Here is a 57,671-nt window from a genome sequence, read left to right as displayed (position 1 = left end):
GGCCACCAGCAGCATGAACGCCACGCCCAGGCACAGCCGGGCCCCGATGCGGCCGCCTTCGACCAGGGCATCCAGGCGGCTGCGCCGGCCGGGGGCCAGCAGTTTCATGCCCAGCTGCAGGCCGGCACCGCCGGCGATCACGATCGCGGTCAGCTCGAACGCACCATGGCCTGCGACGAAGCGCCAGAACGGATCGCCATGGCCGATGTGCTGCAGGTGGCCGGCCACTGAACCGATGATCACGCCGTTGAACAGCAGCACCAGCAGCGTGCCCAGGCCGGCCAGCAGGCCACTGGCGAAGGTACGCAGGGCGATGCTGATGTTGTTCAGGATGTAGTGGCCGAACATCATCCAGTCCGTGCCGCTGTCACGCCCGAGGCGTTCGGCCGCTGGATCGTACATGCGCTCCATCTCGGCGATCTGGCGGTTGTCCATCACCATGTGGATCAGGTCCGGGTAGAGCTGCGCCAGCACGAAGCAGGCCACCGCCGGCAGCGCGAACATCGCCAGTGCCACCCACATGCTGCGCGCCTGGCTGCGCACCAGCAGCGGGAAGTCGGCCACCAGGAATTCAAGTGCACCGCGCCAGCGCGTCGGCGGCGTGCGGTACAGCACGCTGTGGCCCTGCTGCATCAACTGCTGCAGGCGCTGCACCAGCTGCGGGCTGTAGCCGCGCTCGCGGGCCAGTGCCAGCTGCTGGCATAGGCGCCGGTAGCGCTGCGGGAAGGCGGCGTCGTCCACTGCCAGCGCGCTGGCCTTGCGCCGCGTGCGGCGCGCAGCACCAGCACGCAGCAGCAGCCAGTGTTCCAGGTCCTGCCATTCCTGCTGGTAGCGGGCGACGAACTGTTCCTGCTTCATCGCCGCCCCAACAGCCAGTTGGCCATGGCATACAGGCGCAGTACGCCGACCTGGCCGTGGGTGCCGGTCAGCGGTTCGGCGATGCCGGCCAGTTCCTGCTGGCGGGCCGCCGACAGCCGTGGCGCGCGCTCGGCGAAGGCCATCAGCGCGGCCTGCTCTTCCGGTCGCAGCGGCTGCGGCGGGGCCAGCACGCTGTCGATGGTGGGCGGAGGCGGCAGGTACAGCGCGGGCGCATGCACCACCACGGTGCCGGCCACCAGATCGCCCAGGCGACGGCCATGGGGATCGAACAGGCTGCTGATCAGGCCCAGTGCATAGCCGAACGGCAGCATGTCCACGGTGCGCAGCAGGTTGCGGGTGATGGCAGCCATCCAGCCTACCGGCGCGCCATCGCGCGCAAGCACGCGCAGGCCCAGCGCGCGCTTGCCGAGGGTACGGCCCCACAGCGCTTCGCAGACGATCGGGTAGGCCCAGTACACCAGGAACATCAGCACCAGGCCGAGCCCGGAGCCGAACGAATCCAGCAGTGCCAGTGGAATCGACATCACCACCAGTACCGCGATGCGCACGCCCAGATCCACCAGCCACGCCATCGCCCGTGGCACCGGGCCGGCTGCCGGCAGCTGCAGCGGCACACCCTCCGGCGTCACCACCTCGCGGTAGGTATCGAGCATCGGTGCGGCCATCAGTGCGATAGCCTTCGTTGTGGGCGCCGGAGTCCTCTCCGGCAGGCAGCCACAGGCATGGGGGGTCTCGACAGGTCCTGGTCGGGCCCAGACTTTAGCAGAGCCGCATGGCGGCGTTGGCTGCTCAGCCCAGGTATTCGTCCTTCAGCCGCACGTAGTGGTCGGCCGAGTAGTGCAGCGACTCGATCTCCTTGTCGCTCAGCGTGCGCGCCGGGCGGGCCGGATTGCCCACCCACAGCTCGCCTTCGCCGACCACCTTGCCCGGGCCGACCACCGCACCGGCGCCGACGAAGCCATGGCGCTCGACGCGCGCACCGTCGAGGATGCAGGCGCCCATGCCGATCAGGCTGTAGTCGCCGATCGTGCAGGCATGGATGATGCAGCCGTGGCCGACGGTCACGCCTTCGCCGATCAGGGTCGGGTAGCCGGCCTTGTTGTAGGGGCTGTGGTGGCTGACGTGGATGATGGTGCCATCCTGCACGTTGGTGCGCGCGCCGATGCGCACGTGATTGACATCACCGCGGATGACCGTGCCCGGCCACACCGATACGTCCTCGGCCAGCTCCACGTCACCGATGACGGTGCAGGCAGGATCGATATACACGCGCTCGCCGAGGACGGGCATCTTGTCGCGGAAGGGGCGCAGCGGGTTCATCGGTGTCTCCGGAAATCAGGGCGTTCGCGACGATGATACCCGTGTGGTAGTGCCGGCCGCTGGCCGGCAACCACGGAAATCCAGGCGTGCCGCGCGGTTGCCGGCCAGCGGCCGGCACGACCGGAAGCAGCTGCGGCTCTTCATGCCGGCGCGTGCTTGGCCAGCACCTGCCGGAACAGCTCATCCAGCCACGCCGCATCACCGTGTCCAACGGGCAGCTGTGGCGCCTGCGCAGTCCGGGTGGCCAGCTCACGATCGATGAAATCGCTGATCGCCGCGATGCGTGGTCCGGCATTGACCTCGGCACTGGCGCGTTTCACTACCAGCAGGGCATCGATGGCTTCACGCACCGGGCCATGTGGCAGCAGTCGATCCAGCAGATCCTCGAAGGCCATCGGCGGAGGTGTCTGCTCGTGCTCGATCCACTGGCAGGCCAGCAGTGGGCGCAGCACGTACAGGTACTTCTTGGTGCGTACCATCTCGCCACGCAGGTACCCGCGATGGTTCGAGCGTGCCATGCTGAAGTAGTGCCACCACGTTCCCAGCGGCGAATAGAAGGACTTTGCGGCCTCCCACAGCTGCGCCACGGCGGCGTCGTCCTGCCGGTACACGATCGGCGAACGCAGCCATTCGATCAGTGTCGGATTGGATTTTGAGACCAGCCGCAGTGCCTTGCGCAGGTCCCAGCCGCTGACGTCGAGCTCATCGTCGATCGGCAGTTCGATCACATTGCGCTGCGCTTCGCCGGGACCGGTGCTCTCGTTGACGCTGAGATACCACGGCTGGCGATGCGCGTAGATGAAGCGTGCGTCGTAGTCGCTGTCCGGGGAGGAAAAGCCCCAGCCACGGCTACCCGACTCGCAGGCCAGCAGCACGCGTACGTCGTAGCGCTGTTCGATGTCGGCCAGGGTGGAAAGGATGGCGGCGCGCTTGTCCGGCGCGATCGGATGAATGTCGTCCATGCAGTCGTGTTCGTAATGTCGAGCGTGCTCGACTGTAACGCAGGTGCGCACGGGTAGTGCCGGCCGCTGGATGGCAACCACGGAAATCCAGGCGTGCCACGAGGCTGCCGGCCAGCGGCCGGCACTACCGGCTAGGGTTCGTAGCTGTAGCCCATGCCATACACCGAACGGATCGGTTCGCCTTCCATGCCGGCGTCGGCCAGCTTGCGGCGCAGGTTGCGCACGTGGCTGTCGACGGTGCGGTCGACCACCACGCGATGGTCCAGATAGAGGCGGTCGAGCAGCTCGTCGCGCGCCCAGATCCGGCCCGGCGTGGCCAGCAGCGTGCGCAGCAGGCGGTATTCGACCGGGGTCAGGTCCAGGCCCTTGCCGTTCCAGGTGGCGCGGGCTGCCGGTTCGTCGATATGCAGCCCGCTGTTGGCCCGCGCAGCGGGGTCCGGGCGGTAGCGACGCAGCACCGCCATCACCCGTGCGACCACTTCGCGAGGACTGAACGGCTTGCAGATGTAGTCGTCGGCACCGACTTCCAGGCCCAGCAGGCGGTCGATCTCTTCCACCCGTGCGGTGACCATGATCACCGGCACATCGCTGCTGGCGCGCAGTTCGCGGCACAGGTCCACGCCATCGCGCTGCGGCAGCATCAGGTCCAGCAGCACCAGGTCGGGCTGGTAGCGCGCGAATGCGTCGATCACCTGGCCGCCATCGTCCACCCATTCGCTGGTCATCCCGGCGGCGGCCAGGTAGTCGCGCAGCACCGAGGCCAGGCGTGGCTCATCCTCGACGATCAGGATCTTCGCGGACGCGGCGGGGGACGGGCTCATGCAGGCTCCGGCAGGGTAATGACCACGCGCAGCCCGCCCAGCGGCGAGGGCTCGGCGTGGATGAGGCCGTGGTGGGCGAGGATGATGTTGTGGCTGATGGCCAGGCCCAGCCCGCTGCCGCCGCTGGCCCGGTTGCGCGAGCTCTCCACCCGGTAGAAGCGCTCGAACAGAAGCGCGCACTTGTCGGCCGGCACGCCTGGCGCGGTGTCTTCCACGATCAGCTGCACACCGGCAGGCACGCGCGCTGCCTGCACGCGTACGCGGCCCCCGGCGTGGGTGTAGCGCAATGCGTTCTCCAGCAGGTTGGCCAGCACCTGCTGCAGGCGCCGTTCGTCACCGGATACCTGCAGCGGTGTGGCGGGCAGGTCCTCCTCCAGCGCCAGCCCCGCCGTGGAGAAGCGCACGCGCATGCCATTGAGCTCGCTGCGCAGCAGCGCCGCCAGGTCCAGCGGCGCGAAGCGGTAGGCCAGGCCGCCGGACTGGGTCATCGACAGGTCGTGCAGGTCGTCGATCAACTTGCCCAGTTGGCGGATCTCGCCCTGCAGGGCACCGAGGTTGGCGCGGTCCAGCGGGCGGATGCCGTCCTCGATGGCTTCCAGTTCGGCACGAACCACCGCCAGCGGCGTGCGCAGTTCGTGCGAGATGTCGGCGATGAAGGCACGGCGGTTGCGCTCGGTGTCGTCCAGCGCCTGCGCCATCCGGTTGAAGTCGTTGACCAGTGCATCCAGCTCGTCATCGCTGGTGCGCTCGATGCGGGTGGCGTAGTCACCGGCGGCGAGCCGGTGGGTGGCCGCCGCCAGTTTGGCCAGGCGCTGGCGCAGCGCGCGCGATACCAGCCAGGCCAGCAGTACCGTCACCAGCAGCAGCGCGATGCCGATCACCCACCACGCGCGCATCTGGGTGTTGTAGAAGTTCAGGTCGTTGGTGGCGATGACGGTCTGGAACGGCACCATGCCCAGCCAGCCGACCGTGTGCCCGTCCACCTGCACGGCGTGCGGCTCGTCGTCGCTGGTGGCGTCCGGGTTGCCGGCCACGAACCGATGCTGTGCATCGAACAGGCCCAGGCGGGAGGGAACGCCGGTCTGGTCGGACAGCGGTGGCACGGGCCCCTCGTGCCCATGGGCCAGATCCGGGCGCAGCAGCCGCGCCCAGCGGTCACTGTCGCCGCGCAGATGCTCCCAGCCGCCGTGTGCGCTGTACTCGCGCTGCAGGTGCGGCATCACGCGCTGCATGCGCAGATCGCCCTGGTCATTGAGGTAGTCCAGGAAGCCGGTCTGGAACGCCACTCGGCTGGCAATGCCGTTCACTGCCAGCACCAGCAGGCAGGCGGTGAAGATCGCGAGGAAGGTCTTCGCGGTCAGGCCGAATTTGAGTCGAATCTTCGCCATCGCGTGGCCATTAGCGGCGCATGCGGCGCCGAAAGCAAGCGCCCGCTGAGCCGGTCGCACAATCTCCATATTCTCTGCACAGTTCCACGGCAGCGTGCACGGGTCAACGCAAGGCCCCCACGCCCCCCATGTCACTCCTGCACCCGCTGTCCCGTTCTCCCCGTCCGCTGTTGCTGCCCCTGCTGCTGGCCCTGGCGGCCTGCTCGGCGGGCAGGGCCGAGGCCCCGGCCACCCCTGAAGTGGGCGTCATCACTGCCAGCGCACAGCCGCTGGCCCTGCAGCAGACCCTGCCCGGTCGCGCCGTACCGTTCGAGGTGTCCGAGGTGCGCCCGCAGGTCGGTGGGTTGATCCGCCAGCGGTTGTTCACCGAAGGCCAGCAGGTCAAGGCCGGCCAGCTGCTTTACCAGATCGATCCGGCGCCGTACCAGGCCGCCTTCGATACCGCGCGTGGCCAGCTGGCGCAGGCCGAGGCCACTGTGTTGTCGGCGCAGCCGAAGGCCGAGCGCACCCGCACGCTGCTGGGCATGGATGCGGCGAGCAAGCAGGACGCCGACGACGCCACCTCGGCGCTGAAGCAGGCCCAGGCCAATGTGATCGCCGCGCGCGCTGCGCTGCAGGCGGCCCGCATCAACCTCGACTACACCCGGGTGACCGCCCCCATCGACGGCCGCATCGGCACCTCCAGCGTGACCGCTGGCGCGCTGGTCGCCGCCGGCCAGGACGCGGCGCTGGCGACCATCCAGCGGTTGGACCCGGTCTATCTGGATGTCACCCAGTCCAGCACGCAGATGCTGGCGCTGCGCAAGCAGCTCGATGCCGGCCTGGTGAAAGCCATCGACGGCAAGGCACAGGTGAAGGTGCTGCTGGAGGACGGCAGCACCTATGCGCATGAAGGCACCCTGGAGTTCGTCGGCAGCGCAGTCGACCCGGGCACCGGCAACGTGGTGCTGCGCGCGGTCATTCCGAACCCGGAGGGCCTGCTGCTGCCGGGCATGTACCTGAAGGCGGTGCTGCCGATGGCCACCGATGCGCGTGCCCTGCTGGTGCCGCAGAAGGCGGTGCTGCGCAATGAACGTGGCGAGCCGCTGCTGCGCCTGCTCGACGCAAAGGATCGCGTGGTCGAGCGCCGGGTCAGCACCGGCCAGGTAGTGGGCAACCAGTGGCAGATCACGCAGGGGCTGAAGGCTGGCGAACGGGTGATCGTCAGCAACGGCAGCGCGGTAGCGCTTGGCCAGCAGGTGCAGGCGGTGGCGGCCACCACCGCGCAGCTGGCCGCAATGCCGGCGATCGACCCGACCGGCAACACCGACGAAACGTCGCACTGAGGCCTGCCGCGCATGGTTCGTTTCTTCATCGACCGGCCGATCTTCGCCTGGGTGATCGCCATCGCGGTCAGCCTGCTCGGCCTGCTCGCGATCCTGATTCTGCCGGTGGACCGCTACCCGCAGATCGCCCCACCCACCATCACCATCCGCGCCACCTACACCGGTGCCTCGTCGCAGACCGTGGAAAACGCGGTGACCCAGGTCATCGAGCAGTCCCAGCAGAGCCTGGACCACCTGATGTACATGACCTCCACCAGCGCCTCCGATGGTTCGGCGCAGGTCAACCTGGTGTTTGCCACCGGCACCAATCCGGACACCGCGCAGGTGCAGGTGCAGAACCAACTGCAGGCGGCGATGGCGACGCTGCCGCAGGCGGTGCAGCAGAACGGCCTGACCATCACCAAGTCCAGTGGTTCGATCTTCGAGGTGCTGTCGTTCACCAGCGAGGACGGCAGCATGGACAACTTCGATGTCGCCAACTTCATGGAAGCGCGCATCGACGACCAGATCAGCCGCGTCAGTGGTGTCGGCAACATCCAGCCGATCGGCCAGGAATACGCCATGCGCATCTGGCTGGACCCGGAGAAGATGCGCCAGTACGCACTGATGCCATCGGACATCGAGACCGCACTGCAGGCGCAGAACACCGACGTTTCGGCCGGTGAGCTGGGTGGCCAGCCGGCGCTGAAGGGCCAGCAGCTGGACGCCACGGTCACCGCGCGCAGCCGCCTGCACACGCCCGAACAGTTCGCGCGGGTGGTGCTGAAAGCCGATGCCAGCGGCAGCGTGGTGCACCTGGGTGACGTGGCGACGATCGGCCTGGGCCCGGAGAGCTACGACAGCATCAGCACCTTCAACGGCAAGCCGTCGGCGTCGCTGGGCATCGAGCTCAATGCGGGTGCCAATGCCATCGCCGTGTCCAAGGCCATCGAGACCCGCCTGCAGCAGTTGCAGAAGCACTGGCCGCACGGCTACACCTACCACGTGGCGTTCACCACCACGCCGTTCGTGACGATCTCGCTGAAGGAAGTGGTGATCACCCTGATCGAGGCGGTCATCCTGGTGGTGCTGGTGATGTACCTGTTCCTGCAGAACTGGCGCGCCACCCTGATCCCGACCATCGCAGTGCCGGTGGTGCTGCTGGGCACCTTCGGCGTGCTGGCCGCGTTCGGTTATTCGATCAACACGCTGACCATGTTCGCGCTGGTATTGGCCATCGGCCTGCTGGTGGACGATGCCATCGTGGTGGTGGAGAACGTGGAGCGGGTGATGACCTTCGAAGGGCTGGCGCCGAAGCCGGCCACGTTGAAGGCGATGGGCCAGATCACCGGCGCGCTGGTGGGCATCGTGCTGGTGCTGACCGCGGTGTTCCTGCCGATGGCGTTCTTCAGCGGTGTCACCGGCGTGATCTATCGCCAGTTCTCGGTGACGATTGCCGCCGCGATGATCCTGTCGGTGCTGGTGGCGATGACCATCACCCCGGCCCTGTGCGGCAGCATCCTGCACCAGATTCCCAAGGGCGGCCATCCGCATGGCGACCACGGCGGTGAGCCGAGCCTGCTGGGCAAGTGCTTCATCTGGTTCAACCACCGTTTCGAGCGCACCTCCAACGGCCTGCGTCGCCGGGTGGATGGCTTCCTTGGCCGGCGCACGCTGGGCGTACTGTTCTACCTGGCGCTGAGCGTGGCTACCGGCCTGCTGCTGTGGCACCTCCCCGGCGCGTTCCTGCCCGACGAGGACCAGGGCATGCTCAACGCGCTGGTGAAGCTGCCGGCCGGTGCCACCCTGGAGCAGACCCGCGCGGTGATGGATCGCCTGAGTGCCGCCGCGGTGAAGGACGACGGCGTGCTGTCGATCCAGGCCACCGCTGGTTTCAGTGTCACCGGCAGCGGCCAGAACGTCGGCCAGGCCTTCATCCGCCTGAAGGACTGGGATGACCGCAAGGATGACGCCGACAACATTGCCGCGCGGTTGACCGCGGCCATGGCCAGCGTGCCCGATGCGCAGGTGTTCATCACCTCGCCACCGGCCATCCTTGGCCTGGGTGACGCGGGCGGCTTCACCCTGGAACTGCAGGACGAAGGCGGCGCCGGCCATGCCGCCGCCGTGGCCGCGCGCAACACGCTGTTGAAGGAGGCCGCCAGGGATCCGAAGCTGGTCAACGTGCGCTACGCCAGCCTGGAAGACGCGCCGGTGTATGCAGTGAAGGTGGACGACGCCAAGGCGCAGGCGATGGGCGTGAATCCGCAGGACATCAATGACACCTTGAATGCGGCCTTGGGTGGCGACTTCGTCAACAACTTCATCTACAAGGGCCGCATCAAGAAGGTGTTCATCCAGGGCACGGCCGAAGCGCGCATGCAGCCGCAGGACATCGAGCGCTGGAGCGTGCGCAACCAGGCAGGGCAGATGGTGCCGCTGTCGTCGCTGGTCAGCGCGCACTGGTCCAGCGCGCCGGCCGCGCTGCAACGCTACAACGGCATCTCGGCGATGGAGATCACCGGCCAGCCCGCGCCCGGCGTCAGTTCCGGCGAGGCGATGGCCGAGATCGCGCGCCTGGCCGACAAACTGCCGGAAGGCTTCAGCCATGCCTGGTCGGACATGGCCTACCAGGAACAGCTGTCGGGCAATCAGGCGCCAATGCTGTACGCCATCTCGCTGCTGTTCGTGTTCCTTTGCCTGGCCGCGTTGTATGAAAGCTGGGCGGTGCCGTTCGCGGTGATGCTGGCGGTGCCGGTGGGCGTGTTTGGTGCGGTGCTCATGATGAATCTGCGTGGCCTCAACAACGACGTGTACTTCCAGGTCGGCCTGCTGACCACGATTGGCCTGGCGGCCAAGAACGGCATCCTGATCGTCGAGTTCGCGCGCATCCTTGAACAGCAGGGCAGGAGCACCCGCGAGGCGATCCTGCAGGCCGTCTATCTGCGCCTGCGGCCGATCGTGATGACCTCGCTGGCGTTCCTGATGGGCGTGCTGCCGCTGGTGTTCGCCACCGGCGCCGGCTCGGCCGCGCGCCGCTCGCTGGGTACCGGCGTGGCCGGCGGCACGGTCGCCTCGATGGTGCTGGGCATGTTCTTCGTGCCGTTGTTCTACCTGCTCGTGCGCCGCCTGTTCCCGGGCCGCGCGCCGGCCCACGCCGCTGCCCCGGAGGCAAGCCCATGAAGCCGATGCTGCTGCGCGCCCTGGCGGCCGCAATGATCACCACGGTGCTGGGTGGTTGCGTGAGCATGGCGCCGCATTACCAGCGGCCCGAGGCACCGGTGCCGGCACAATTCGGCAATGCCGCCACGGGCGAGGCCGAGCCAGCACTGGCGGTGCCAGCCTGGCGCGAAGTCTTCCTTGAGCCACGCCTGCAGCAGGTGATCGCGCTGGCGCTGCAGAACAACCGCGACCTGCGCGTGGCCGTGCTGCAGGTGGAGAAGGAGCGGGCGCAGTACCGCATCCAGCGCGCGGCGCTGCTGCCGTCGGTGGATGCCAGCGGCAGTGTCACCCGCTCGCGGGTAAGCGATGCCAACAGCGAGACCGGTGCCACCCAGGTGACTGAATCCGATGCCGTGCAGGTGGGTATCAGCAGTTGGGAACTGGATCTGTTTGGACGCATCCGCAGCCTGAAGAACGAGACCCTGCAGAACTGGCTGGCCAGCGCCGAGAACCAGCGCGCCGCGCGCACCAGCCTGGTGGCCGAAGTGGCCGCGGCGTGGCTGGCGCTGGCAGCGGACGAGCAGTCACTGGCGTTCACCCGGCAGACCCTGGACAGCCAGCAGCAGACCCTGCAGCGCACCGAGGCCCGTCATGCACAGGGGCTGGCCTCGGGGCTGGATGTCTCGCAGGTACAGACCAGCGTCGAAGCCGCGCGCGGTGCGCTGGCCAAGCTGCACACGCAGCAGGCGCAGGATCGCGATGCATTGCAGTTGCTGGTGGGGGCGCCGCTGGATGCGGCCCTGCTGCCAACCGCGCAGGCGCTGGATGGCAGCGTGGCACTGGCGCCGCTGCCGGCCAACCTGCCGTCCAGCGTGCTGCTGCAGCGCCCGGACGTGTTGTCCGCCGAACACGCACTACAGGCGGCCAATGCCGATATCGGTGCCGCGCGCGCCGCATTCTTCCCGACGTTGACCTTGACCGCCAACTACGGCCACAGCTCCACCGCGTTGTCGACGCTGTTCTCGGCCGGCACCCGTGGCTGGTCGTTCGCGCCCAGCATCACCGCGCCGATCTTCCACGCCGGTGCGCTGAAGGCCTCGCTGGATGCCTCGAAGATCGGCAAGGACATCGGCATTGCGCAGTACGAGAAAGCGATCCAGCAGGCCTTCAGTGAAGTAGCCGATGCGCTGGCCACGCGCGATCACCTGGCCACGCAGATGGACGCACAGCGCGCGCTGGTGGCCGCCAGCCAGCGCAGCTACACGCTGGCCGATGCGCGTTACCGCACCGGGCTGGACGGCTATCTGCAGGCATTGGATGCGCAGCGCAGCCTGTTTGCCGCACAGCAGGACCTGATCGCGCTGCAGCAGCAGGAAGCGGGCAACCGGTTGACGTTGTTCAAGGTGCTGGGCGGCGGTGCCGACGCACGGTAGCGCGTTCGCCAAGGTGGGTGCGTGTTCCGCTCCGGTGGGTGCCGACCTTGGTCGGCACACATGCACGGAGTATCGCTATCGGATGATTCGTGCCGGCCGAGGCCGGCACCCACCAGAAGCGGACGGTCCCGCGTTACGCCACGCGGCCGCGGCGCGCGCGCTCCAGGTGCACCAGCAGCAGTGAGATCGCTGCCGGGGTCATGCCCGGAATACGCTGCGCCTGGCCGATGGTCTGCGGGCGCACCCGCTCCAGCTTCTGCAGTGCTTCGGCCGACAGCCCGCGCACGGTCGCATAGTCGAACGCCTCGGCGATCGGCGTGGCCTCATGCCGCTGCTGGCGCTCGATCTCCTCGCGCTGGCGGTCCAGGTAGCCGGCGTACTTCACGCCGATCTCCACCTGCTCGGCCACCTTGGCGTCGGCCACGGCCGGCCCCAGCGATGGCACCTGCATCAGCTGCGCGTAATCCAGCTCGGGGCGCTTGATCAGGTCCAGCACGTTGGTCTCGCGGCTGACCGCCACGCCCAGCGTGTCCTGCACTTCGCGGCCCAGCGCATTGGCCGGGGTTGCCCACAGCGCGCCCAGGCGTGCGCGCTCGGCAGCAACAGCGGCCTGCTTGGTCTCGAACGCACCCCAGCGACGATCATCCACCAGGCCCATCTCGCGGCCGGTCGGGGTCAGGCGCTGGTCCGCATTGTCCTCGCGCAGCTGCAGCCGGTACTCGGCGCGGCTGGTGAACATGCGGTACGGCTCGTTGGTGCCGTGGGTGATCAGGTCATCCACCAGCACGCCCAGGTAGGCCTCGTCGCGGCGCGGGCACCAACCGTCCAGCCCACGCACCTGGCGTGCGGCGTTGAGGCCGGCCAGCAGGCCCTGCGCGGCGGCCTCCTCATAGCCGGTGGTGCCGTTGATCTGGCCAGCGAAGAACAGGCCGTTGACCAGCTTGGTCTCCAGCGACGCCTTCAGCCCGCGCGGATCGAAGAAGTCGTACTCGATGGCGTAGCCCGGGCGGGTGATGTGCGCGTTCTCGAAGCCACGGATGCTGCGCACCATCTCCAGCTGCACGTCGAACGGCAGCGAGGTGGAAATGCCGTTGGGGTAGATCTCGACGATGCCCAGGCCTTCGGGTTCGACGAAGATCTGGTGGCTGGCCTTTTCGGCGAAGCGCACCACCTTGTCCTCGATGGACGGGCAGTAGCGCGGGCCGATGCCTTCGATCTGGCCGCTGTACAGCGGCGAGCGGTGCAGCGCGTCGCGGATGATCTGGTGGGTCTGCTCGGTGGTGTGGGTGATCCAGCAGCTGACCTGCTGCGGATGCTCGTCCACCGAGCCGAGGAAGGACATCACCGGCCGCGGCGAATCGCCCGGCTGCTCGTCCATCACGCTGTAGTCCAGCGAGCGGCCATCGATGCGCGGCGGCGTGCCGGTCTTCAGGCGGTCCACCTGGAAAGGACGCTCGCGCAGGCGCGCGGCCAGCGTGGTGGCCGGCGGGTCGCCCATGCGGCCGGCGGCATACTGGGTCGGGCCGACGTGGATCTTGCCGGCCAGGAAGGTGCCGGCGGTCAGCACCACGGCCCCGGCGTCGAAGCGCAGGCCGGTCTGGGTAATGACCCCGCGCACGGCGTCGCCTTCAATGACCAGGTCATCGACGGCGGCCTGGAACACGGTCAGGTTGGCCTGGCCTTCGACGATGGCGCGGATCGCCATGCGATACAGGTTGCGGTCGGCCTGGCAGCGGGTGGCGCGCACGGCTGGGCCCTTGGAGGCGTTGAGCGTGCGCCACTGGATGCCGGCGCGGTCGGCGGCATGCGCCATCGCACCGCCCAGGGCGTCGATTTCCTTGACCAGATGGCCCTTGCCGATGCCGCCGATGGCCGGGTTGCAGCTCATCGCGCCCACTGTTTCGATGTTGTGGGTCAGCAGCAGGGTGCGCACGCCGGTACGGGCCGCGGCCAGCGCGGCTTCGGTGCCGGCGTGGCCACCGCCGATGACGATGACGTCGTAACGATGGAAGGACGGGTTCATGGGGCTGTTCAGCTGGGGGCGGGCGCGGCCGGGGCGGCACCGGGGTGGCGATTTTAGCGCCATTCGGGGCTGGGACGTCGGCGCCAGCCGGCTCCCGTCGAAATCAGCCCTAAAGTTGGCAGGATTTTTGCAGATAACCCAATAGCACCCACCGTGGCTGGCGCCGCAGGCGCCCGTGACCGGAATTGGAACAGGGGCCGGTACAGGCGCACGGTGGGGGAGCAGGGGGCCGGCAGTCGGGGGACTGCGCGGCCCTGTTTTTTTCTGGAGGCTATCGGGAGAGCTCCATCCACGCATGGCGTGGATCTACTGATGACGGGCCTTGGGTAGATCCACGCATGCGTGGATGCCGTGGCGGCGGCACCAGAACAACGTGCCCCAAAAACAAACGGCCCCGCACTGCGGGGCCGTCTGCCTTCAGAGGTGCCGACATCCGACAGGGCCGGAACAGGGGGGATCCAGATGTTCCTGTCGGATATCGACGTAGAGCTTTTTGCGGCGGCCCGTGTCGTTTTTGTCACTTTGTGACGCGGGCCGTCACTGGCCCCGTAGAGTGCGGCTTGGACCGTGTGAAATGCAATACGGTTCAGCGCTCAACTGTGCGCTGCGTCCCACGATCCATGTTGCGCCAGGGGGAACCGTTCATTCTTGGCGCACTCGGCGCCGGAGCCGGACGGGCCGGCGGCGGGGGCGCAGAGGGCTGGCTGTTCGATTGCGGCGGGCGGCGCATCGAGTCCATGTTCCGCCACGGCGAACCGCCGTTGTACGACGGCCGCGACGGCGGCGGCGGGCGGTTCTCGCCGCCGTTGCCGGGTGGGCGCGGTGGCGGGCGGTGGTTGTGCGGCGGGCGGTAGATCGGGCGCGAGTAGTACGGATTGCCATAGCCGCCGTAGTAGCCGCCATAGCCGCCGTAGTACGGGTAGCCGTAGTTGTAGGGATAGCCGGCGGGGTAGCGGTACTCCACCGACGGCGCACCGTGGTAGTAGCTGCCGCTGCGGCCACCGCCGACATAGTCGTAGGTGGTGCAGCCGGTCAGGGCCAGCATCAGGCCACCGGCAAGCATCAGGCGCGTTTTCATGGTGGGTCCCCCCAGAGGACGGGTTGTACAGTGAGCTTCATGCGCAGGCGTTGAATCGGCCCTTAACTTCACTGTCCAGGATGAATGGAGGTGAAGGCTGCCATGCTGGCATGACCTGTGCCGGGGTCGCCAGCAGGGAGCCATACGTTAATCTTGCGTCATGAGCGATTCACTGTTGCCCCGTGCCGATGATGTCCTGGCTGCCGCTGCGCGGATCGCGCCGCACGCCAGCGTGACCCCGGTGCTGCGCTCGCGCACGCTGGATGCGCTGGCCGGCGCGCAGCTGGCGTTCAAGGCCGAGCATCTGCAGCGCGGTGGCGCATTCAAGTTCCGCGGCGCCTGCAATGCGGTGTGGTCGCTGGATGCCGATCGCGCCGGCGCCGGCGTGGTCACCCATTCCTCCGGCAACCACGGCGCCGCCCTGGCCCTGGCCGCGCGCACCCGTGGCATTCCCTGCCACGTGGTGGTGCCCGAAGGTGCAGTGGCGGCCAAGCTGGCCAACATCGCCCGCCATGGCGCCACGCTCTGGCGCTGCCCGCCGACCGTCGCTGACCGCGAGGCCAGTTGCGCCAAAGTACAGGCTGATACCGGCGCGACCCTGGTCCATCCTTATGCGGACCCGGCGGTGATGGCCGGGCAGGGCACCGCAGCACTGGAGCTGCTGCATAGCGACGGCCCGTTCGACGTGCTGGTGGTACCGGTGGGCGGCGGTGGCCTGGCCAGCGGTACCGCCCGGGCCCTGCAGCTCGCCAGCCCGCAGACCCGGCTGGTGCTGGCCGAGCCGGCCGGCGCGGACGACACCGCGCGCTCGTTGGCCGCTGGCGAGCGCCAGGGGCCGTTCACCCCGGACACGATCTGCGACGGTCTGCGCACCCTGATCGGCGCGCCCAACTTCGAGCTGCTGCGCGCGGCCAACGCCGAGGTGATCGTGGTCGATGACGCGGCGACGGTGGCGGCGATGCGCTTGCTGTGGGAGGTCCTCAAGCAGGTGGTCGAGCCGTCATCGGCGACCGTGCTCGCCGCGGTGCTGGCGCAGCCGCAGCGTTTTGCCGGCCTGCGCGTGGGCCTGGTGCTGTCCGGCGGCAACGTCGACCTTCCCGCACTGCGCTGGGGCGCGCCGTGAGCCGCGACCGGCACCGGCATCGCACTGGCCTGCTGGGCTGGCTGTGGCGGTTGTTTGTCCTGCTGGTGATCTGGCTGCTGGGCGTGACTGCCTGGATCGTCTGGGTCGGCGAGCGTGACCAGGCGGCCAAGGCCGACGCCATCATCGTGCTCGGTGCGGCGGCCTATGACGCCAAGCCGTCGCCGGTATTCGAAGAACGCATCCGTCATGGGCTGGATCTCTATGAGGCCCGGTTCGCGCCACTGCTGATCTTCACCGGAGGCTATGGTGGTACCGGCGCGCGCTTTTCCGAGTCACAGGTGGCGCGGCGCTATGCGCTCAAGCACGGCGTGCCGGACGATGCGATCCTGATCGAGACTGCCTCGCGCAACACCGTGCAGAACCTGGTGGAAGCCAAGCGGCTGATGGACCAGCGCAACCTGCACCGCGTGATCATCGTCAGCGACCCGCTGCACATGGCGCGCGCGCTGCGCCTGAGCAAGGCGCTGGGCATCGATGCACTGGCCTCGTCCACGCCCAGCACGCGCTTCCGCAGCTTCCACACCAGCTGGCGCTTCCTGGTGCAGGAAATCTACTTCTTCCACCGCGACCTGGTGCGGCCGCCGCTGAGTTCGCCGGCCAATACCTGAGGCGGGAGCCTGATTTGGGCGGCTACCATTCGGTAGTGCCGGCCGCTGGCCGGCAGATGCCCAGCATGGAAACGTGAGGTTGCCGGCCAGCGGCCGGCACTACCAGGCGATCAGGTCTGCTTGCGCCGGATCGGAATCGCCGAAACCGGCACTGAGGCCACGTCATGCCCGCCTTCGCGGATCGGTGCGCCCGGGTCCGGTGCCCAGGCATGGGCATAGATCACTTCCCAGCTGCTGGGCAGCTTGCCGTCGGCGCGGCGCATCGGTTCATACGCTGCTGCCGCCGCAGCGAAACGGCCACGCCCGGTCAGCGTGTGGCGGCGATCCACCCGCGCATTGGTCGCGCCCATCGCGCGCAGCTCGCGCATCAACGAGGGCAGGTCGTCGTAGGTCAGGGTGAACAGATCGCGGTCCAGCACCGGGTCGCGGAAGCCCGCCATCATCAACGCATCGCCGAACTGGGCGATCTGCGCGAAGCGGCTCACGTGCGGGCGGTCATCGGCGGCGGCGAAGGCCTCGTTGAGTTCGATCAGGGTTTCCGGGCCGAAGGTGGAACACAGCAGCAGGCCACCGGGCTTGAGCACGCGACGGAAGCCAGCGAACACCGCCGGCAGATCGTCCACCCACTGCAGGCACAGGTTGCTGAAGATCACGTCCACGCTGTTGTCGGCCAGCGGCAGCGCGGCGGCGTCGCCGCACAGGCGCTGGAACGGCTTCCACCAACCGGCCTGGCGCTTGGCCTGGTCCAGCATCGGCAGTGCCACGTCCAGCGCGATCACCTGCGCCTTCGGCCAGCGCTTCTTCATCAGCGCACTGGCGTGGCCGGTTCCGGCGCCAATGTCCAGCACCACCTCGGGCTTGCGTGCTTCCAGGTAGTCCAGCGATTCCACCAGCCGCGCCTGCACCTCGCGCTGCAGGGCGGCGGCGGCGTCGTAGCTGGTGGCGGCGCGGGCGAACGCGCGGCGGACATGGCGGGCATCGAAGTGGGACGGCATTGCGAAAGTCTCTTAGAACGTACCGGGGTAGGCGCCGCCGTCGATCAGCAGGTTCTGCCCGGTGAGGTAACCGGCGTGTGCACTGCACAGGAAGGCGCAGGCGGCGCCGAATTCGTCCGCCGTGCCGAAGCGGCCGGCGGGAATCTGCTGGCGGCGGCGTTCGGCCACTGCGCCGGCATCGCCGTCCTTGCCCGCAGTGTGGGCGAAGTTGGCGCGCAGGCGGTCGGTGTCGAACTGGCCGGGCAGCAGGTTGTTGATCGTGACGTTGTGCGCCACGGTGCGGCGCGACAGGCCGGCGACGAACCCGGTCAGGCCGCTGCGTGCACCGTTGGACAGCGCCAGGATGTCGATCGGCGCTTTCACCGCCGACGAGGTGATGTTGACGATGCGGCCGAAGCCACGCGCAATCATCGCGTCCACGGTGGCGCGGATCAGCGCGATCGGCGCTAGCATGTTGGCGTCGAGCGCGGCGATCCAGTCGTCGCGCTCGAAAGTGCGGAAGTCGCCTGGCGGCGGGCCACCGGCATTGGTGACCAGGATGTCCACCTGCGGGCACGCGGCCAGCGCCGCGGCACGACCGGCGTCGGTGGTGACGTCGGCGGCGACCGCGCGCACCTCAGCGGCACCGGGCAGGGCGCTCAGCTCTGCGGCGGCAACCTGCAGTGCCTCCTCGCCACGGGCCACGATCACCACGTTGACGCCCTCGCGCACCAGCGCACGCGCGCAGCCCAGGCCCAAGCCCTTGCTTGCGCCGCAGACCAGTGCCCAGCGGCCGTTGATACCCAGATCCATGCGTCAATCCCGTGGAATGGAGGAAGGCGCTCATTGTCCGCCATCGGCCGGTGACAGGCCGGCAACGAAGTGTTGCAGGGCGCTGGCCACCTCGTCGGCATGGCCGAGGAAGGGCGCGTGGCCGCCATGGGCGATGGTCAGCGCCTGCGCACCCGGGGCCAATGCCGCAGCGGCCTGCATCGCCGCCGGAGACACCAGCCGGTCGCGCTGGCCGGCGATCCACAGGCTGGGTTTGCCCAGTGTTGGCAATGCGCCGCGCAGGTCGGTGCTTTCCAGCAGGCGCAGGCCTTCCAGCAGGGCCCGTTCGGTGGGCGCGCCGCGCTCAACCAGGCGTTGGCGCAGCGTGCGCAGCTCCTCGCGGGCGTGCGCCGAGCCCATCACATCCAGCGCCAGGAAGCGTTCCAGGGTGCCACCGAAATCGGTCGCCAGCTCGCGCCCGAACTGCTCGAAGACCGCCGGCTCCACCGCATGCGGCCAGTCGTGGCCGCGCACGAAGCGCGGCGTGGCCGCGATCATCGCCAGCCCGCGCACCTTCGGCAGCGTCGCGGCGGCGTGCAGTGCGAACAGCCCGCCCAGTGACCAGCCGCACCACACCGCCGGCGGCGTGGCCGCGGCAATGGCGTTGACCACAAATGGCAGGCGCAACGGTGTGGTGTCTTCGCGGCTGTGGCCATGGCCCGGCAGATCAACCAGATGCAGGGTGAACCGCTCGGCCAGGCGCTGCACCAACGGTGCGAACACACCGCCCTGCAGGGCCCAGCCATGAATCAGTACCAGGTCCGGCCCCTGGCCGGTGACGTCGATATGCATGGGAAAACGACAGCTGGCTCAGGCAAAGACAGGCAACGGCGGTGGCGCGGCGTCACGCACCGCCAGATCCACGCGATCGCGCGCGCTGGCGACCGCGTCCACCAGGCCACGCACCTGTTCCGGCGTGTGCAGGGCGGACAGGGTGACACGCAGGCGCGCCTTGCCTTCGGGCACCGTGGGCGGACGGATCGCGCCGACCAGCCAACCGGCCTGTTCCAGTGCCTTGGACATCGCCACAGCGCGGTGATCGTCACCACACAGCAGCGGCTGGATCGGCGTTTCCGAAGCCATCAGGTCCAGGCCATGGCGGCGTGCCTCGCTGCGGAACAGCGCGATCAGGTCGGTCAGTTTCGAGCGGCGCCAGTTGTCACGGCGTGCCAGGCGCACCGCTTCCAGTGCAGCGGCGGCCAGCGGTGGCGGCATCGCCGTGGTGTAGATGTAGGGGCGTGCGGTTTCGGCCAGGTGCTCGACCAGATCGTCGCGGCCCAGCACCAGCGCGCCGGAACCGCCCAGTGCCTTGCCCAGCGTGACCAGCTGCAGCGGCACATCGTCCACGCCCAGCCCGGCGGCGGCCACGGCACCACGGCCGTCACCGACCACGCCTACGCCGTGCGCATCGTCCACATAGAACAGCGCCTGCTGCAGGCGTGCCACAAGCGACAATGCACGCAGCGGTGCGATGTCGCCATCCATGCTGAAGACACCATCGGTGGCCAGCATCGCCGCGCCGTCGGGCGCGTGCTTGAGCTGGCGCATCGCGCCTTCGGCATCAAGGTGCGGATAACGGCGCAGGCGCGCACCGGCCAGGCGCGTCGCATCGAGCAGGCTGGCGTGGTTGAGCTTGTCCTGCACGCAGACGTCGTTCTCTTCGCTCAGCAGTGCCTGCTGCACGGCCAGGTTGGCGGCGAAGCCACTACTAAACAGCAGCGCGCGCGGGTAGCCCAGCCACTCCGCCACTTCGCGCTCCAGCGCGTCATGCAGGGCGTGGTGGCCGCAGACCAGGTGCGATGCACCCGCGCCGGTGCCTTCGCGTGCGGCGGCATCCTGCAGCGCGTTGACCACGCTGAACTGCTGGGCCAGGCCCAGATAATCATTGCTGCAGAAGCCGGTCAGCCACTGGCCGTCCACTTCCAGGCGCACGCCATCACGGCGGTTGACCGTGCGCCGCGTGCGGCGACGGCCCTGGGCATCGCGCAGGGCGCGCTGGGCGTGGAGGCGGGCGGTCAGGTCGGGGCGGGCCATGGCGGCTGAATGCGGCGACGGGGCGGCTAGGGTAGCGCGTTGCCGCGACGCCTGCTTGCGGCCTGTCTCAGGCCGCGTGAGCACAGCCACAGCCGGGCGCTTCGGCGCTGATATCGGCGTGCACGGTGCCACCGTGGTCGTGGCCCTCGGCGTCCACCTGCATCGCCATCGGTTGCAGGCCCAACCGCGCGAACAGGGCCAGGTCGCGCTCGCTCTCCGGGTTACCGGTGGTCAGCAGCTTGTCGCCGTAGAAGATCGAGTTGGCACCGGCCACGAAGCACAGCGCCTGCAGTTCGTCACTCATGGCTTCGCGCCCGGCCGACAGCCGCACCATCGAACGCGGCATGGCGATGCGTGCCACCGCGATCATGCGCACGAACTCGAACGGGTCCAGCTCGGCACTGCCATGCAGCGGGGTACCCGCCACCTGCACCAGCCTGTTGATCGGCACCGAATCGGGATGCGCCGGCAGCGTGGCCAGCGCCAGCAGCAGGCCGACGCGCTGCGCGCGCGTCTCGCCCATGCCGACAATGCCGCCGCAGCAGGTCTTCAGGCCGGCCTCGCGCACGTGCTCCAGCGTGTCCAGGCGGTCCTGGTACTGGCGCGTGTGGATGATCGAATCGTAGTAGTCCGGCGCGGTGTCGAGGTTGTGGTTGTAGTAGTCCAGGCCGGCGTCCTTCAGCGCACGTGCCTGCTCGCCGCTGAGCATGCCCAGCGTGGCGCAGGTTTCCAGGCCCAGCGCCTTCACCCCGGCGATCATCGCCGCCACCTTCGGAATGTCGCGGTCCTTCGGCGAACGCCACGCCGCGCCCATGCAGAAGCGCGACGCACCGGCGGCCTTGGCCTGGCGCGCCTTGGCCAGCACCGCGTCGGTGTCCATCAGCTTCTGCGCGTCCACCCCGGTGGTGTAGCGCTGTGCCTGCGGGCAGTACGCGCAGTCTTCAGGGCAGCCGCCGGTCTTTACCGACAGCAGCGTGGAGACCTGTACCTGGGCCGGGTCGAAGTGCTCACGGTGGACCGCAGCGGCGCGGAACAGCAGCTCGGGGAACGGCAGATCGAACAGCGCCTGCAGTTCGTCGTGTTGCCAGTCGTGGCGGATGGCAGCAGCCATGGCGGACCTTGGGTACGAGTGGAGCGAGGGCGGCAGTGTGGGTGGGCTGGTGAGCGATGTCAACTTAATTGTATAGGTAAAGGTTTACATTGAACGGCCGCCATGAACGGGCGTTACGGTGTAAGTTCATTGCTGCATACGGACGCGCGAACACATGCCATGAACAGCTACCAGTCCTATTCGATCCGCCGCGACGCGGTGCTGTGCAGCCTGGCCGAACTACCTGACGGCGGCCTGCGCGTGGTGCTGGATGATCTGCGTCAGGCCGATGCGCCGGGGCAGTGGAAGAATCACACCTTCGTGACCTTCAAGGACTACCCGGCGGGGGAGCTCGATCCGGCGATGCTGCCGAAGGAGGAGCTTGAAGCATTCGGTCACTATGTCTTGGTTCGCTTGTTGGCGATAAACGGTTGCCTGCGTGATACGGACGAAGGCCCTGACAGCGATGTCCCTCTCACCGACCAGTAGCGGCAAAGCACCGCCGCGCTGACCGACGAAGGCAATCGCCCGGATCGATGCGCAACTGCGTTCCCACTGCGATGGACAGTTCCGAAACATCGCCTGCATCGAGGGGATGGCGATGTCGCTGGACCCGCAGCGCCACCCCGGCATTGCCGATGTCTTCTACGCCCAGCGTGTGCGCGAACGGGTCGCGCGCGGCGTACTGGAAGTGCGGGGTGCAAAAGCGCCGGTGGCGGGAGCGCCTGCGCGTCCAGCGATGTACGTCGGGGCATTTCACCGCATCCTGCAAGGCCTTCAGCCACAGTAGCCGCTGTCCGCCTTCCTCCGCAGCGTCCAAACTGCCCGCATGACCGATCTCCATCGCCTCCGCGGCCGCATCACCGCGCTGGTTCTCAGTGAGGCCTGGCGCCGCCGTGCCGCGCTCTGGGGCGGGGCTGTGGCCGTAGCGCTGGTGGCCATCCTGTTCGCCAAGGCCAGCGACGCGGCCTTCCATCTGTTCCAGCGCATCACCGCGCGCTCGCCGTGGTGGGCCCTGCTGCTCACGCCCGGCATCTTCGCGTTGCTGGCCTGGCTGACCAGTGGCGTGCTGAAGCCCACGCGGGGCAGCGGCATTCCGCAGGTCATCGCTGCGTTGGACAAGCCCGATGAGCCGTTCCGGAAAACCAACCTTTCCCCAGCGGTTTCGGCCGGCAAGCTGTTGCTGACCTCGCTGTCGCTGCTCGGCGGCGCGTCGGTTGGGCGCGAAGGTCCCACGGTGCATGTGGGCGCGAGCCTGATGTATCTGTTCGGCCGCTGGTTCGGCTTCAAGGATCCACGCGAACTCTCGCACTTCCTGCTGGCGGGTGGTGCAGCGGGCATCGCCGCGGCATTCAACACGCCGCTGGCGGGCATCGTGTTCGCCATCGAGGAGCTCAGTGGCCGTTTCGAACATCGCTTCTCCGGCACCCTGTTGACCGCAGTGATCGTCGGTGGCGTGGTGTCGCTGGGCCTGCTGGGCAACTACACCTATTTCGGCCATGTGAGCGCGCGCCTGCCGCTCGGCCAGGGCTGGCTGGCGATCCTGCTGTGCGGCGTAGTGGCCGGGTTGCTGGGCGGATTGTTCGCGCGCGCGGTGCTGGCCAGTGCGGCGGGCCGCCCCCGTTGGCTCGGGCAACTACGGCAGCGGCATCCCGTGTTGCTGGCCGCAGGCTGCGGGCTGGTGGTGGTGCTGCTGGCCCTGGCGTTCGGAGAAGGCGCATTCGGCACCGGCTACGAACAGGCGCGCGGCCTGGTGCAGGGGCAGGCGATGGTGGGCCACGAGTTCGGTCTGATGAAGCTGCTGGCGAACCTCGCATCGTACGTAGCCGGTATTCCCGGCGGCCTGTTCTCGCCGGCGCTGGCGGTCGGTGCCGGCCTTGGCCACAACCTGGCCGTACTGATGCCGGGCGTGGACCCGCGCGCGTTCGTGCTGCTGGGCATGTGCGCCTACCTGACCGGTGTGACCCAGGCGCCACTGACCTCGGCGGTGATCTCGCTGGAGCTGACCGACAGTGGTGATCTGCTGTTGCCGATCCTGGCCACGGTGCTTATCGCGCGTGGTGTGTCCGGGCTGGTGTGCAGGGTACCAATCTATCGCGGGCTGGCGGAGTTGTTGATGGCGCCGCAAGCAGAATCAGCTGATAGGCATCGCTGATTACCTTGATCGACAGGATCAATTAGGCCGCAATCTTCACTTTTGCAGTGAAGCTGATTCCGCGCTGCACCGTCTACCCGATGCCACGCGCGACGCAGAAGATGCATCGACACCGGGGCTGCACCCGGACCCGCATCGAGAGCACCATGATCAACTGCCGTATCCGCAGCCTGGCGGCTGCCCTCCTGGCTCTGACCAGTTCCCCCGCGCTGGCGATGTCCGGCGCGCCCCTGCTGCCCAGCGAGCGCAGCATCGGCACCCTCGAACCGGTGGCGCGTTTCGAAGGTGCCATGCCCACCAGCGTGGCGGTGTCCGAGACCGGGCGGATCTTCGTCAACTTCCCGCGCTGGGGCGATGAGGTGGCCTACAGCGTGGCCGAATGGCGCGACGGCCGCGCCGTGCCCTATCCGGATGCGCGCATCAACCGCAAGGATGGTCCCGATCCGGCGGCCCATTTCATCAGCGTGCAGAGCGTGGTGGCCGATGGCCAGGGCCGGTTGTGGGTGCTGGATACCGCCGCGCCCGGGTTCTCTGCGCCACAGGCCGGCGGTGCCAAACTGGTGGCGATCGACCTTGCCACCAACACCGTGGCCAAGACGCTGGTGTTCCCGGCCAACGTCATCGACGCGCGCACCTATGTCAACGATGTGCGCTTCGATTTCCGTGTTGGCCGCGAGGGCGTGGCCTACGTGACCGACTCGTCGCTGAGCGGTATCGGCGGCATCATCGTGATCGACCTCGCCACTGGCGCCGCGTCCAAGCGACTGGTCGGCCACGTATCCACCTCGGCCGATGCCGCCTTCGTGCCGATCGTGGAAGGACAGCAGATGCGGCTGCGCAATGCGGATGGTTCGACGCAGCCGTTCACCGTAGCCGCCGATGGCATTGCGTTGTCGCCTGATGGCAGCACGCTGTTCTACACCCCGTTGTCCAGCCGTCATCTGTACAGCGTACCCACTGCCTTGCTGCGCGACCCCAAGGTGAGTGAAGCGGCACTGGCGGCAGCCGTGGTCGACCTCGGCGACAAGGGCGCCTCCGATGGCATGGAAATGGACGCCAACGGCCGGCTGTATGCCAGCGACTACGAGCACAACGCCATCCATGCCCGTGATGCGGACGGACGCTGGACGACCGTGGTGCACGACCCGCGCATCCTGTGGCCGGATACGTTGTCGATGGGGCCGGGCGGCTATCTGTACTTCACCGCCAACCAGCTGCACCGGCAGGCCGGATTCAATGGCGGCGTTGATCGGCGGCAGGCGCCGTACATGGTGTACCGCACGCGGGTGGATGCCGCGCCGGCGCCCACGAGGTGAAGTGATCCGTAAACGGGTAAGGATGCCTACGGGTTGAAGGGCGAGCGTCTGATGGCCCCAGGGCCGGGGTGCGATCACGCTGTAGTGCATGCCGGTCCTGTTCAAGTCCACTCGCCTCCTGCAGGCGGCGCTTCGCGTGCTGCTGCCACTGCGCTGCCTGGTATGCGGCGATCCGGGCCATGATGATCTCGACCTGTGCCGCGCCTGCCTCGCCGAACTACCCTGGGCCGGCCGCGCCTGCCTGCGTTGCGCGCTGCCGTTGCCGGACGCCGCCCTGATCGTCTGCGGCAGCTGCCGCGAGGAGGCGCCGCCGCAGGCCGCCACACATGCCAGCCTGCTGTACCTTCCACCCGTCGATCAGCTGCTGGTGCGTTACAAGTTCCACCAGGACTTGGCGGCCGGGCGCTTGCTTGCCCAGCTGATGCAGCGCGCACCACCGCCCTGGTCGTGCGCGCCGCTGGTGCCGGTGCCGCTGCATGGGCGGCGCCTGCGCCAGCGCGGCTACAACCAGGCCGGCGAGCTGTGCCGGTTGCTGCCGATGCCGGTCTGGCAGGGGGTGTACCGACGACGCCACACCGCGCCGCAGTCCGAGCGCAGCGCAGAGCAGCGCCGGGACAATCTCTTTGACGCATTCGGCACGCGCTTGTCGCCACCGACACGGCTGACCGTCGTGGACGATGTGATGACCACCGGCAGCACCGTGATGGAAATCGCCGAGACGTTGCGGCTGGCGGGTGCCAGGGACGTGCGGGCATGGGTGTGCGCACGGGTGCCGTGACGACGGGAGCGATTGACATCGCATGACGGCAGCTGAAGGATGCCCATCCTTCAGCGCGCGGTGCTCGGCTGCATCGCCGCAATGGGTGCACGGATGCAAAGACCCTAAAGTTCCGCGCACTCCCGCCGATAGCGGTTGGCGGTCGACTCGGTGCTGGCCGCACGTTCTCTCTGCACGATGTCTGTTCACAGCTTCAGGTCTGTACCAATGCTGGACAAGGAAGTCGTTGATGGGTAACAGAAAAGCAGGATTCAGCATGCGTGCCGTTCTGGGCACTGCGGGGCTGTTGTTGATCGGCGTCGTGCATGCGCAGTCGGCCAGTCCCTCGTTCGCCGAGCAGCAGGAACTGCGCGAACGCGCCGAGCGCGAGGCACGCGAGCGTGAGCAGCGGCAGGCATTGCCGGATGTATCACGCGAACAGCCGGCCGCTGCCACCGATCTGCATTCGCTGGCACTGCCGGACGAAGAACCGTGCTTCACCCTGCAGCAGCTGCAGCTCGACGGTGCGCATCTGGCGCAGTTCGCGTTCCTGCAGCGCTATCTCGACCGCTACCGTGGCCGCTGCGTGGGCCAGCAGGGCATCGCGCTGATCGTGCGGCGTGCCTCGGATCTGGCGCTGGCCAAGGGCTACGTGACCACGCGCATCGGCCTGCCCGAGCAGAGCCTGGGCAGCGGAACCCTGCGCCTGCAGCTGGTGCCGGGCGTGATCCGGCAGATCCGCTTCAACGCGGAAGAGGTTCCCGATTCGATGTGGAAGAGTGCGTTTCCCGCGCGGCCGGGGGACGTGCTTAATTTGCGCGCGTTGGAACAGGGCCTGGAGCAGCTCAAGCGCGTTCCGTCGCAGGACGTGAACATGGAGCTGGTGCCGGGCGAAGGGCCCGGCGAGTCGGACGTGGTCATCAGCATCCGCCACGGCAAGCGATGGCGTGCCTCGGTGTCGCTGGATGATGCCGGCAGCCGTGCGACCGGAAAGCAGCAGGTCGGCGCGACCGCGTGGGTAGACAACCTGGCTCGCGTCAACGACCTGCTCAGCGTTGGCGTCAGCAGCGACGGCAGTGCCGACAAGGGCCGGGGTACCCACGGCTTCAATGCGTCGTGGTCGGTTCCGGTGGGCAACTGGCGTTTCAGCACCAGTACCTACAGCTCGCGCTACAAGCAGACCATCGCCAGCAACGCCGACACGTTCGCCAGCACCGGCACCTCCAGCAACGTCGACCTGGCCGTGGAACGGCTGCTGGTGCGTGGTCAGAGCTATCGCAGCGGCATCGAGCTGCGCGTGGCGCAACGGTCGTCGCACAGCTACGTGGAAGGCGTGGAGATCGAAGGCCAGCGCCGGCGTACCACCTCGGTCGAGCTGGCGCTGCTGCACCGCCAGTACCTGGGGCGGGTCCAGGCCGATATCCGCCTGGCGCACCGCCGCGGCGTGCCGTGGCTGGGAGGCGATGATGACGCCGTGGGCCGTGATGACCTGGCGCCGACGTTCCGCTATGGGCTGACCACGCTGGATATCGGCGCCGGTGGCGCCCTGACATCCGGGCCGCGTCCGCTGGCATGGAACACCGCGCTCCGCTACCAGTGGAGCAAGGACACGCTGTACGGCTCGGAGTTCATCAGCGTCGGTGGCCGCTATACCGTCAACGGCTTCGATGGCGAGGTGCCACTCGGCGGCAGCCGTGGCGGCTACTGGCGCAACAGCATCAGCTGGATGGCACAGCGCGCCATCGCGCCCTATGCGGGCATCGATATCGGCCACATCGAGCGCGACGACCGCCAGGGTATCGGCGGCGGAACCCTCAGCGGCGCCCACCTGGGTGCACGTGGCGAGCTGGGCGGACTGGCGTGGGATGGCTTCGTCGGCGTACCGATGAGCCGCCCGGCTTGGCTCAAGCATGAGGCACGCGGTCACGTGATCGGATTCCGCGCGTCCTGGCAGTTCTGATTCGACTGGAAGCACCGTCGCCACGTGGCGACGTGATCGGGTTGTTGTGTGTGCAGTTCCCCCCTGGGTTGATGGAAGCACCTGGCATGAAGAACGTATTCCGCAGTCTGTCCCTGTCCACTTCGGGCGCCGGTTGGGCCACGCGCCTGCGCACCGCGATGGCGAGCGCCACCCTGGCACTGGCGTTCCTGGCCCCGGGCAGCTCGTTTGCCCAGGTGCAGGTACAGGCCGGCGAGCAGGCGCGGGCCGACCAGGCGGCGAACGGCGTGCCGGTCATCCAGATCAACCGGCCCAACGCGGGCGGCGTATCGCACAACCGCTTCCAGGACTACAACGTCGGGCGCGAGGGGCAGATCCTCAACAACAGCGCGAGCACCGTGCAGACCCAGCTGGGTGGCTACATCCAGGGCAACGGCAATCTGCAGCCGGGCCAGTCGGCACGATTGATCCTCAACGAGGTGACATCCACCAACGCATCGCGCCTGCAGGGCCACATCGAGGTGGCGGGGCGCTCGGCGGCGGTGATCGTCGCCAACCCCAATGGCATCACCTGCGATGGCTGCGGCTTCATCAATACCACCCGTGGCACGCTGACCACCGGCACCCCGGTGTTCGGCAACGATGGCAGCCTGTCTGCGTTCCGGGTGTCCCGCGGAACGATCCGCCTGGAAGGCAACGGCCTGGATGCCGGCAACCTGGAAGGCGTCGACCTGCTGGCGCGCGCCGTGCAGCTCAACGCGGGCCTTTGGGCGCGCCAGGTGAACGTGGTCACCGGCGCCAACCAGATCGATGCCCAGACCCTGGCGACGCAGGCGATCAGCGGAGAAGGCGAACGCCCGCAGTTCGGCCTGGATGTTGCCGCCCTCGGTGGCATGTACGCAGGCAAGATCCGCCTGGTCGGCACCGAGGCCGGCGTGGGTGTGCGCAGCACGGGCCAGATGGTGGCCGACGCAGGCGACTTCATCCTGACCCAGGCCGGCGATGTCCGCCTGAGCGGACGCACGGCGGCTGCAGGCCGCCTGCAGATCGAAACCGACGGTGACCTGAAGGCCGACGGTACCCAGTACGCGCAGGGAGATCTTCAGATTCGTGCCCGGCAGGCGTCGCTTGCCGGTTCCACGTCGGCGGGCGCTGCGTTGGCCGTACGCGCCAACCAGAATCTGGACCTGGCCGGCAGCGCGCAGGCCGCACAGATGCAGCTGGACGCCAGTGGCACGCTGACCCTGGCTGACACGGCGAAGAGCGCGGGCAGCATCGCGCTGGCTGCCGCACAGGTGCAGAACCATGCACAGGTGACCGCAGGCGCCGGGCTTGCCGTGCGCGCCGACACGCTGGCGCAGGACAAGGGCGCGCGCCTGGGCGCACAGGCGCTGGACGTGCAGGCCCGCCAGGTGGACAACGCCGGCCTGCTGCTGGGCAACCAGGGCGTACGGATGCAGGCCGCGCAGCTGCACAACGCCGGCCAGCTGTACAGCGACGCCGACGTCGAACTCGATGCGGCCAGCATCGACAACGAGGCCATCATCGGTGCCGGTGCCAACCTGCGTGCAGCGGCCGACCGCATCACCCAGCTGAAGGGTGCCGAGCTGTCTGCGGGCGGGCTGCTGAAGATCCAGGCGCGCCAGCAGCTGGACAACGCCGGACGCATCCTCTCGGAGCAGGCGCTGGAACTGTCTGCCGGCGGCGTGGACAACCAAGGCACCCTTGAGGCCCGCCAGGCCGCGCTGGCGGTCGATCGTCTGCGCAACAGCGGCACGCTGCAGGCGGTGGACCTGCTGGCATTGAAGTCCAACGCACGCATCGACAATGGCACCACCGGCAGCATCCAGGGGGGCAAGGGCCTGAAGGTCGACGCCGATGTGCTGCACAACGCCGGCATCATCGGCAGCGCAGCCGATGCCCGTCTGTCCGTTGCCACGCTCGACAACCGCAACCGGCTTGAAGCCGGCGGCACCCTGACCCTTCAGGGCAGCGTTCTGCGGCAGCAGGCGGCCGCCACGGCGCTGGCACGCGTGGTGGCCGTGGACGTGCAGAAGGTCATCAACGACGGTCGCCTGCATGGCCAGCAGGCAATGGATCTGCGCGCCACTGAGCTGAGCAACAGTGGTGTGATCTACGGTCGCGACCGCTCACAGCTGCGCACCACCACATTGGACAATGCCGGCGTGATCGCCAGCGATGGCGCGCTTGACGTGCGCACCGACGCGCTGCACAACCGCGCCGGCGGCAACCTGTCCAGTGCGCAGTCGCTGCAGCTGGATGCGGTGACGCTAGACAACGCCGGTAACGTGTTCGCCAAGGGAGCACTGACGGCCAAGGCCGATGTGATCGACAACCGTGGCGACCTCTATGGCGTCAGCGATGTCGATGTCACCGTGCGCGACTCGCTGGACAACCAGGGCAGCCTGGTGGCCGGCCAGGCGTTGCAGGTGCGGGGCCGGACACTGCGCAGCGAGGGTGAACTGGGCAGCGAGCGCGGCAACGTGCAGCTCAGCAGTGACCAGGCCCTGGTGCTGGGCGGGCGCACGTTGGCGGCCGGCACACTGACCGCGCACGCGGGCGGCAGCCTGGAGCAGTCGGGCAAGGCCTTTGCGCAGCAGGGCGTCGTGCTGTCCGCCGATGCCGGCGTGACGCTGAAGGGAACGATCGACAGCGCCGCTGATCTGCAGGTGCGCAGCGACGGCGACCTGGACAACCAGGCGGCGTTGTTCGCCAGCGGCGCGCTGTCGCTGCAGGCTGCGCAGGCACTGCGCACTGCGGCCGACGTTCAGGCGCGCACGGTCACGCTGCAGGCCGCCCAGGCCAGCAATCGCGGGCGCGTGCTGGCCTCGGGTGACATCGAATTGCGGGCGGGGCAGATCGACAACAGCGGCGTGATCGTGGCGGGCCTGCTGGCCGACGGCAAGGTCGGCAGCACCGGCAGCGTCACCCTTGATGCGCGTCAGCAGCTGCGCAACGCCGGCCAGATCAACGCCGGCCAGCAGGTTCACCTGCTGGGCGACAGCCTGCTGCTGGAGGGTGGCCAGGTTTGGTCCGGTGGCACCCTGCTGGCGCAGGCGCGCAGCGGTGAGTGGCGCAATATCGGCGGCAGCCTGACCGCCATCGGTCTGCTCGACCTGCGTGCCACCGACCTGCTGCGCAATGCGGGCAGCCTGCAGGGCACGCGCATCGGCCTGTTGGCGGCCGCGCTGGACAACAGCACCGGCGAACTGCTGCAGACCGGCACCGATCCCTTTGAACTTGGCCTGACAGGTGCCCTGCGCAACACCGGCGGGCGCATCGCCGCCAATGCTGGCAGTGTCCACCTGAAGGCTGCGCAGCTGCTGAACCAGGGTGGCCGCATCGAGCATGCGGGCACGGGTGTGCTGAAGATCGAGACCGGCACGCTGGACAACAGCAATGCAGGCCTGATCGTCGGCAACGGCGAGGCGGACGTGGCCGTTGCCGGTCGCCTCGACAACAGCGGCGGTACGCTCACCGCAGGCAGCGGGGCACGCGTAGCCGGCACGGAGATCGTCAACACCGGTGGCCGGCTCGATGCTGGCGGCAACCTTACCGTGGACGCTGCCGGGGCATTGGACAACCGCACTGGCACCATCGTGCAGCGTGGCGCCGGCCAGCTGCAGGTGCTGGCCTCCCAGCTGGACAACAGCAATGGCCTGCTGGGCGCCGAGGGCAATGCGCGCGTGACCAGCCGCACGGGCGACCTGCGCAACGTGGATGGCAACCTGTACGCCCGCCAGGAACTCGCGCTCGACGTGGCCGGTGCGCTGGCCAACCAGCGTGGCCTGGTCCACGGCGGCACCTCGCTGGATCTGCAGATCCGCCAGGCACTGGACAACAGCCAGGGCAACATCGAAGCACAGGGCCCTGCGAACATCCGCGCTGCCTCAGTGGGCAACCGTGGCGGCCGCATCGTTGCCAACGGCACCGGGCAGCTGTCGCTGGAATCGGCCGCTGCGCTGGACAACCGTGGCGGCACCCTGGGCAGTACCGGCGGTGCGCTGACGCTGACCGCAGGCAGCGTGGACAACCGAGCCGAAGGCGGCCAGGCCAAGCTGGTGGCCGGAACCGACCTGCGCCTGCAGACCGCATCGCTCGACAACGCAGGTAGCATGGTCCACGCCGCCAATACCCTGTACCTGGAGCGCGCAGGCGCGCAGGTATTCAACGTTGGTGGCCAGCTCAGCGCAGGCAACCTGCTGCGCCTGGATCTTGCCGCGCTGGACAACAGCAACGGCCGGCTGCTCAGTCGCCAGAGCCAGCTGACGCTGGGCAGCTTGGCCAATGGCGGCGGCGAGATCAGCGCCTATGAAGCACTCGGCGCACGCCTGCAGGCCTTCAGCGGCATCGGCCGCCTGTTCGGCGGCAGCGAGTTGCGCCTGACGCTGGCGGGCGATTACGTGCATGGCAACGGCCAGCGCCTGGAGAGCAACGGGCTGCTGAAGCTGGACGTGGCTGGCGCACTGGTCAACCAGGGGCGCCTGGAGAGCAAGGGCACGCTTGAAGTCTCGGCGGCGCGGATCGAGAACACCGCTGGTGGGCAGTTCAACGCCACGGCAGGCAATGGCAGTGGTCGTGTCGCGCTGAGTACGGCCGGCGATCTCAGCAATGCCGGTCGCGTGGACGGCGATACGGTGGAGGTGTCGGCTGCCAACATCACCAACACCGGCACCGTGATGGGCAACGCGCTGGAACTGCGCGCCTCGCGCATCACCAACGGCCGCGACCTGGGCGACACGCTGGTCGCACGCGACTACAACGAAGGGCTGATGGCGGCCACCGGCCGCATCAACCTGTATGCCAACTACATCGACAACCTCGACGGCGAGCTCTTCAGCCTGGGCGACATCCGCCTGCAGGGCTGGAACGGCGGCAACGCCCAGCAGATCCGCAACCGTTCCGGGCGCATCCAGGCCGAGAACGATCTGATCCTGGCTGCACTGGGCGTGGCCAACGAGCGTCGTGTGCTGGTCACCCAGCACAAGGTCTACAGCGGCAACGAAGGCGCTGCCGACCCGGACAGCGGGACGTTCAGGGTCGACGGCATCGACGGCCCCGCACCGCCGGGCAAGCTGTGCCCGGGCGACTGTGCCGTGCTGGAAGTCTGGACCGAGCACAAGGATCTGGTGCTGGAAGGCACCACCGTCATCGCCGCCAGCGCGGCATCGCAGCTGATTTCCGGTCGCGACATGCAGATGTCCGGCGGCTCGGTCGACAACCGGAACTCGGCCATCGCCGCCGGTCGCAACCTCTCGATCAACGGCCGCGGCTCGTCCAACAGCGAAGACCCCAATGACTGGGCCGGCGTGGTCAACAACGAGGCGCTGGCCGGCTACAAGGTGGTCCAGCGCACGTCGACCATCGACTACACCTACCGGCCTTGCCCCAGCCGCTGCGACTTCGAGATCTATGGCGGCAGCCGCGCGCTGGGCACCAGCACGGTCACCAAGCAGGTCACGCTGGCCGGCGGCAATGCCAGCATCACCGCCGGCCGCAAGGTGCAGATCGAAGCGCGCGAGGTCAACAACGCCGTGGTCACCGCGCACAGCGGTGGCACACCGCTGGACGTTGCCGGTTGGCAGGGCAACAACGCCTACGCACCCGAACTGGGCCAGCAGCAGGGCGCCGGCGCGGTCGGCGGCAATGCTGGCGCACCGGGTGCACAGCAGGGCGTGGCCACCGGGCCTGCCAGCGCGCAGGCGCAGGGTGCGGGCACGGCCGGTGATACCGGCTCCCCGGGCCCTGGCCGTGTCACCACGGTGCCGCCGCCGCAGGTGGTGGGCAGCCCGCAGAATCCGCTGCCGGGCCTGTCGCTGCCCAGTGGCGGCCTGTACACGGTCAATCCGGGCAACCAGCGCTGGCTGGTGGAAACCGATCCGCGCTTCGCCAACTTCGGGCAGTGGATCGGCTCGGACTACATGTTCCAGCGCCTGAACCTGGACCCCGACAAGCAGTTGCGTCGGATGGGTGACGACTTCTACGAGCAGCGCCTGGTGATGGAACAGATCACCGGCCTGACCGGGCGTCGCTACCTGGATGCCGACCAGGGCGATGGCATGGGCCAGTACCGCGCCATGATGGATGCCGGCGTGAGCGAAGCCGCGCGCCAGCAGCTGAGCGTGGGCGTGGCGCTGTCGGCCGAACAGGTGGCCGCGCTCAACGAAGACATCGTGTGGATGGTCGCCCAGGAAGTGGACGGCCAGAAGGTGCTGGTGCCGGTGGTGTACCTGTCCCAGGCCACCGCCAACCGCCTGCAGCTGGGGGGCGCCGCCATCGCTGGCGAGTCGGTGGAGATCCGCGCCGGCAATGTGTCCAACCAGGGCATGATCCGCGCCGATGATCGATTGACCATCGATACCGGCAGCCTGCTCAACGATCGCGGTGGCATTTCCGCAGGCGGCAATGCCCGCATCACCGCCGTGGAGGACATCCTCAACAACAGCGGCCTGATCCAGGGCGGTAACGTGGCCCTGGTGGCCGGCCGCGACCTGAAGAGTGTCAGCGGCATCGACCTGGCCAGCATCCGCAGCGGCGGCAGCCTGGCGCTGGAAGCCGGACGTGACCTGGCACTGGTCGGTTCGCAGACCCGTGCCCGCGGCAACGCGGCGCTGGACGCCGGCCGCGACCTCAACCTCACCACGCAGATGCAGGGTGATGGAAGCCTGCGTCGCACCACGCTGGATGTCGGCGGCAGCCTGTCGCTGGATGCCGGCCGCGATCTGAACCTGACGGCAGCGACCGCCAGGGCTGGCGGCAGCGTCCATGCCACGGCCGGCAACGACATCAACCTCAACGCACTGACCACCACCGAGCAGGGCGGCTGGGGCAGCAACCGCTACGCGCGCGAAACCCTCAACGCCAGCGGCATCGAGGCCGGTGGCTCGCTGGGCATGCAGGCCGGGCAGGACGTGAACCTGCAGGCTGCACAGCTGAAGGCCGGCGACGGCCTGGCCGTGGTGGCCGGGCGCGATCTCAACCTGCAGGCCGAAACCACCACCAACACCAGCCAGCAGCAGAGCCGTGGCAAGCGTTTCTCGCAGACCACGCAGAGCATGGACGAGACCGTGCACGGCAGCTCGCTGCAGGCCGGCGGTGACATCGCGCTGGTGGCCGGGCGCGATGCCAACCTCACTGCCACGCAGGTCGGCAGCACCGACGGTGGCGTCAGCATTGCCGCTACGCGCGACGTGAATCTGTTGGCGGCGCAGGAGGACCACAGCTGGGAGCAGGAAACCACGCGCAGGAAGAAGGGCCTGCTGTCGAGCAAGACCACCACCACTTACGACGCAACCCGGGACAGTCTGGTGGTGGGCACCACGCTCAGCGGCGAGACGGTGACCATCGGCGCCGGACGTGACGTCGTCGCGCAGGCGGCGCAGGTGGCTGCCACCGGTGATGTGGTGGTGGCCGCCACCCGCGACCTCACCATCGGCACGGCCACCTCCACGCACAGCGAAGAGCATGACAAGACCGTCAAGCGCTCGGGCGTGTTCGGCGGTGGTGGCTTCAACCTGACCATCGGCCAGAGCAAGCTGGAAAAGGGCCTGGAGATCGAGCAGAGCGCGCCACAGGGCAGCCTGATCGGCTCAACCGATGGCCGGGTCAACCTGAGCGCCGGCAACACGCTGCACATCACCGGTTCGGACGTGCTGTCGAAGACCGGTACGCAGCTGGTGGGCGGGCAGGTGGTGATCGACGCGGCACAGGGCACCACTGACGTACACCAGAGCACCAAGCAGAAGAGTGCCGGTATCAACGTCGGCCTGACCGGCGGTGTGGTGGATGCCGCCCTGGCCGCTTACGGTGCGGCCAAGGCGGCCGGCAATGCGCAGGATGATCGCCTGAAGGCGCTGTACGCGGTGCAGGCGGCCAATGCCGCCGCTGGCGTCGGCGGCGCCATGCAGCAAGGCGCTTCCGGCGCCACCGACGGCGTGAGCCTGCGCATCGGCATCGGCGCCTCCAGCTCCAGTGCCAGCCAGACCAGCCACGACCAGTCGGCGGTGGGCAGCACCATCCGCAGCCAAGGCGACGTCAGCATCGTCGCCACCGGCGGTGACCTGAACATCATCGGCAGCCAGGTGAAGGGTGACAACGTGGCGCTGGCCGCGCGGGACAACATCACCCTGCGCAGCGAAGCGGAAGACCACACGCAGTCGTCGAAGAACAAGAGCGGCAGCGGTGAGATCGGTTTCAGCATCGGCGCGCAGACCGGTTGGTACGTGTCGGCCAGCACCGCCAAGGGCAAGGGCAGCGGCAACGGCACCACGCACGTCGAAACCGTGGTGGACGCCGACCGCAACCTGACCGTCATCAGTGGCAAGGACACCACGCTGCAGGGTGCCCAGCTGAGCGGCGACAAGGTGGTGGCCAGCATCGGCGGCAACCTGTCCATCATCAGCGAGCAGGACACCGACGACTACGCCAGCAAGCAGACCCAGGCTGGGGGAACCTTCGTGTATGGCAGCGGCGGCAGCGTCAACATCGGCCAGCAGAAGGTCGAGAGCCACCTGCGCAGCGTGCAGGAACAGAGTGGCATCGTTGCCGGCAACGGTGGCTTCAACATTACCGTAGGCGGCAACACACACCTGGAAGGCGGCGTGATCGGCAGCACCGCCGATGCCTCGAAGAACCGCCTGGATACCGGCAGCCTGACCGTTGTCGACATCGAGAACGAATCCCGCGCCAAGACCAGTGGCGGTGGCATCGGCACCGGTATGAGCAGCGGCGGTGGCATCAGTAACCCGCTGGGGAGCGCGGCCGGCGCGGGGCTGAGCCTGCTGGGCGGCACGAAGAAGAACGACAGCAGCACCACCCACTCGGACATCGCCGCCGGCACCGTGGTGGTGCGCGATGGCAATGAGAGTGCCTTGGCCGGTCTTGATCGGACCGCGACCGGGTTTGATACCGACAGTGCGCTGTCGGCCGTTGACCTGCGCAAGATGCAGGAGCGTGCCGAGGTGATGCAGCTGGGTGGGCAGCTGCTGTTCAAGGGCGTGGGCGACCTGGGCGGCTACCTGAGCCAGAAGGCGGAGACCGAGGAAGGCAAGGCGTTCTGGGCCGACGGCGGCAATGGCCGCGCGCTGCTGCACGGCATGGCCGGTGCGGCGATGGCCGCATTGGGTGGTGCGGATGCGCTGAACGGCGCGGTGAGTGCTGCTGGTGCGGAGAAGGCCAAGATTGCGATCTCGGAATTCCTCGAGAACAACAAGGGCAGCCTGAGCTGGGAGGACTACCAGTCGCTGATGGAAGTGGGCAGCGCGATGGTGGGCGGTGCTCTGGGTGGAAGCACGGGCGCCAACATTGCGGTGACCGGGGACCGGTTCAATCGGCAGCTGCACCCGGACGAGGTGAAGTGGATCAACATGAATGCTGCCGCGTTCGCCGCCCAGGAAGGTATCAGCGAAGCAGAGGCGGTACGCAGGCTGACCACGGAAGGTGCCGCGCGTGTTGATGCAAAGGTCAACCGGTTGGTGGGCAACGAGAACGTTGATCTCGAAGCAACCGCGTTCCTGAGCAAGATGGGTGGGACGTACGGGTTCACCGCGACGGAAGCTGAGTACAACAACTTCAATCTCTATGGCAACGAGCTTCTCAACAACGATGCGCTGTACGGGCAGGTCATCGGATCCCTGCAGTCCTCCGGCGTATCCAAGGATGCCCTGCAGCTCAAATTCTATGATCTGAACAACCTCCGCGGAACGAAGATCCGGGGTGGTGACGGCTGGACGATGATGGGGACCTTCAGTGGCGACATTGGCGCCGCTGGTACCGTGATCGTCAGCGTAGCCAAGGGCGACGGCAATGGTGCTGCCATCGGCGCAGCGTCGTTCCTGATCCCGATCCGGTTGCCTGGAGCGAAGATCGTTGGTGAAGTGGGCGCGGAGATCGCCGGGGCCGCGACCAAGCAGGGTGTGCTCAGATCGGAGGAGATCCTGAAGTCGGTGCAGAATGCAGCGGCTGAGACGACTGAGCGAGCAGTTAAGAGTAGTCCGAGCTGGAAGGGATCTGGCCCGGTAGATGGTGTTCTAGCCTTGGAGCCGGGCTCTGTATCGTCTACAGCAATCCAAAACTATTTCCCTGGCACAAGAAGTAAGGCGATCGAGTTTGTTTTCGATCCGAAAACAAACAAATTTGCAGTGGGTAAGCCTAAGGCGAATCTGGGCGGCTCCCCTCATGAGCAGCTGGGCGCTAGTATTGGTGGGAACCCCCAGGAGCTAGTAGGGGGCATGTTCTCCAGGGGCAAGAATGGCGAGATAATAACCAATGAGCATAGCGGGCACTACTGGATGAACTGGAGTCCGGAGGTTCGCGCTCAGTTTGAACAGGCAATGAAAAATTATGGGATTGATATTAAGCATGGTGCTGGAATGTAATTTATGAATACTCCGCCGGAGAAAAAAATCCTGGGTAACGGTCTCGTCATTTTTAGTGACGGGATGGGGGTGTGGCGACTTGAGGGGCCATCAGTATCATTTTCCCTTGAGGGAAAGGAGGCGCTCAGGCGTGCGATTACTCTTCTTGAGTTTCCATTTGAAAATGTAATTTCGGATTTGGGTCGGAATTTCCCATATCCTCTTTTGGTTCAAATTGGCTTGAATCATGACTCTGACTACTGGATAGGGTTGGCGCTTTCTTGGGTTCCATTCTTGGCTAAGCAAGACGTTGAACTAATTATCGATGACTTGAATTCTGTTGCCTTCGACAAAAAAGTTTCACAGAAAAATAGGGTCATGGCTAAGAGGGAAATAACAAGGGTGAGAAACATGTAGAAGCTAGGGATCCTCTGAACAATTCCGCCCCTAGTCTGGCGCGATCACTTTTGCGGCCCGCTGCGCATCTGACGGGACGGAAAATCAATGACGTACAGCGCAGCGACACCCGTCCATCAGCTTTCAATGGCCCGTCTCGGGATTTGTTCAGGGCATCCCTAGCGGCCGCGGCAGCGTCAACATCGGCCAGCAGAAGGTCGAGAGCCACCTGCGCAGCGTGCAGGAACAGAGTGGCATCGTTGCCGGCAACGGTGGCTTCAACATCACCGTAGGCGGCAACACACACCTGGAAGGCGGCGTGATCGGCAGCACCGCCGATGCCTCGAAGAACCGCCTGGATACCGGCAGCCTGACCGTTGTCGACATCGAGAACGAATCCCGCGCCAAGACCAGTGGCGGTGGCATCGGCACCGGTATGAGCAGCGGCGGTGGCATCAGTAACCCGCTGGGGAGCGCGGCCGGCGCGGGGCTGAGCCTGCTGGGCGGCACGAAGAAGAACGACAGCAGCACCACCCACTCGGACATCGCCGCCGGCACCGTGGTGGTGCGCGATGGCAATGAGAGTGCCTTGGCCGGTCTTGATCGGACCGCGACCGGGTTTGATACCGACAGTGCGCTGTCGGCCGTTGACCTGCGCAAGATGCAGGAGCGTGCCGAGGTGATGCAGCTGGGTGGGCAGCTGCTGTTCAAGGGCGTGGGCGACCTGGGCGGCTACCTGAGCCAGAAGGCGGAGACCGAGGAAGGCAAGGCGTTCTGGGCCGACGGCGGCAATGGCCGCGCGCTGCTGCACGGCATGGCCGGTGCAGCGATGGCCGCATTGGGTGGTGCGGATGCGCTGAACGGCGCGGTGAGTGCTGCTGGTGCGGAGAAGGCCAAGATCGCGATCTCGGAATTCCTCGAGAACAACAAGGGCAGCCTGAGCTGGGAGGACTACCAGTCGCTGATGGAAGTGGGCAGCGCGATGGTGGGCGGTGCTCTGGGTGGAAGCACGGGCGCCAACATTGCGGTGACCGGGGACCGGTTCAATCGGCAGCTGCACCCGGACGAGGTGAAGTGGATCAACATGAATGCTGCCGCGTTCGCCGCCCAGGAAGGTATCAGCGAAGCAGAGGCGGTACGCAGGCTGACCACGGAAGGTGCCGCGCGTGTTGATGCAAAGGTCAACCGGTTGGTGGGCAACGAGAACGTTGATCTCGAAGCAACCGCGTTCCTGAGCAAGATGGGTGGGACGTACGGGTTCACCGCGACGGAGGCTGAGTACAACAACTTCAATCTCTATGGCAACGAGCTTCTCAACAACGATGCGCTGTACGGGCAGGTCATCGGATCCCTGCAGTCCTCCGGCGTATCCAAGGATGCCCTGCAGCTCAAATTCTATGATCTGAACAACCTCCGCGGAACGAAGATCCGGGGTGGTGACGGCTGGACGATGATGGGGACCTTCAGTGGCGACATTGGCGCCGCTGGTACCGTGATCGTCAGCGTAGCCAAGGGCGACGGCAACGGTGCTGCCATCGGCGCAGCGACGTTCCTGATCCCGGTGCGGTTGCCTGGGGCGAAGATCGTTGGTGAAGTGGGCGCGGAGATCGCCGGGGCCGCGACCAAGCAGGGTGTGCTCAGATCTGAGGAGATCCTGAAGTCGGTACAGAATGCGGCTAGCGAAGCTGCCAAAGAAGGGCATGTAGCATTCGCTAATGATGTCGTAAATCTGCCGCTCTCCAACATCGGTCGAATTGATCACTCTGCCAGGCATTTGATTGAAGCTGGAATAATTACGGAGAATTCTGGGTCAAAAGCCGCTCGGCAGGCATTTCAGGATATTGGGCGGGCTATTCTTACAAAACCAATAAAAACTTTTGATCACGTAATGGTTCAAGGCGGGCAGCCGGTTAAAGGCTTTTATGGGAAAATTAACGGAGAGGACGTTGTTATCTTTGTGGCGAAGGAGCCTCGCGGCAAGATAGCGGCTGGAGATATTGTTACAGCGATCAAGCCATCCCCGCAGCAGATCAAGAATTTCGGACTATGATAACGAAAGACAGCCTCGGAATATATTGGGCCATTCCAGACCAGTCTGGTCGTGTTGTTTATCAGGAGGAGGTGTGCGGAATTATTTTCTACGGGTATTGGAGTTGTGGTTCGATTGGCGAATTTGGCAAGAATAGCGCCTCGTTTGAGGACATATGGAGTGGTCGCGTCGATGTGAGATTCAGGGAGTGGGAGGGGCAAGGTATGAGCAATTTGTCCGCCGAAGTTAAGATAAATTCCTGGCCTGATGAGGACGAGTGGTTGATATGCATTAGGCGATCACTGGAATGGTTTGTTGAGGGGGGCGCAATCATTTCCTGGTGTGGATCGGAACTGAGTAGCCCCTCCTTGGATGTGTTCTCATCAGTGGATAGCTCTGGTTCGGTATATGCCGCATATAGTGAACGTATCGGCTTTGTTTGTGGTTCGGGATTGAATTGTGAGTATCAGGATGTAAGTCCTTCGGAACTTGAACGTTTTAATAGGCTTGTTCTGGGGGCGGTGTAGATCTACTCATATTCTTGCATTTAGGGCTGCGCAAGTAGTTTCATCCGGGGCGATCGAGGACTCTTTTTATCTTTTGCTCGCATCATTTGCATCTAGAGATGGAATTGTGCGGCTTGGGCGTGAATGGCTGAGCGCGCAGGCGTCAATATGAAGGGAGATCGGTGATGTAGAGATCTCCGAGATCTGTGCTGGTGCGATTGTGATATTTGTTTCGGCCGATGATCTGGACTCTGCGCTTCGCCAAGACATTCCGCAGCACTGGATTTTTGATGAGGTTGGAGATGCATTGAGGGCGAGCAAAGTATCTGATTCAGATCAGATGTACGCCCTGCTTGAGGCGCTTTATGGGTTGGCTGCTGATTATTGTTTGGCTTGGTATATTGCTGGACCGCTGTTTGAAATCAATATTGATCTTGAGCCTTGCTTTCACTTTTGGAGTGCTGGTGGGTGCTGTGCGCTCACGCGTAATGGGTTTATGGTCTCCAGCCGGACGGCACCTCTCAACTAGAGTGTGTTACGAACCTTGCCATGATCCCGCTGCCGTAAAGGGATGGTCGCATTTCCCCTTTCGCGAGGTCGTACGGGATGGTTCAGAGGCGGGAGTCCGCGTTGTCTTTGATATCTATGGCTAAAATTCAGAGGCCATGGTTATATTTGAGCCTGATTTGAAGTGTCGATGATGGGCTTTGCGTAAAACGTAGCTGCGATCCTTCAGTTTTTCTGCCAGTGATCTGGACTATGCACTTCGCCATGGCATTCCGCAGAATTGGACTTTTGACGAGGCGGGAGATGCATTGAGAGCGAGAATGATGTCTGAACTAGATCAGATGTGCGCCTTCGAGGTAGTTTATATGCCTGTGGAAACAAATGATGTCGTGCGCCTGCTAGAAGACATTCCTTCGGAGGAGATTTGTCGTGGCAGTACCGGGGTAGTGGTTGCCCTCTTCTCCGAGCCAGAGGAGGCCTATGAGGTTGAGTTTTGCGACGAGCATGGCGCCTCAACTGTACAGGTTGCACTGCGGCCATCGCAGTTTGAGATCGTGATGTAGTAGCTCGTCGATGTCGCCTTAGCGGCCAATGTCGCCGCTGGCGTGGGCGACGCCATGCAGCAGGGGCTTCCGACGCCACCGACGGCGTGAGCCTGCACATCGGCATCGGTTCCTCCAGCTCCAGTGCCAGCCAGACCAGCGACGACCAGTTGGCGGTGGACCGCACCATCCGCAGCCAGGGCTACTTCAGCATCGTCGCCACTGCCGGTGACCTGAACAGCGCGCTGTCGGCCGTTGACCTGCGCAAGATGCAGGAGCGCGCCGAGGTGATGCTGCTGGGCGGGCAGCTGCTGTTCAAGGGTGTCGGCGACTTGGGCGGCTACCTGAGCCAGAAGGCGGAGACCGAAGAAGGCAAGGCGTTCTGGGCCGACGGCGGCAACGGCCGCGCGCTGCTGCACGGCATGGCCGGTGCGGCGATGGCCGCATTGGGTGGGGCCGATGCACTGAAGGGCGCGGTGAGTGCTGCCGGTGCGGAGAAGGCCAAGATCGCGATCTCCGAATTCCTCGAGAGCAACAAGGGCAGCCTGAGCTGGGAGGACTACCAGTCGCTGATGGAAGTGGGCAGCGCGATGGTGGGTGGGGCTCTGGGTGGAAGCACGGGCGCCAACATTGCCGTGACCGGGGACCGGTTCAATCGGCAGCTGCACCCGGATGAGGTGAAGTGGATCAACATGAATGCTGCCGTTCGCCGCCCAGGAAGGTATCAGCGAAGCAGAGGCGGTACGCAGGCTGACCACGGAAGGTGCCGCGCGTGTTGATGCAAAGGTCGCCCGATTGGTGGGCATCGAGAACGTTGATTTGGAAGCCACTGACTTCCTGAGCAAGATGGGCGGGGCATACGGGTTCGGCGCGACGGAGGCGGAATACAAAAACTTCAACCTCTATGGCAACGAGCTGCTCAACGACGATGCACTGTACAGGCAGGTCATCGGATCCCTGCTGTCCTCCGGCGTATCCAAGGACGACGTGCAGCTCAAATTCTATGATCTGAACAACCTGCGCGGAACGAAGATCCGGGGAGGTGACGGCTGGACGATGATGGGGACCTTCAGTGGCGACATTGGCGCCGCTGGTACCGTGATCGCCAGCGTAGCCAAGGGCGACGGCAATGGTGCTGCCATCGGCGCAGCGTCGTTCCTGATCCCGGTGCGGTTGCCTGGAGCGAAGATCGTTGGTGAAGTGGGTGCGGAGATTGCCGGCACTGCGACCAAGCAAGGTGTGCTTCGGTCTGAGGAGATCCTGAAGTCGGTGCAGAATGCTGGTGTCGACGCAATAGAAGTTGGCGAAAGTGCTATTCGGGCGGGCGCTGCGGGCCGCCCGGCAGATGCTCTGAGGCTCTCAACCCAACTTGCTTATGAAGAAGCTGGAATTCTGACGCGAGGAGGCAACGCGCTAACCAAGGAGGCCGTAAGGTCCTCGCGAGAAATTCCAATCTCAGGCGGGAAGCTCACCAATCCGGCCGTCGTCAAGGAGCTCACCTCGGATGGGTCTAGAATTGAGGACTGGGGAAAATTTACTACCCAAACCATAGTTCTGCCGAGTGGTCAAAGATCTCAAATCCACTACTACATGAATAAAGTTACCGGAAAGCTCAATTTCAATATCGATTTCAAGGTCAAAGGAAGGGTGGAGTGAAAGTTGTGGTCAAGCCAGGCGCTGAAAGCGCGCGCGGTTGGTTGTGCGAAGATGCTGAAGTAACGGTCCTTGCACTCATGATTTCTCCATCTGGTGAAGTTAGATTGGTATTGTGGTCCGACGCGCAAGAGTCGGTCGCACTATTTCCAATTGGAGATTTTAGTGTGTCCGACAGTACGCTCTCGGTCGCTTGGGTAATCAGTTTCGATCCGAGTGGAGCTGTTTCCATAGCGCCGAAGTCCTGGCAGACCGCTGACTTTTGGGATCTTTACAATGAGGGAGATTCGGCGGCGGAAGAAATTTTCAGGCTGGAAATGAAAAGAATGATGGATGAATAGGAATGGGCCTTTTGCAGTCGATATGCTGTCGATATTCCTGTTTTAGGTCCGAAAGGGCGCGGGGTCGTTAGAGGTGGATGGATCTATAAGCTCGGATCAGATGCGCCAGGGCTGACAGTAGTATTTGTGAAGTAATTTATATATGAATTTTAGAATCAATGAAGTTGTACGCTTGTTGGAGGATATTCCTTCAGTGGGAATTTATCGTGGCAGTCTCGGGGTGGTAGTTGCCGTACTCTCCGAGCCAGAGGAAGCCTATGAGGTTGAGTTCTGCGATGGGGGCGGCGCAACAATTGCGCAGATTTCACTAAGGTCAGCGCAGTTTGAGGTCATGAGGTGATGAGCCTTGTTCTGCTGACCGATCCCGCGCCAGGATCAATGGCAGTGGCATCAGCCCCACCCGGCTCACCGTCGCTGGCGAAATGGGGCGCCGGGCGACGCGAAGAAGAACGACAGCTGTTGTCTATTGATGAGATCGGAGCAATTTCGTCCATGGCAGCGCCGGCCCACGACGAACCCGCCAACGATCACCGTCATCTCCCCCTTCATCTCGAACGGCTACGATGAACCCGGTTCCGGATCGAAGGAGTGGCCATGAATTCCCCCTTGTCTCCCCTGTTGTCGGCGGTTGGCCGTAGCTGGTGGATCCTCCTGCTGTATGGCCTGGTCGCTCTCGGCTTCGGCATCGTCGCCATCGGCTGGCCATTGTCGGCGGCCATGGCATTGGCCTGGACGCTGGGCGTGATGGCCATCATCGAGGGCGTCATCAGCCTGTTCGCATTGATCAATGGCGGCAGCGGCGCGTCCCGCGGCTGGCTGGCGCTGTACGCCCTCGCCTCGCTGGGCTTCGGCATCCTGGCGGTGATCAATCCGCTGGCCACCGCCAGCGTGCTGGTGCTGTTCCTGGCGGCGTGGCTGCTGGTGGCCGGCATCTATCGCATCGTGTTCGCGATCCGCGTGCGCAAGCAGATCCAGGGCGAATGGTTGCTGATCCTCAGCGGCGTGCTGGCGGTGGTGCTGGGCCTGCTGTTTGCGGCGAATCCATATGCCGGCGTGGCGGTAACTACGCTGTGGATCGGCATCGGCAGCCTGCTGTACGGCCTGCTGCAGGTGCTGGTGGCATTCAAGCTGCGGAAGCTGAAGTGAGGGCTGCGCTTCCGCTGTTGCTGGGCGTGGCCTTGACTCTGGCCGGCTGCATGCCGGGCGCCACGCCCGGTGGCTTGGCAGGGAAGGATCACGTGCCGCGCCCTGGCGTGGATGTGCGCCTGAGCGCGGTGGACGCCTCCGGCAAAGGCAAGCCGGCGCAATGGCAAGGCGAAACCCTGGCCCTGCGCGAGCCGCCGATCGCCGGCAGCGCCGACATTGCCGATGTGCGCTACGTGCTGGATCAGGACAAGCAACCTGGCCTGCAGATCCGCTTTCGACACGAAGCGCACCAGCGCATCCACGATGGCACGGAAGCACTGGTGGGCCAGCGCGCGGCGCTCAGCGTGGACGGCCGCGTGCTGATGGTGGCGACGGTGAAAGGCCCGTTCGGTGAATCGATGGTGCTGAGCGGATTGCCGAGCATCGCCGAGGCGCAGGCGTTGGCGAAGCACATCACCGGTCAGTGACGGGCGCGCCAACACCAACGCGTTGCGCGCGGAGGTCGACCAAGGTCGACTGCTACCGGGCGAACCGTGCCTCGATCTCCTCCAGCGACTTGCCCTTGGTCTCCGGCAGCCAGAACGCGGCTACCAGGAAGAACACGAAGGTGCACGCCGCCCAGAACACGAACATGCTGGCGTAGCCGTAGTGGCCCACCGTGGGCAGGAAGATGGCGGCGATGGTGGTCGACACGAACTGGTTGATCAGCAGCGCGATGCTCATGCCATTGGAACGGATGCGGTTCGGCATCAGCTCCGACAGCGCCAGCCACACGCACACGCCGGGGCCGACCGCGAAGAACGCGACGAACACCAGGATGCAGGCGGCCACGGCCCAGCCGTGTGCCGGCGGCGGCACCGGGCCGATGCGCGCCTGCTCGATGCGCAGCGGCGCGTGCGCGGCACCGGCCGGGTCGGCGAACGGGTTCAGGTGCAGTTTGCGGAAGAACGCACCAATGACGCTGTCGGGCTGCACGGTGCCGGCGCGCTCGATTCGCAGTTCGCGATCAATCAGGTTGTCGCTGCGCAGGGCGCGCACGTTGGTAAAGTCACCATACGCGTACGACACGGTCAGCTGCATCGGTCGGCCCTGGCTGTCGATGCCATTGCTCAGGCGCTGCCACTGCGCGTCATCCAGAACCAGCTGCAGGCCATCGCCGCTGACCGCCGCCTGCAGCTGCGGTTGCACATCGGCGCGGCCACGCTCGGCCTGGAAGAACAGCGTGGCCGCGGCCAGTAGGGCCACGCAGATGCCACCACTGCCGAGCATCAGCAGGAACTTGCGGCCCTTGCGGTCGACCAGCAGCAACGCGACCACGGTCATCACCGCATTCAGCAGCTTGATCGCCACATCGGCGCCGTTGGCGACCGAGCCGGACAGGCCGGCCTGGTTGAGGATGTTCACCGCGTAGGCCAGCACCGAGTTGATGCCGGTGGCCTGGGTGCAGGCCAGCACGACGCAGGCGAGCAGGAATGGCACCACGTAGCGGCGGCTGAGCAGTGGATCGCGCTTGCTGTCGCTGCTGCTCGATTCCGGCGCCTGGATCTGCGCAAGGGTGGGCTCCACATCGGCAGCGGGCAGTACGCGATGCAGGCTGCGGCGGGCTTCATCAATGCGGCCCCGGCGTACCAGCCAGCGTGGCGATTCGGACAGCCAGAAGATGCCCGCGCAGAACAGCAGGCCCGGCGCCAGGCAGGTCCAGAAGATGGTGCGCCAGGCGTGGTCCTTCACCGTGAACAGCTCCTGCGCCTGCTGTGCCAGCGGCAGCGAGCGCACGGCTTCGGCGGCGGCATCCACGGCGTGGGCGTGGTACAGGCCGATCAGGGCTGCCAGCACCAGGCCAACGGTCAGCAGCAGCTGGAACATCGCGGCGCCGCGCCCACGTCGCTCGGGGCTGAGCACTTCGGCCAGGTACAGCGGAATCACTACGCCGATCAAACCGCCACTGATGCCCTGCAGCAGGCGCCCCAACAGCAGCGGCGTGTAGCCGGAGGCCAGTGCCATGATCGGAATCGAGGCGGTGAACAGCAGGCCGGCCAGCAGCATCGCGCCGCGGCGGCCGATCAGGTCGGCGATCATGCCGGCGAACAGCGAGGACAGCACGCTGCCCAGCAGTACCGCGGCCACCACGAAGCCAAGCTGCTGGCTGCTGAGCTGCCAGGCGTGGCTGGCAGTTGCTTCAAGATAGGGCAGGGCGCCGGCGATGATGCCGATGTCGATGCCGTACAGCAGGCCACCCAGCCCGCCGATGAAGAGCAGGTAGCGTACGGGCCAGCGCGGAGCGGTGCTTGGAGTCATCGGCAGTTCCTGTGGTAGCGCCGGGCCACGCCCGGCGGCGGTTCGTCGCAGAGTGCTTTCTGTAGAGCCGAGCCATGCTCGGCTGCTTTCCGTTCCGATATCGAGGTTCCCCATGCCGCGCTTCGCGCGCTGAGCCGAGCATGGCTCGGCTCTACAGGGAGCCTGCGCGACATCCGGGCCGCATCGCGCGTGTCAGTTCAGATCGACCACGCGCCCACTCACCACCACCTGCTGCAGGCGCAGTTCGGCGTCCAGCACCACCAGGTCGGCACGGGCGTCGGGCGCGATGCGGCCGCGATCGCCCAGGCCCAGGTAGTCGGCCGGGAACGTGGAAACACGCTGCGAGGCATCGGCCAAGTCCAGGCCCACACGCACCAGGTTGCGCAGCGCCTGGTCCATGGTCAGCGCGCTGCCGGCCAGCGAACCGGTCGCCAGGCGCACGCAGCCGCCGCACTTGTGCACGCGCTGTTCGCCCAGGGCGTACTCGCCATCGGGCATGCCGGTGGCGGCCGTCGCGTCGGTCACTGCGTAAAGGCGTGGGATCGCGCGCGCGGCCAGGCGGATCACGCCGGGATGGATGTGCTGCAGGTCGGGAATGATCTCGGCGTACTGTGCATGCGCCAGCGCCGCCGCGGCGATGCCGGGTCGGTAATGGTCGACACCGGTCATGCCATTGAACAGATGGGTGAAGCCGGAGGCGCCGGCCTGCAGCGCGGCTACGCCTTCCTCGTAGGTGCCGGCGCTGTGGCCGAGCTGCACGCGGATGCCCATCGCCGAAAGCGCCGGAATCAGTGCGGTGTGCTCGCCGATTTCCGGTGCCAGCGTCATTACCCGGATCGGCGCCAGTGCGTGCAGTTGCTGCACCAGCGCCAGCGTCGCCTCGATCGTACGGTTGGGCTGTGCACCGAGCCGCTGCGGGCTGATGAACGGTCCTTCCAGATGCACGCCGACGATGCGGGCGGCGTCGGCATCGGGCGCCGCCATCGTCGCAGCCACCCCCTGCAGCGCGTGCTCGATCTCATCCAGGCCGGCGGTCATGGTGGTTGCCAGCAGCGTGGTGGTGCCGAAGCGCAGATGGGTGCGCGCGATGGTGCGCGCCACGTCGCCGCCCTGCATCAGGTCCACCCCGGCCGCACCGTGTACATGCAGGTCGATGAAGCCGGGCAGGATGACCGGCAGCTGCAGGTCGTCAGCACCACTGTGGTCATCCACCTGCAGCTGGCGCACGTGTGAATCGAAGTGGACCTGGCCACGCCGCCAGCCCAGCGGGGTGAGGATGCGGCCATGCAGGGAACGGATGTCGGTCATGCGGGAGGCTCGGCAATGATCACTTCGATACCCAGCCGCTGCAGCCCTTCGCGGGTTGCGTCGTCGATGCCGGCGTCGGTGATGATGGCGTGGATCTGGTCGAGGCGGGCGATGCGGTGCAGGCTGACGCGGCCGAACTTGGAGGCGTCGGTCAGCACCACGATGCGGCGCGCGCGCTCGACCATGCGGTGGTTGAGGCGGGCTTCGGCCTCGTCGTGGGTGGTCAGGCCGAACTGCAGGTCCAGGCCATCCACGCCCAGGAACAGGGTGTCGAAGCTGTACGAGTTGAGGCTGGCCTCGGCCTGGCTGCCCTGCAGCGACAGCGACTGCTGGCGCAGCAGGCCACCGGTCAGCAGCACGGTGATGCCCGCGGCATTGGCCAGTTCCCAGGCGATGTTCAGGCCATTGGTCATCACCGTCACATCGCGATGCGCGCGCAGGTGGCGGGCCAGCGTCATCGTGGTCGAACCGGAATCGATGATGATGTTGTCGCCTGGCTGCACCAGGCGCGCAGCGCGCGCACCGATCGATTCCTTCAACGGCAGGTTCAGCGCGTCCTTCTCATGGATGTCCTGTTCCTGCGGCGGCGTGCGCACCAGGGTGGCGCCGCCGTGGGTGCGGTTGGCCAGGCCCTGCGACTCGAAGTGGGTCAGGTCGGCACGGATGGTTACCGCCGACACGCCGAAACGCTCGACCAGATCGGCCACCTGCACCGAGCCGTGCTCGATCAGCAGCTGCAGGATCTGTTGCCGGCGGGAGCGGGTGTTGCGCATGGCCATTCTCGGTTTCGCGGGGAAAGGTAGAGATTAGCCGTTCGCAGCAACTGCGGCAGCCGAACGTGCGTTCTGTATGCGGGTTCCGGCCTGGTTGGCGCTGCAGGCGCGCGCGTACTCGCCCAGGCACAGGCCGATGCGGTGCTGCACCAGCGCGGTGGGGGTGTTGGCCAGCGTGCCCTCACGCACGGCGCGGTACTGCTCCGGCAGGTACTGGCTGAGCAGCACCAGTGGCGGCGCGTGCTGTTCCAGGTTGGCGAACAGGGTCTGCACCGCCTGCACCAGCGCGGGCTCGCCCCAGTAGTAGCGGCAACGGTCACTGAAGGAGTAGCTGCGCAGCAGGCGCAGCGCGGCGTCATCGCCCTGGTAGTAGGACTGCCAGTACTTCGGCTGCGCCACCATCACCTCGTCCAGCACCTGCGGCAGGCGCGAGCACTGTGCCGCCGGCAGCAGTTCGGCCTCGATCGCGGCCAGCGCGAACAGCGCTTCGCGGTAGGCGAAGGTGGCCGCGGGCCCGACCTTGAGGATGGCGAAGTGGTCGCGCACCAGCGCGTGCAGGCCGCTCTCGCGCTGGTAGTCGGTGGAGTGCGCTTCGAACACGATGCGTGGCTGCTGTTCGAGGAAATCGGCCAGCGTACTGGCAGCGGCAGAGTCGTACTCGTGCACGCTGCTGTGGTCGAAGTCCACGCCCGGCTGGACCACCATCGCGATCACACGCTGCCATGCATCGCGCAGCTGCGGGGTATCGAAGGCCTGCCGGTGGATGGCCAGGGTCTGCGCGGCGGCGGCCGGCGTGGTCACCTGCAGGCCCTCGGCCAGCGAGGCTTCGCCTCCGGGAATCGGCACTTCGGTACCGATCACGTAGACCGGCGGCGGCAGGCCATGTTCGGCGGCGGTGCGTTCGGCGATTTCGGCCAGCTCGGCCGAGCGCGCAGCGACGATGGCATCGGGCAGCGGCACCGGATCATCGGCGCAGGACATGCTGCAATCCAGATGGATCTTGTGGAAACCGGCGGCTACGTAGGCTTCGATCAGCACGCGCGCGTGGGTCATCGCTTCGGCCGCCGGGCGCTTCTGCCAGGCATTCGGGCCGAGGTGGTCGCCGCCCAGCATCAGCCGCTCGCGCGGGAAGCCTTCCTCATCGGCCAGGGTACCGACGTAGTCGCGGTACTGCGGCGGGGTCATGCCGGTATAGCCGCCGAACTGGTCGACCTGGTTGGAGGTGGCCTCGATCAGCAGCACGGTGCCATGCGCCAGGGCGACGTGCATGGCCGCGCGCAGCACCTGCTCGTTGCTGCAGCAGACGCTGTACAGGCCGACATTGGCGCCGGCGCGGTGGGAAGCAAGCAGGGTCTGCAACGGGGACATGGTCAGGCTCCGGAGATCAGGAAAACGAGCGTTGGCAGGCGAGCAGGGCGGCACCACGTGCGCCACCGGCATCGCCGAACCGTGGCGGCACGATCGGGGGGACCTGCACGCCATTGAACAGATGGGCGGCGATGGCGGCCGGCAGCTGCTGGTACAGCGGCGCGTACTGCGACAGGCCACCGCCGAGCACGATCACGTGGGGGTCCAGCGCCAGCACCAGCGCGGCCAGGCTGTGGCCGAGCAGGTCACGATGGATGTCCAGCGCCTTGCGTGCGCGCGCATCGCCGGCCTCGGCCAGGGCAATCACCGCGCTGGCGTTGGCGGCGCTGCCACCGAGATGGCGTTCGATCATTGCTACACCACTGCCGGAGACATAGCGCTCCACGCAGCCCTGCAGGCCGCAGCCGCAGTCCAGCAGCGGCAGGCCATGGCGCTGCAGCAGATGGCCGGGCACGCTCCAGTGGCCCCACTCGCCGGCCAGGCCGTTGAAGCCGGACAGCAGCCGGCCCTGCAGGCAGAAGCCACCGCCGGCACCGGTGCCGAGGATGGCGCCGAACATGCTGGGGTAGCCATCGGCGGCGCCGCCGTGCGCTTCCGACAGGGCAAAGCACTGCAGGTCATTGCCGAAATGCAGCGAGCGTTGCAGCCGCGCCTGCAGATCCTTCGCCACGCATTGGCCGGTCAGTGCGGGCACGTTCGCGCTGAGCTGGCGGCCGCTGCGGCGGTCACGCACGCCGGGCAGGGCAATGCCGATGGCCGCATCATTCCGGCCCAGCGCGGCGTCGGCCTCGGCCACCAGCGTCACCACGGCCTGCAGGAAACCATCGTAGTCGCCCTGCGGCGTGGCCACGCGGCGGCGCCAAGTGACCTGCATCGCCGCATCGCACGCCACCAGCTCGATCTTGGTGCCGCCGATGTCGATGCCGTAGCAGGCGTGGGCGATCAGCTCAGCCATGGTGGATGGTGACGCCCTTGACGACGCGGTTGACGGTGCCATCCGGGAACGGGTTGTCCGGGGTCAGTCCCAGCGCGGCCGAGCGCTGCAGCGCGAACAGCTGCGCGAAGCCCAGCCACACCGGTGCCAGCCACGGATCGTCCAGCGCCGGTACGGTGAGGGTGTAATCGTCATCGGCGCCGATATCCGAATGCGGACCGATCGCCAGCACCTGCCCGGCCACGCCATCGCGGCGCAGTTCTTCCAGCAGGTCCTGCTCGTAGCGGCGCGCGAGCGGCTGCACGCTGCGCAGCACCACCACCAGGGTGTTGCCATCCAGCGTCGACTTGGGGCCGTGACGGAAGCCCAGCGGCGTGTTGGCCAGCGCCAGAACGCGGCCAGCGGTCAGCTCCAGCACCTTCAGTGCACACTCGCGGGCCAGCGCTTCCAGCGGGCCGCTGCCAAGGTAGATCACGCGGTTGAACGGGCGCTGCGCAAGCGTTGCCACTGGTGCGTCCCACTGCGCCTGCCCTTCGCGGGCCAGCGCGGCGATCTGCTTCAGGCGCGCCACGCGCGCATCCCACGGCGAGCGATCGAACACCGTCAGTGCGGCCAGCAGCATGCAGGTCAGGCTGCTGGTCATGGCGAAGGCACGATCGCAGCTGGCCGACGGCATCAGCAGGGTGCAGGTATCGGCACGACCGGCGCCACGGCGGGCCAGTTCGCCATCGGCGTTGCAGGTGATATCGAGGAAGCGCGCGTCGTCCACGTCGCTGCGCACGCGATCCACCGCTGCCACGCTTTCCGGGCTGGAGCCACTGCGGCCGAACGACACCAGCAGGGTCGGGCGGTCACGCTGCAGGTACAGCGCCGGGTGGGTCAGCAGGCTGGTGGTGTGCACCACGCGCACCTCGGCCGGCCACTGTGCGTTGATCGCGTCAGCCACCATCTCGGCGATGAAGCCGGAACTGCCGGCGCCGGTGAACAGCACGCGCTGGTTGGAATTGTTGAGGCTGTCGCCAAGGAAGGCCTGCAGGCGGTCGCGGGCACGCGACAGGTCCTGTGCGAGTGCTTCCCACAGCGCAGGCTGCTGGGCGATTTCGGTTGCGGTGTCGGCTCCGCCAAGGCGCTGCCAGGCGGACACATCGGAAAGCAGGGTGACGTCCATTCGGAGGTTCCAGTTGGGCCAGCGCACCATCTGCGTTTTCTTTCGAAATGTCAAACATCGAAAGTAAAAAGAAAGAAAATGGCCGAGTGGCTTTCCCAGCCGCGGCATAACCAGGAAAACGAAAGGACGGGTCAAATGCCGTATCGCACAATGCTTAACAGGCGACTGCAAGCGCTTACACAAAGTATTGCGACGCAACAACTTTCGTTTCAATGGAATATATCTTCCTTTTTCCTTTCAATTTGTTGACATCTTTCGAATCGCTGCCCTAGAGTCGGCCCAATCGCTTTCGAAACGCCCGGTGAACGGGTTGGGAGTCCGCGTGGAAAACTGCGTTCGTCGCTCGCCGCTGATGCTGGCCCTGGTGCCGGCCTTGATGCTGGCGTCCATGACGGCCCGGGCCGAGCCGGTCGGCAACCTGCGATCGGTCAGCGCCAGCGCCAGCCGCGACGGCGTGCAGGGCTGGGACCTGCAGACCGACAAGGGCGCGCGCATCCGCATTGAACTGCCGGCGACCGACATCATCCGCGTGCAGGCCGGCCGCAACGGCACGTTGACCGGCGCCGGCGACAAGGCCGCACCGATCGTTCTGCCGCAGCCCAAGGCGAACGTGCAGGCGCAGCTGGAAGAAGACGCGCAGGAAATCCGCGTGCGTACCGACGCACTGGTCCTGCATGTGCAGCGGCAGCCGCTGCGCCTGCGCCTGGAACGTCTGGACAACGGCCAACCCACCGCGCTGTGGCAGGAACTGCAGCCGCTGGACCTGGAGGCCACGCAGAGCGTGCAGGTGCTGTCCTCGCAGGCCGATGAGGGCTATTTCGGGGGCGGCCAGCAGAATGGCCGTTACCAGTTCAAGGGCCGCGAGCTGGAAGTGTCCTATTCCGGCGGCTGGGAAGAGGGTGACCGCCCCAGTCCTGCACCGATGCTGCTGAGCAGCCGTGGCTGGGGCATGCTGCGCAATACGTGGAGCGATGGCAGCTACGACCTGCGCCAGCCCGACCAGGCCACGCTGCTGCATCGCGAAGACCGTTTCGACGCGTACTACTTCGTCGGCGCCGACCTGCCCAAGCTGATCGAGCGCTACACCCAGCTGACCGGCCGCCCGAACATGGTGGCGCGCTGGGCGCTGTCCTACGGCGATGCCGACTGCTACAACGACAGCGACAACAGCAGGAAGCCCGGCACCGTGCCCGAAGGCTGGAGCGACGGCCCGACCGGCACCACGCCGGATGTGATCGACAGCGTGGCCAAGCAGTACCGCGCCCACGACATGCCCGGTGGCTGGATCCTGCCCAATGATGGCTACGGCTGCGGCTACAAGCAGTTGCCGGAAACGGTGAAGGGGCTCGCCGGCTACGGCTTCCGCACCGGCCTGTGGACCGAGAACGGCGTCGACAAGATCGCCTGGGAAGTGGGCAAGGCCGGCAGCCGCGTGCAGAAGCTGGACGTGGCCTGGACCGGCAAGGGCTACCAGTTCGCGATGGACGCCAACCGCCAGGCGTTCAACGGCATCCTCGACAACTCCGATTCGCGCCCGTTCCTGTGGACGGTGATGGGCTGGGCCGGTATCCAGCGCTACGCCGTCGCGTGGACCGGCGACCAGAGCAGCAGCTGGGATTACATCCGCTGGCACGTGCCGACCCTGGTCGGTTCGGGCCTGTCCGGCATGGCCTACGCCAGTGGCGACGTCGATGCAATCTTCGGCGGCAGCGCCGAGACCTTCACCCGCGACCTGCAGTGGAAGGCGTTCACGCCGGTGCTGATGGGCATGAGCGGCTGGTCGTCGAATGCGCGCAAGCACCCGTGGTGGTACGACGAGCCGTACCGCAGCATCAACCGCGATTACCTGAAGTTGAAGATGCGCCTGACCCCGTACATGTACGGGTTGGTGCACGAGGCCGCGCAGACCGGCGCACCGCCGGTGCGGGGGCTGATGTGGGACTACCCGCGCGACCCGCATGCACAGGATGAGACCTACAAGTACCAGTTCCTGCTCGGCCGCGACCTGCTGGTGGCGCCGGTGTACCGCAGCCAGGCCGCCAGCCGTGGCTGGCGCCGCGACATCCACCTGCCGGCCGGGGGGTGGATCGACTACTGGGACGGCCGCCGCGTGCAGGCCGGTGCCGACGGCCGCCAGCTGGACCGCCAGGTGGACCTGGCCACGCTGCCGGTGTTCGTGCGTGCCGGTGCGATCCTGCCGATGTACCCGTCGATGCTGTTCGATGGCGAAAAGCCGCTCGATGAAGTGACCTTCGACCTGTACCCGCAGGGCGACTCGCAGTACACGTTGTACGAAGACGATGGCAACACGCGCCGTTACCAGCAGGGCGAGTCGAGCACGCAGCAGATCCGCGTGCAGGCGCCGGCGCAGGGCAGCGGCCCGGTGCAGGTGCAGATCGACGCTGTGCAGGGCCAGTACAACGGCCAGCTGGCGCAGCGCCGCTACGGCCTGCGCGTGCTCAGCCGGCAGGCGCCGCGTGCAGTGCAGGCCGGTGGCCGTGCGTTGCCGGCGCTGGCCGATGCCGCCGCCTTCAACAGCGCCAACGAGGGCTGGTACTTCGACGCGCGGGAGCGCCGTGGCACGCTGCATGTGCGCACCGCTGCCCAGGACATCCGCCAGCCGCTGCAGCTGCAGCTGGACTTCGCGGTGGCCGCTGCGGCCGCCGATGATGCCTACCCGGCCGCGCCGGTGCTGGGCCGCGAACTGCCTGCAGACAGCCTGCTGGTGGTCAACCGCCCGGCCGAGGAGCCCGGCCATGCGCTGGAGAACGCCTTCGATGACGATCCCAACACCTGGTTCCGCAGCGTGCGCAACCAGGCCGTGCGCACCGGCGCGCACGAGTGGGTGATCGGCTTCGGCGAGCGCAGGATGATCGATGGCATCGACATCGCGCCGCGCAACGACAAGAACTGGAAGCACGGCCAGGTGCGCGATTACGAGGTGTACCTGGGCGACAGCAATGGTGAGTGGGGCGAGCCGATCGCCCGTGGCCGCCTGCAGCTGAAGGAAGGCGTGCAACGCATCGACTTCCCGGCCCATGCCGGCCGCCTGCTGCGCTTCCGCGTCCTGAGCGTGCAGAACCCGGAAGGCGATGGCGCCAGCAGCACCGATCCGATGGTTACGGCCGCACAGGGCAGTGGCCGCGCCTTCGATGCGCTGCAGCCGCGCGACGTCGGCCCGATCGCACTGTCCACCTTCCACATTCTCGAACACCAGGAACCGGAGCGACCGGCCCGGCAGCGCTATCTCTCCGAGCTGCCGGTGCCGGCCGCGCTGGCCAGCCAGCTGCGTACCGACCAGTCCTTCCGTGGCGACGCCGGCATGCGCATGAACGGCCTGCAGTTCCGCCGTGGCCTGGGGGTCGGCGCCAACAGCCGCATCGATCTGCGCCTGCAGGGCGGCTGGCACCTGCTGCGTGCCGACCTCGGCATCGACGACGCCTGCCGCAACGCCGGCGGCCTGCAGTTCCAGGTATGGGGCGACAACCGCCTGCTGTACGACAGCGGCCTGGTGAAGGCGCCCGGCGTGGTCAAGCCGGAGCTGGACATCCGTGGCCTTTCCACCCTGAGCCTGCGCACGCTGGGTGCGCAGGGCAGCCAACCCGCCCAGGTCTGTGCCAACTGGGCCAACGCCGTACTGATCGGCCAGGAGGGCGACTCCGCCAGCATCGTCGCCCCATGACCCCCACGTAACACCGCTCCTCCCCCGCCCCATCCCGACTACGGCCCTCATGGCCGTGGCCCGGGAGCGTTTTGCCCGCCGAACGCCCACGCGCTCACTCAGTTGCGCCGCACCCCTGCCAGGAGAGAACCCCGATGTTGCCCGCCCGCCACCACCGCCCCCCCTGCCGCCCGATCGCTCCGCTGACGCTGGCCATTGCCGGCGCGCTGTTCTCGCTTGCTGCTCCTGCCTTCGCCCAGGAGAGCAAGGACAACGCCACCGACCTGGCCCGCATCGAGGTCACCGGCTCCAACATCCGCCGCACCGACGTTGAAACCGCCTCGCCGGTGCAGGTGATCAGCAAGCAGGACATCCAGAACATGGGTGCGCGCACGCTGCTGCAGGTGCTCGACAACCTGCCGGCCGCACGCCCTGCGCAGCAGGATGCGCGTTCGCTGTTCACCGGTTCCGACGGTGCCTCGCAGGCCAACCTGCGTGGCTTGGGCGCGCAGGGCACGCTGGTGCTGCTGAATGGTCGCCGCCTGTCGTACTACGGTGCCCCGGCCGGCTTCCAAACCCAGTTCGTCAACATCGACGCGATCCCGGCGGCGGCCATCGAGCGCATGGAAGTACTGACCGACGGCGCGTCGGCCGTGTACGGTACCGACGCGGTGGCCGGCGTGATCAACGTGATCACCAAGCGCAACTTCCAGGGTGCCGAGATCAGCTTCACCAACGACACCTCCTCGCGCATCGATTCCTACGGTGAGCGCCAGGCCAGCATCACCGCCGGCTTCGGTGACCTGGCCGAGAACCGCTTCAACATCTACGGCGCGGTCAACATGTACCGTCGCGACGCGATTCCGCTGAGCGATTTCTACGACAAGCGTCCGGACCAGTACTACGTCAACAACCCGAACTACCTCAACAACCTGCGCCTGGGCGTGGGCAGCAAGCCGGGCGAGTTCAACCCGGGCACCTACTTCGCCTTCGATCCCGTTACCGGCCGCCGCGTACAGGAAGCTGCGCCGGGCTGCAGGAACGTGCTGACCAGTGAAGCGGCCGGCCCGCGTTGCGTCTGGGAAACCTGGATGAACAACGAGATCGATGCCGGCGCCAAGTCCGAGCGCAACACCGCCTACCTCAACGGCACCTTCCTGGTCGGTGACAACACCGAGATCTTCGCCGAGGCGACCTATACCGACATCGACCTGCGCGCCAACGGCGGCACGCCGCGCACCTATGGCACCACGACCGGCAACCCGACCAGCTGGTTCTCGCGCAACACCGGCAACACCGTCAACCAGTTCCTGTACCCGTTCCTGGGCCCGAACAACGAGTACAACCACGCCAGCCCGCAGTTGAAGGCCATGATGGGCGGCGTGGTCGGCCTGAACTACCTGCTGCAGGATGCCGGCCCGAACTACTTCGGCCAGCGCAATACCGA

Annotated in this window: 44 protein-coding genes (2 of these 44 running past the window's edge); 25 read left to right on the top strand and 19 right to left on the bottom strand. The window is 66.6% G+C overall.

Annotation, left to right across the window (positions count from 1 at the left end):
• The 6 genes from ACUDTM_RS11635 to baeS all read right to left on the bottom strand — a co-directional run.
• Window positions 1-858, bottom strand: partial view of a stage II sporulation protein M gene (locus ACUDTM_RS11635; protein ID WP_065177881.1) — the 5' portion only. 135 nt of this gene lie to the left of the window's left edge; the window shows 858 of its 993 coding nt (coding positions 1-858); its start codon is at window positions 856-858; the stop codon falls past the left edge of the window.
• Complete coding sequence (locus ACUDTM_RS11630; RefSeq protein ID WP_072168016.1) at window positions 855-1,544, bottom strand: RDD family protein; 690 nt, start codon at window positions 1,542-1,544, stop codon at window positions 855-857. Before ACUDTM_RS11630 ends, ACUDTM_RS11635 begins: the two co-directional genes overlap by 4 nt.
• Window positions 1,545-1,668: 124 nt before the next feature.
• Complete coding sequence (locus ACUDTM_RS11625) at window positions 1,669-2,199, bottom strand: gamma carbonic anhydrase family protein (RefSeq protein WP_061479018.1); 531 nt, start codon at window positions 2,197-2,199, stop codon at window positions 1,669-1,671.
• A 140-nt stretch (window positions 2,200-2,339) separates the two neighbouring features.
• A complete protein-coding gene (locus ACUDTM_RS11620) occupies window positions 2,340-3,161 on the bottom strand; it encodes a nucleotidyltransferase domain-containing protein (RefSeq protein WP_445391332.1) in 822 nt (273 codons plus the stop codon).
• Between the two features lie 131 nt (window positions 3,162-3,292).
• Window positions 3,293-3,982, bottom strand: coding sequence for a response regulator (locus tag ACUDTM_RS11615; protein WP_072168014.1), 690 nt, complete (start codon window positions 3,980-3,982; stop codon window positions 3,293-3,295).
• Window positions 3,979-5,370 (bottom strand): sensor histidine kinase efflux regulator BaeS, encoded by a 1,392-nt coding sequence (gene baeS, locus ACUDTM_RS11610; RefSeq protein WP_065196828.1) that lies wholly within the window; start codon window positions 5,368-5,370, stop codon window positions 3,979-3,981. The genes ACUDTM_RS11615 and baeS overlap by 4 nt, the downstream gene beginning before the upstream one ends.
• 128 nt (window positions 5,371-5,498) lie before the next feature.
• On the opposite strand from baeS, the gene smeA reads away from it, so the two are divergent.
• Genes smeA through smeC form a run of 3 tightly spaced genes read left to right on the top strand, consistent with a single transcriptional unit; the run spans window position 5,499 to window position 11,269 of the window.
• Window positions 5,499-6,695, top strand: a complete 1,197-nt coding sequence (smeA, locus tag ACUDTM_RS11605) for a multidrug efflux RND transporter periplasmic adaptor subunit SmeA (RefSeq protein ID WP_445391331.1) — start codon at window positions 5,499-5,501, stop codon at window positions 6,693-6,695.
• Window positions 6,696-6,707: 12 nt separating this feature from the next.
• The gene (smeB, locus tag ACUDTM_RS11600; RefSeq protein ID WP_088497026.1) at window positions 6,708-9,857 is read left to right on the top strand and encodes a multidrug efflux RND transporter permease subunit SmeB; all 3,150 of its coding nucleotides are present in this window, start codon (window positions 6,708-6,710) and stop codon (window positions 9,855-9,857) included.
• Entirely contained in the window at window positions 9,854-11,269 is a 1,416-nt protein-coding gene (gene smeC / locus ACUDTM_RS11595) for a multidrug efflux transporter outer membrane subunit SmeC (RefSeq protein WP_088497027.1), read from the top strand. The genes smeB and smeC overlap by 4 nt, the downstream gene beginning before the upstream one ends.
• 133 nt (window positions 11,270-11,402) lie before the next feature.
• Here smeC and mnmG read toward each other — a convergent pair whose 3' ends face one another.
• Window positions 11,403-13,292 carry a tRNA uridine-5-carboxymethylaminomethyl(34) synthesis enzyme MnmG gene (mnmG, locus tag ACUDTM_RS11590; RefSeq protein ID WP_049439460.1) on the bottom strand — a complete coding sequence of 630 codons (1,890 nt, stop codon included), beginning with the start codon at window positions 13,290-13,292 and terminating at the stop codon, window positions 11,403-11,405.
• 586 nt (window positions 13,293-13,878) lie between these two features.
• Entirely contained in the window at window positions 13,879-14,370 is a 492-nt protein-coding gene (locus tag ACUDTM_RS11585; protein WP_072168008.1) for a hypothetical protein, read from the bottom strand.
• Between the two features lie 160 nt (window positions 14,371-14,530).
• Between ACUDTM_RS11585 and ACUDTM_RS11580 the strand changes: the two genes are divergently transcribed.
• Window positions 14,531-15,493 carry a pyridoxal-phosphate dependent enzyme gene (locus ACUDTM_RS11580; RefSeq protein WP_088497029.1) on the top strand — a complete coding sequence of 321 codons (963 nt, stop codon included), beginning with the start codon at window positions 14,531-14,533 and terminating at the stop codon, window positions 15,491-15,493.
• Window positions 15,478-16,122, top strand: coding sequence for a YdcF family protein (locus tag ACUDTM_RS11575; RefSeq protein WP_072168071.1), 645 nt, complete (start codon window positions 15,478-15,480; stop codon window positions 16,120-16,122). The genes ACUDTM_RS11580 and ACUDTM_RS11575 overlap by 16 nt, the downstream gene beginning before the upstream one ends.
• A gap of 110 nt (window positions 16,123-16,232) precedes the next feature.
• Here ACUDTM_RS11575 and bioC read toward each other — a convergent pair whose 3' ends face one another.
• From bioC to bioB, 5 genes are all read right to left on the bottom strand, one after another.
• On the bottom strand, window positions 16,233-17,117 hold the full coding sequence (gene bioC / locus ACUDTM_RS11570) for a malonyl-ACP O-methyltransferase BioC (protein ID WP_111201612.1): 885 nt from the start codon (window positions 17,115-17,117) through the stop codon (window positions 16,233-16,235).
• Window positions 17,118-17,129: 12 nt separating this feature from the next.
• On the bottom strand, window positions 17,130-17,909 hold the full coding sequence (locus ACUDTM_RS11565) for an SDR family oxidoreductase (RefSeq protein ID WP_072168005.1): 780 nt from the start codon (window positions 17,907-17,909) through the stop codon (window positions 17,130-17,132).
• A gap of 30 nt (window positions 17,910-17,939) precedes the next feature.
• Window positions 17,940-18,719, bottom strand: a complete 780-nt coding sequence (gene bioH, locus ACUDTM_RS11560) for a pimeloyl-ACP methyl ester esterase BioH (protein ID WP_088497032.1) — start codon at window positions 18,717-18,719, stop codon at window positions 17,940-17,942.
• Window positions 18,720-18,737: 18 nt separating this feature from the next.
• Window positions 18,738-19,961, bottom strand: coding sequence for an 8-amino-7-oxononanoate synthase (gene bioF / locus ACUDTM_RS11555; RefSeq protein ID WP_088497033.1), 1,224 nt, complete (start codon window positions 19,959-19,961; stop codon window positions 18,738-18,740).
• Window positions 19,962-20,028: 67 nt separating this feature from the next.
• Window positions 20,029-21,072 (bottom strand): biotin synthase BioB, encoded by a 1,044-nt coding sequence (bioB, locus tag ACUDTM_RS11550; RefSeq protein ID WP_072168002.1) that lies wholly within the window; start codon window positions 21,070-21,072, stop codon window positions 20,029-20,031.
• A 159-nt stretch (window positions 21,073-21,231) separates the two neighbouring features.
• Between bioB and ACUDTM_RS11545 the strand changes: the two genes are divergently transcribed.
• The 18 genes from ACUDTM_RS11545 to ACUDTM_RS11460 all read left to right on the top strand — a co-directional run bounded on the left by ACUDTM_RS11545 (window position 21,232) and on the right by ACUDTM_RS11460 (window position 45,181).
• The gene (locus tag ACUDTM_RS11545) at window positions 21,232-21,540 is read left to right on the top strand and encodes a hypothetical protein (protein ID WP_072168001.1); all 309 of its coding nucleotides are present in this window, start codon (window positions 21,232-21,234) and stop codon (window positions 21,538-21,540) included.
• Window positions 21,541-21,574: 34 nt separating this feature from the next.
• Entirely contained in the window at window positions 21,575-21,841 is a 267-nt protein-coding gene (locus ACUDTM_RS11540) for a DUF3658 domain-containing protein (RefSeq protein WP_409349633.1), read from the top strand.
• 39 nt (window positions 21,842-21,880) lie between these two features.
• Window positions 21,881-23,206, top strand: a complete 1,326-nt coding sequence (locus ACUDTM_RS11535) for a chloride channel protein (RefSeq protein WP_353080470.1) — start codon at window positions 21,881-21,883, stop codon at window positions 23,204-23,206.
• Window positions 23,207-23,352: 146 nt separating this feature from the next.
• Complete coding sequence (locus tag ACUDTM_RS11530; protein ID WP_334271117.1) at window positions 23,353-24,522, top strand: L-dopachrome tautomerase-related protein; 1,170 nt, start codon at window positions 23,353-23,355, stop codon at window positions 24,520-24,522.
• A gap of 88 nt (window positions 24,523-24,610) precedes the next feature.
• Window positions 24,611-25,300, top strand: a complete 690-nt coding sequence (locus ACUDTM_RS11525) for a ComF family protein (RefSeq protein ID WP_334271118.1) — start codon at window positions 24,611-24,613, stop codon at window positions 25,298-25,300.
• A 256-nt stretch (window positions 25,301-25,556) separates the two neighbouring features.
• Window positions 25,557-27,239, top strand: a complete 1,683-nt coding sequence (locus ACUDTM_RS11520; protein ID WP_253247544.1) for a ShlB/FhaC/HecB family hemolysin secretion/activation protein — start codon at window positions 25,557-25,559, stop codon at window positions 27,237-27,239.
• An 86-nt stretch (window positions 27,240-27,325) separates the two neighbouring features.
• Entirely contained in the window at window positions 27,326-37,615 is a 10,290-nt protein-coding gene (locus ACUDTM_RS11515) for a hemagglutinin repeat-containing protein (RefSeq protein ID WP_445391330.1), read from the top strand.
• Window positions 37,616-37,618: 3 nt separating this feature from the next.
• Complete coding sequence (locus ACUDTM_RS11510) at window positions 37,619-38,011, top strand: hypothetical protein (protein WP_143592555.1); 393 nt, start codon at window positions 37,619-37,621, stop codon at window positions 38,009-38,011.
• 217 nt (window positions 38,012-38,228) lie between these two features.
• On the top strand, window positions 38,229-40,040 hold the full coding sequence (locus tag ACUDTM_RS11505) for a hypothetical protein (protein WP_445391329.1): 1,812 nt from the start codon (window positions 38,229-38,231) through the stop codon (window positions 40,038-40,040).
• Complete coding sequence (locus tag ACUDTM_RS11500; protein WP_143592511.1) at window positions 40,037-40,546, top strand: hypothetical protein; 510 nt, start codon at window positions 40,037-40,039, stop codon at window positions 40,544-40,546. The genes ACUDTM_RS11505 and ACUDTM_RS11500 overlap by 4 nt, the downstream gene beginning before the upstream one ends.
• Window positions 40,547-40,745: 199 nt before the next feature.
• On the top strand, window positions 40,746-41,054 hold the full coding sequence (locus ACUDTM_RS11495) for a hypothetical protein (protein WP_143592512.1): 309 nt from the start codon (window positions 40,746-40,748) through the stop codon (window positions 41,052-41,054).
• 298 nt (window positions 41,055-41,352) lie between these two features.
• Window positions 41,353-41,595, top strand: coding sequence for a DUF4926 domain-containing protein (locus tag ACUDTM_RS11490; RefSeq protein ID WP_198422618.1), 243 nt, complete (start codon window positions 41,353-41,355; stop codon window positions 41,593-41,595).
• 86 nt (window positions 41,596-41,681) lie between these two features.
• Window positions 41,682-42,353 (top strand): hypothetical protein, encoded by a 672-nt coding sequence (locus tag ACUDTM_RS11485; RefSeq protein ID WP_227837138.1) that lies wholly within the window; start codon window positions 41,682-41,684, stop codon window positions 42,351-42,353.
• Window positions 42,271-43,230, top strand: coding sequence for a hypothetical protein (locus ACUDTM_RS11480; RefSeq protein ID WP_445391328.1), 960 nt, complete (start codon window positions 42,271-42,273; stop codon window positions 43,228-43,230). The genes ACUDTM_RS11485 and ACUDTM_RS11480 overlap by 83 nt, the downstream gene beginning before the upstream one ends.
• Window positions 43,227-43,568 carry a hypothetical protein gene (locus ACUDTM_RS11475; protein WP_143592513.1) on the top strand — a complete coding sequence of 114 codons (342 nt, stop codon included), beginning with the start codon at window positions 43,227-43,229 and terminating at the stop codon, window positions 43,566-43,568. The genes ACUDTM_RS11480 and ACUDTM_RS11475 overlap by 4 nt, the downstream gene beginning before the upstream one ends.
• A gap of 142 nt (window positions 43,569-43,710) precedes the next feature.
• Window positions 43,711-43,908 (top strand): DUF4926 domain-containing protein, encoded by a 198-nt coding sequence (locus tag ACUDTM_RS11470; protein WP_445391327.1) that lies wholly within the window; start codon window positions 43,711-43,713, stop codon window positions 43,906-43,908.
• Window positions 43,909-44,162: 254 nt separating this feature from the next.
• Entirely contained in the window at window positions 44,163-44,714 is a 552-nt protein-coding gene (locus ACUDTM_RS11465; RefSeq protein ID WP_049431885.1) for an HdeD family acid-resistance protein, read from the top strand.
• The gene (locus tag ACUDTM_RS11460) at window positions 44,711-45,181 is read left to right on the top strand and encodes a SecDF P1 head subdomain-containing protein (RefSeq protein WP_445391326.1); all 471 of its coding nucleotides are present in this window, start codon (window positions 44,711-44,713) and stop codon (window positions 45,179-45,181) included. Before ACUDTM_RS11465 ends, ACUDTM_RS11460 begins: the two co-directional genes overlap by 4 nt.
• A gap of 52 nt (window positions 45,182-45,233) precedes the next feature.
• Here the strand turns inward: ACUDTM_RS11460 and ACUDTM_RS11455 are convergent, their stop codons facing one another.
• The 6 genes from ACUDTM_RS11455 to ACUDTM_RS11430 form a co-directional block, all read right to left on the bottom strand.
• A complete protein-coding gene (locus ACUDTM_RS11455; protein ID WP_445391325.1) occupies window positions 45,234-47,012 on the bottom strand; it encodes an MFS transporter in 1,779 nt (592 codons plus the stop codon).
• Between the two features lie 192 nt (window positions 47,013-47,204).
• Window positions 47,205-48,320, bottom strand: a complete 1,116-nt coding sequence (gene nagA, locus ACUDTM_RS11450) for an N-acetylglucosamine-6-phosphate deacetylase (protein WP_445391324.1) — start codon at window positions 48,318-48,320, stop codon at window positions 47,205-47,207.
• A complete protein-coding gene (locus tag ACUDTM_RS11445; protein ID WP_049417055.1) occupies window positions 48,317-49,093 on the bottom strand; it encodes a DeoR family transcriptional regulator in 777 nt (258 codons plus the stop codon). The genes nagA and ACUDTM_RS11445 overlap by 4 nt, the downstream gene beginning before the upstream one ends.
• Window positions 49,094-49,126: 33 nt before the next feature.
• Window positions 49,127-50,461 carry a D-tagatose-bisphosphate aldolase, class II, non-catalytic subunit gene (locus ACUDTM_RS11440; RefSeq protein ID WP_439426461.1) on the bottom strand — a complete coding sequence of 445 codons (1,335 nt, stop codon included), beginning with the start codon at window positions 50,459-50,461 and terminating at the stop codon, window positions 49,127-49,129.
• Between the two features lie 16 nt (window positions 50,462-50,477).
• Window positions 50,478-51,416 (bottom strand): ROK family protein, encoded by a 939-nt coding sequence (locus tag ACUDTM_RS11435; protein ID WP_252745200.1) that lies wholly within the window; start codon window positions 51,414-51,416, stop codon window positions 50,478-50,480.
• Window positions 51,409-52,563 carry an SIS domain-containing protein gene (locus ACUDTM_RS11430; RefSeq protein ID WP_188240531.1) on the bottom strand — a complete coding sequence of 385 codons (1,155 nt, stop codon included), beginning with the start codon at window positions 52,561-52,563 and terminating at the stop codon, window positions 51,409-51,411. The genes ACUDTM_RS11435 and ACUDTM_RS11430 overlap by 8 nt, the downstream gene beginning before the upstream one ends.
• Window positions 52,564-52,885: 322 nt before the next feature.
• Between ACUDTM_RS11430 and ACUDTM_RS11425 the strand changes: the two genes are divergently transcribed.
• Complete coding sequence (locus ACUDTM_RS11425; RefSeq protein WP_445391323.1) at window positions 52,886-56,245, top strand: TIM-barrel domain-containing protein; 3,360 nt, start codon at window positions 52,886-52,888, stop codon at window positions 56,243-56,245.
• A gap of 134 nt (window positions 56,246-56,379) precedes the next feature.
• Window positions 56,380-57,671, top strand: partial view of a TonB-dependent receptor domain-containing protein gene (locus tag ACUDTM_RS11420; protein ID WP_438914887.1) — the 5' end (the start) only. It continues 1,684 nt past the right edge of the window; only the first 1,292 of its 2,976 coding nucleotides appear in the window; it begins with the start codon at window positions 56,380-56,382; its stop codon lies beyond the right edge, outside the window.

Source organism: Stenotrophomonas maltophilia group sp. vghtpe118 (genome assembly GCF_052605195.1).
The sequence above is the reverse complement of the archived record's forward strand: the minus strand, read 5'-3'. Positions and strand labels throughout refer to the sequence as shown.

What these genes read in the sequence shown, in the direction of transcription:
- ACUDTM_RS11630 (WP_072168016.1), bottom strand. Translation starts at nt 1,544, where the DNA reads ATGGCCGCACCGATGCTCGATACCTACCGCGAGGTGGTGACGCCGGAG.
- ACUDTM_RS11625 (WP_061479018.1), bottom strand. Translation starts at nt 2,199, where the DNA reads ATGAACCCGCTGCGCCCCTTCCGCGACAAGATGCCCGTCCTCGGCGAG.
- ACUDTM_RS11620 (WP_445391332.1), bottom strand. Translation starts at nt 3,161, where the DNA reads ATGGACGACATTCATCCGATCGCGCCGGACAAGCGCGCCGCCATCCTT.
- ACUDTM_RS11615 (WP_072168014.1), bottom strand. Translation starts at nt 3,982, where the DNA reads ATGAGCCCGTCCCCCGCCGCGTCCGCGAAGATCCTGATCGTCGAGGAT.
- baeS (WP_065196828.1), bottom strand. Translation starts at nt 5,370, where the DNA reads ATGGCGAAGATTCGACTCAAATTCGGCCTGACCGCGAAGACCTTCCTC.
- smeA (WP_445391331.1), top strand. Translation starts at nt 5,499, where the DNA reads ATGTCACTCCTGCACCCGCTGTCCCGTTCTCCCCGTCCGCTGTTGCTG.
- smeB (WP_088497026.1), top strand. Translation starts at nt 6,708, where the DNA reads ATGGTTCGTTTCTTCATCGACCGGCCGATCTTCGCCTGGGTGATCGCC.
- smeC (WP_088497027.1), top strand. Translation starts at nt 9,854, where the DNA reads ATGAAGCCGATGCTGCTGCGCGCCCTGGCGGCCGCAATGATCACCACG.
- mnmG (WP_049439460.1), bottom strand. Translation starts at nt 13,292, where the DNA reads ATGAACCCGTCCTTCCATCGTTACGACGTCATCGTCATCGGCGGTGGC.
- ACUDTM_RS11585 (WP_072168008.1), bottom strand. Translation starts at nt 14,370, where the DNA reads ATGAAAACGCGCCTGATGCTTGCCGGTGGCCTGATGCTGGCCCTGACC.
- ACUDTM_RS11580 (WP_088497029.1), top strand. Translation starts at nt 14,531, where the DNA reads ATGAGCGATTCACTGTTGCCCCGTGCCGATGATGTCCTGGCTGCCGCT.
- bioC (WP_111201612.1), bottom strand. Translation starts at nt 17,117, where the DNA reads ATGCCGTCCCACTTCGATGCCCGCCATGTCCGCCGCGCGTTCGCCCGC.
- ACUDTM_RS11565 (WP_072168005.1), bottom strand. Translation starts at nt 17,909, where the DNA reads ATGGATCTGGGTATCAACGGCCGCTGGGCACTGGTCTGCGGCGCAAGC.
- bioH (WP_088497032.1), bottom strand. Translation starts at nt 18,719, where the DNA reads ATGCATATCGACGTCACCGGCCAGGGGCCGGACCTGGTACTGATTCAT.
- bioF (WP_088497033.1), bottom strand. Translation starts at nt 19,961, where the DNA reads ATGGCCCGCCCCGACCTGACCGCCCGCCTCCACGCCCAGCGCGCCCTG.
- bioB (WP_072168002.1), bottom strand. Translation starts at nt 21,072, where the DNA reads ATGGCTGCTGCCATCCGCCACGACTGGCAACACGACGAACTGCAGGCG.
- ACUDTM_RS11545 (WP_072168001.1), top strand. Translation starts at nt 21,232, where the DNA reads ATGAACAGCTACCAGTCCTATTCGATCCGCCGCGACGCGGTGCTGTGC.
- ACUDTM_RS11535 (WP_353080470.1), top strand. Translation starts at nt 21,881, where the DNA reads ATGACCGATCTCCATCGCCTCCGCGGCCGCATCACCGCGCTGGTTCTC.
- ACUDTM_RS11530 (WP_334271117.1), top strand. Translation starts at nt 23,353, where the DNA reads ATGATCAACTGCCGTATCCGCAGCCTGGCGGCTGCCCTCCTGGCTCTG.
- ACUDTM_RS11525 (WP_334271118.1), top strand. Translation starts at nt 24,611, where the DNA reads ATGCCGGTCCTGTTCAAGTCCACTCGCCTCCTGCAGGCGGCGCTTCGC.
- ACUDTM_RS11520 (WP_253247544.1), top strand. Translation starts at nt 25,557, where the DNA reads ATGCGTGCCGTTCTGGGCACTGCGGGGCTGTTGTTGATCGGCGTCGTG.
- ACUDTM_RS11515 (WP_445391330.1), top strand. Translation starts at nt 27,326, where the DNA reads ATGAAGAACGTATTCCGCAGTCTGTCCCTGTCCACTTCGGGCGCCGGT.
- ACUDTM_RS11510 (WP_143592555.1), top strand. Translation starts at nt 37,619, where the DNA reads ATGAATACTCCGCCGGAGAAAAAAATCCTGGGTAACGGTCTCGTCATT.
- ACUDTM_RS11500 (WP_143592511.1), top strand. Translation starts at nt 40,037, where the DNA reads ATGATAACGAAAGACAGCCTCGGAATATATTGGGCCATTCCAGACCAG.
- ACUDTM_RS11490 (WP_198422618.1), top strand. Translation starts at nt 41,353, where the DNA reads ATGATGTCTGAACTAGATCAGATGTGCGCCTTCGAGGTAGTTTATATG.
- ACUDTM_RS11480 (WP_445391328.1), top strand. Translation starts at nt 42,271, where the DNA reads ATGCTGCCGTTCGCCGCCCAGGAAGGTATCAGCGAAGCAGAGGCGGTA.
- ACUDTM_RS11470 (WP_445391327.1), top strand. Translation starts at nt 43,711, where the DNA reads ATGAATTTTAGAATCAATGAAGTTGTACGCTTGTTGGAGGATATTCCT.
- ACUDTM_RS11465 (WP_049431885.1), top strand. Translation starts at nt 44,163, where the DNA reads ATGAATTCCCCCTTGTCTCCCCTGTTGTCGGCGGTTGGCCGTAGCTGG.
- ACUDTM_RS11455 (WP_445391325.1), bottom strand. Translation starts at nt 47,012, where the DNA reads ATGACTCCAAGCACCGCTCCGCGCTGGCCCGTACGCTACCTGCTCTTC.
- nagA (WP_445391324.1), bottom strand. Translation starts at nt 48,320, where the DNA reads ATGACCGACATCCGTTCCCTGCATGGCCGCATCCTCACCCCGCTGGGC.
- ACUDTM_RS11445 (WP_049417055.1), bottom strand. Translation starts at nt 49,093, where the DNA reads ATGCGCAACACCCGCTCCCGCCGGCAACAGATCCTGCAGCTGCTGATC.
- ACUDTM_RS11440 (WP_439426461.1), bottom strand. Translation starts at nt 50,461, where the DNA reads ATGTCCCCGTTGCAGACCCTGCTTGCTTCCCACCGCGCCGGCGCCAAT.
- ACUDTM_RS11435 (WP_252745200.1), bottom strand. Translation starts at nt 51,416, where the DNA reads ATGGCTGAGCTGATCGCCCACGCCTGCTACGGCATCGACATCGGCGGC.
- ACUDTM_RS11430 (WP_188240531.1), bottom strand. Translation starts at nt 52,563, where the DNA reads ATGGACGTCACCCTGCTTTCCGATGTGTCCGCCTGGCAGCGCCTTGGC.